Annotated in this window: 41 protein-coding genes, 1 other RNA gene and 1 pseudogene (1 of these 43 only partly in view); 26 read left to right on the top strand and 17 right to left on the bottom strand. The window is 57.6% G+C overall.

Annotated elements, in window-relative coordinates:
- A pseudogene (locus CWM53_RS07620) lies at nt 1-145 on the bottom strand (metalloprotease); the annotation flags it as partial.
- 279 nt (nt 146-424) lie between these two features.
- On the opposite strand from CWM53_RS07620, the gene tkt reads away from it, so the two are divergent.
- The 7 genes from tkt to CWM53_RS07585 all read left to right on the top strand — a co-directional run bounded on the left by tkt (nt 425) and on the right by CWM53_RS07585 (nt 8,903).
- The gene (gene tkt / locus CWM53_RS07615) at nt 425-2,416 is read left to right on the top strand and encodes a transketolase (protein WP_074387598.1); all 1,992 of its coding nucleotides are present in this window, start codon (nt 425-427) and stop codon (nt 2,414-2,416) included.
- Nucleotides 2,417-2,801: 385 nt separating this feature from the next.
- A complete protein-coding gene (gene epd, locus CWM53_RS07610; protein WP_061153339.1) occupies nt 2,802-3,830 on the top strand; it encodes an erythrose-4-phosphate dehydrogenase in 1,029 nt (342 codons plus the stop codon).
- A 39-nt stretch (nt 3,831-3,869) separates the two neighbouring features.
- Nucleotides 3,870-5,033 (top strand): phosphoglycerate kinase, encoded by a 1,164-nt coding sequence (pgk, locus tag CWM53_RS07605; RefSeq protein ID WP_039102545.1) that lies wholly within the window; start codon nt 3,870-3,872, stop codon nt 5,031-5,033.
- Between the two features lie 97 nt (nt 5,034-5,130).
- Complete coding sequence (gene fbaA / locus CWM53_RS07600; protein ID WP_008806452.1) at nt 5,131-6,210, top strand: class II fructose-bisphosphate aldolase; 1,080 nt, start codon at nt 5,131-5,133, stop codon at nt 6,208-6,210.
- A gap of 191 nt (nt 6,211-6,401) precedes the next feature.
- The gene (locus tag CWM53_RS07595; protein ID WP_061153340.1) at nt 6,402-7,259 is read left to right on the top strand and encodes a small-conductance mechanosensitive channel MscS; all 858 of its coding nucleotides are present in this window, start codon (nt 6,402-6,404) and stop codon (nt 7,257-7,259) included.
- Between the two features lie 151 nt (nt 7,260-7,410).
- On the top strand, nt 7,411-8,046 hold the full coding sequence (gene argO, locus CWM53_RS07590) for an arginine exporter ArgO (protein WP_100631270.1): 636 nt from the start codon (nt 7,411-7,413) through the stop codon (nt 8,044-8,046).
- Nucleotides 8,047-8,135: 89 nt separating this feature from the next.
- The gene (locus tag CWM53_RS07585; protein WP_074387599.1) at nt 8,136-8,903 is read left to right on the top strand and encodes an oxidative stress defense protein; all 768 of its coding nucleotides are present in this window, start codon (nt 8,136-8,138) and stop codon (nt 8,901-8,903) included.
- Between the two features lie 54 nt (nt 8,904-8,957).
- Here the strand turns inward: CWM53_RS07585 and argP are convergent, their stop codons facing one another.
- A complete protein-coding gene (gene argP / locus CWM53_RS07580) occupies nt 8,958-9,851 on the bottom strand; it encodes a DNA-binding transcriptional regulator ArgP (protein WP_008806448.1) in 894 nt (297 codons plus the stop codon).
- Nucleotides 9,852-10,018: 167 nt separating this feature from the next.
- Between argP and rpiA the strand changes: the two genes are divergently transcribed.
- Entirely contained in the window at nt 10,019-10,678 is a 660-nt protein-coding gene (rpiA, locus tag CWM53_RS07575) for a ribose-5-phosphate isomerase RpiA (RefSeq protein ID WP_074387600.1), read from the top strand.
- A gap of 269 nt (nt 10,679-10,947) precedes the next feature.
- On the top strand, nt 10,948-12,180 hold the full coding sequence (gene serA, locus CWM53_RS07570) for a phosphoglycerate dehydrogenase (RefSeq protein ID WP_074387601.1): 1,233 nt from the start codon (nt 10,948-10,950) through the stop codon (nt 12,178-12,180).
- 83 nt (nt 12,181-12,263) lie between these two features.
- Here the strand turns inward: serA and CWM53_RS07565 are convergent, their stop codons facing one another.
- The 3 genes from CWM53_RS07565 to zapA form a co-directional block, all read right to left on the bottom strand.
- A complete protein-coding gene (locus CWM53_RS07565) occupies nt 12,264-12,860 on the bottom strand; it encodes a 5-formyltetrahydrofolate cyclo-ligase (protein WP_012540577.1) in 597 nt (198 codons plus the stop codon).
- Nucleotides 12,861-12,959: 99 nt separating this feature from the next.
- A non-coding RNA gene (gene ssrS, locus CWM53_RS07560) (6S RNA) lies at nt 12,960-13,143 on the bottom strand.
- Nucleotides 13,144-13,184: 41 nt separating this feature from the next.
- A complete protein-coding gene (gene zapA / locus CWM53_RS07555; protein ID WP_004205298.1) occupies nt 13,185-13,514 on the bottom strand; it encodes a cell division protein ZapA in 330 nt (109 codons plus the stop codon).
- A gap of 166 nt (nt 13,515-13,680) precedes the next feature.
- Here zapA and CWM53_RS07550 point away from each other — a divergent pair, with 166 nt between their 5' ends.
- The 8 genes from CWM53_RS07550 to CWM53_RS07515 all read left to right on the top strand — a co-directional run bounded on the left by CWM53_RS07550 (nt 13,681) and on the right by CWM53_RS07515 (nt 23,802).
- A complete protein-coding gene (locus CWM53_RS07550; protein ID WP_008806444.1) occupies nt 13,681-14,259 on the top strand; it encodes a YecA family protein in 579 nt (192 codons plus the stop codon).
- 23 nt (nt 14,260-14,282) lie between these two features.
- Entirely contained in the window at nt 14,283-15,599 is a 1,317-nt protein-coding gene (gene pepP / locus CWM53_RS07545) for a Xaa-Pro aminopeptidase (protein ID WP_074387603.1), read from the top strand.
- Nucleotides 15,596-16,774, top strand: a complete 1,179-nt coding sequence (gene ubiH, locus CWM53_RS07540; protein WP_100631271.1) for a 2-octaprenyl-6-methoxyphenyl hydroxylase — start codon at nt 15,596-15,598, stop codon at nt 16,772-16,774. The genes pepP and ubiH overlap by 4 nt, the downstream gene beginning before the upstream one ends.
- Nucleotides 16,775-16,784: 10 nt before the next feature.
- Nucleotides 16,785-17,987 (top strand): FAD-dependent 2-octaprenylphenol hydroxylase, encoded by a 1,203-nt coding sequence (gene ubiI / locus CWM53_RS07535; RefSeq protein WP_100675790.1) that lies wholly within the window; start codon nt 16,785-16,787, stop codon nt 17,985-17,987.
- Nucleotides 17,988-18,409: 422 nt separating this feature from the next.
- On the top strand, nt 18,410-19,504 hold the full coding sequence (gcvT, locus tag CWM53_RS07530) for a glycine cleavage system aminomethyltransferase GcvT (protein ID WP_008806440.1): 1,095 nt from the start codon (nt 18,410-18,412) through the stop codon (nt 19,502-19,504).
- Nucleotides 19,505-19,528: 24 nt separating this feature from the next.
- The gene (gcvH, locus tag CWM53_RS07525) at nt 19,529-19,918 is read left to right on the top strand and encodes a glycine cleavage system protein GcvH (protein ID WP_023290979.1); all 390 of its coding nucleotides are present in this window, start codon (nt 19,529-19,531) and stop codon (nt 19,916-19,918) included.
- A 206-nt stretch (nt 19,919-20,124) separates the two neighbouring features.
- Nucleotides 20,125-22,998, top strand: coding sequence for an aminomethyl-transferring glycine dehydrogenase (gcvP, locus tag CWM53_RS07520; protein WP_074387606.1), 2,874 nt, complete (start codon nt 20,125-20,127; stop codon nt 22,996-22,998).
- 60 nt (nt 22,999-23,058) lie between these two features.
- Nucleotides 23,059-23,802: an SDR family oxidoreductase gene (locus tag CWM53_RS07515; RefSeq protein WP_074387607.1), complete on the top strand. Its 744-nt coding sequence runs from the start codon at nt 23,059-23,061 to the stop codon at nt 23,800-23,802.
- A gap of 197 nt (nt 23,803-23,999) precedes the next feature.
- Here CWM53_RS07515 and CWM53_RS07510 read toward each other — a convergent pair whose 3' ends face one another.
- The 6 genes from CWM53_RS07510 to CWM53_RS07485 all read right to left on the bottom strand — a co-directional run bounded on the left by CWM53_RS07510 (nt 24,000) and on the right by CWM53_RS07485 (nt 29,930).
- On the bottom strand, nt 24,000-24,503 hold the full coding sequence (locus CWM53_RS07510; RefSeq protein ID WP_100631275.1) for a protein disulfide oxidoreductase: 504 nt from the start codon (nt 24,501-24,503) through the stop codon (nt 24,000-24,002).
- Complete coding sequence (locus tag CWM53_RS07505) at nt 24,493-25,104, bottom strand: DsbA family protein (protein WP_100730032.1); 612 nt, start codon at nt 25,102-25,104, stop codon at nt 24,493-24,495. The genes CWM53_RS07510 and CWM53_RS07505 overlap by 11 nt, the downstream gene beginning before the upstream one ends.
- Before the next feature lies 1 nt (nt 25,105).
- Nucleotides 25,106-27,115, bottom strand: a complete 2,010-nt coding sequence (locus CWM53_RS07500) for a protein-disulfide reductase DsbD family protein (protein WP_100730033.1) — start codon at nt 27,113-27,115, stop codon at nt 25,106-25,108.
- Nucleotides 27,116-27,164: 49 nt separating this feature from the next.
- Nucleotides 27,165-27,524, bottom strand: coding sequence for a copper resistance protein (locus CWM53_RS07495; RefSeq protein ID WP_100675795.1), 360 nt, complete (start codon nt 27,522-27,524; stop codon nt 27,165-27,167).
- Between the two features lie 124 nt (nt 27,525-27,648).
- Nucleotides 27,649-29,082, bottom strand: a complete 1,434-nt coding sequence (gene bglA / locus CWM53_RS07490) for a 6-phospho-beta-glucosidase BglA (RefSeq protein WP_074387612.1) — start codon at nt 29,080-29,082, stop codon at nt 27,649-27,651.
- 119 nt (nt 29,083-29,201) lie between these two features.
- A complete protein-coding gene (locus tag CWM53_RS07485) occupies nt 29,202-29,930 on the bottom strand; it encodes a MurR/RpiR family transcriptional regulator (protein WP_061156320.1) in 729 nt (242 codons plus the stop codon).
- Nucleotides 29,931-29,980: 50 nt separating this feature from the next.
- On the opposite strand from CWM53_RS07485, the gene yqfB reads away from it, so the two are divergent.
- Entirely contained in the window at nt 29,981-30,292 is a 312-nt protein-coding gene (gene yqfB, locus CWM53_RS07480) for a N(4)-acetylcytidine aminohydrolase (protein ID WP_100730034.1), read from the top strand.
- Between the two features lie 163 nt (nt 30,293-30,455).
- Complete coding sequence (trhA, locus tag CWM53_RS07475) at nt 30,456-31,115, top strand: PAQR family membrane homeostasis protein TrhA (protein ID WP_061153356.1); 660 nt, start codon at nt 30,456-30,458, stop codon at nt 31,113-31,115.
- A gap of 177 nt (nt 31,116-31,292) precedes the next feature.
- On the opposite strand, the gene ygfZ is transcribed toward trhA, so the two are convergent.
- Nucleotides 31,293-32,276, bottom strand: a complete 984-nt coding sequence (gene ygfZ, locus CWM53_RS07470) for a tRNA-modifying protein YgfZ (RefSeq protein WP_100631278.1) — start codon at nt 32,274-32,276, stop codon at nt 31,293-31,295.
- 245 nt (nt 32,277-32,521) lie between these two features.
- Here ygfZ and sdhE point away from each other — a divergent pair, with 245 nt between their 5' ends.
- Together sdhE and CWM53_RS07460 are read left to right on the top strand one after the other, a co-directional pair.
- Nucleotides 32,522-32,788: an FAD assembly factor SdhE gene (gene sdhE / locus CWM53_RS07465; protein WP_043520925.1), complete on the top strand. Its 267-nt coding sequence runs from the start codon at nt 32,522-32,524 to the stop codon at nt 32,786-32,788.
- On the top strand, nt 32,769-33,179 hold the full coding sequence (locus CWM53_RS07460; protein WP_002916310.1) for a protein YgfX: 411 nt from the start codon (nt 32,769-32,771) through the stop codon (nt 33,177-33,179). Before sdhE ends, CWM53_RS07460 begins: the two co-directional genes overlap by 20 nt.
- 6 nt (nt 33,180-33,185) lie before the next feature.
- Here CWM53_RS07460 and fldB read toward each other — a convergent pair whose 3' ends face one another.
- A complete protein-coding gene (gene fldB, locus CWM53_RS07455; protein ID WP_008806427.1) occupies nt 33,186-33,707 on the bottom strand; it encodes a flavodoxin FldB in 522 nt (173 codons plus the stop codon).
- 100 nt (nt 33,708-33,807) lie between these two features.
- On the opposite strand from fldB, the gene xerD reads away from it, so the two are divergent.
- The 5 genes from xerD (at nt 33,808) to lysS (ending at nt 39,890) form a co-directional block, all read left to right on the top strand.
- On the top strand, nt 33,808-34,704 hold the full coding sequence (gene xerD / locus CWM53_RS07450; RefSeq protein ID WP_043876074.1) for a site-specific tyrosine recombinase XerD: 897 nt from the start codon (nt 33,808-33,810) through the stop codon (nt 34,702-34,704).
- A gap of 22 nt (nt 34,705-34,726) precedes the next feature.
- Nucleotides 34,727-35,440: a bifunctional protein-disulfide isomerase/oxidoreductase DsbC gene (dsbC, locus tag CWM53_RS07445; protein WP_061153358.1), complete on the top strand. Its 714-nt coding sequence runs from the start codon at nt 34,727-34,729 to the stop codon at nt 35,438-35,440.
- Between the two features lie 5 nt (nt 35,441-35,445).
- A complete protein-coding gene (gene recJ / locus CWM53_RS07440) occupies nt 35,446-37,179 on the top strand; it encodes a single-stranded-DNA-specific exonuclease RecJ (RefSeq protein ID WP_074387616.1) in 1,734 nt (577 codons plus the stop codon).
- Between the two features lie 85 nt (nt 37,180-37,264).
- Nucleotides 37,265-38,363 (top strand): peptide chain release factor 2 gene (gene prfB / locus CWM53_RS07435; protein ID WP_100631279.1). Its coding sequence is split into 2 segments (ribosomal slippage): nt 37,265-37,339 and nt 37,341-38,363, totalling 1,098 coding nucleotides; the frame shifts between segments, so codons are not numbered across the junction.
- 9 nt (nt 38,364-38,372) lie between these two features.
- On the top strand, nt 38,373-39,890 hold the full coding sequence (gene lysS / locus CWM53_RS07430; RefSeq protein WP_061153360.1) for a lysine--tRNA ligase: 1,518 nt from the start codon (nt 38,373-38,375) through the stop codon (nt 39,888-39,890).
- 229 nt (nt 39,891-40,119) lie between these two features.
- Here the strand turns inward: lysS and idi are convergent, their stop codons facing one another.
- The 4 genes in view from idi to CWM53_RS07410 are tightly spaced (at most 53 nt apart) and all read right to left on the bottom strand, a layout consistent with a single transcriptional unit that may run on beyond the window.
- Nucleotides 40,120-40,674, bottom strand: a complete 555-nt coding sequence (idi, locus tag CWM53_RS07425; protein WP_061153361.1) for an isopentenyl-diphosphate Delta-isomerase — start codon at nt 40,672-40,674, stop codon at nt 40,120-40,122.
- A 53-nt stretch (nt 40,675-40,727) separates the two neighbouring features.
- On the bottom strand, nt 40,728-41,444 hold the full coding sequence (locus CWM53_RS07420; protein WP_025712484.1) for a DUF554 domain-containing protein: 717 nt from the start codon (nt 41,442-41,444) through the stop codon (nt 40,728-40,730).
- A gap of 12 nt (nt 41,445-41,456) precedes the next feature.
- Nucleotides 41,457-42,035 (bottom strand): UbiX family flavin prenyltransferase, encoded by a 579-nt coding sequence (locus CWM53_RS07415; RefSeq protein WP_100730035.1) that lies wholly within the window; start codon nt 42,033-42,035, stop codon nt 41,457-41,459.
- Between the two features lie 11 nt (nt 42,036-42,046).
- Nucleotides 42,047-42,917, bottom strand: the 3' portion of a protein-coding gene (locus tag CWM53_RS07410) for a UbiD family decarboxylase (RefSeq protein ID WP_100730036.1). It continues 623 nt past the right edge of the window; the window shows 871 of its 1,494 coding nt (coding positions 624-1,494); its start codon lies beyond the right edge, outside the window; its stop codon occupies nt 42,047-42,049.

Here is a 42,917-nt window from a genome sequence, read left to right as displayed (position 1 = left end):
TTAAGGTTTTCACCTGCGCATCGCTGAGGGAGTACGCCTGGAAGGCTTCGGCGCCTGAGCTGAGCAGACCATTGGAGTCCATGTTCTGACATCCGGTGAGGGTTGCTGCGATCCCAAGAGCAAGTACGGTTGAGCGAATTTTCATTTTTTATCTTCCACAATCTTATGGTTGTTTATCCGAAAATACGGCGACGGCAGGGAACCGTATTCTGCGTAAATTATAAAGAGTATCGCAGGATGCGGGCGAGCGGATTCCGGGGTAGCACAACCTGTTCCAGAGATTTCTTAAAGGGCAAAAGGATGCTCCATGTACATGACTTGTCGCTTGGGTTACATTGTTCACACTTTTTTCCGGCGTAGCCCAAAACGCGCTCTCGTCAAGTCGTTAAGGGCATGGCCTTCAACAGTCCGAACTGGAGTCAAAATGTCCTCACGTAAAGAGCTTGCTAACGCTATTCGTGCGCTGAGCATGGACGCTGTACAGAAAGCCAAATCCGGCCACCCGGGNGCCCCGATGGGTATGGCTGACATTGCCGAAGTGCTGTGGCGTGATTTCCTGAACCATAACCCGAACAATCCGGCCTGGGCTGACCGTGACCGTTTTGTGTTGTCAAATGGCCATGGTTCGATGCTGATTTACAGCCTGCTGCACCTCACTGGCTACGATCTGCCGATTGAAGAGCTGAAAAACTTCCGCCAGCTGCACTCCAAAACCCCGGGTCACCCGGAAGTCGGCTACACCGCGGGCGTGGAAACCACCACCGGTCCGCTGGGCCAGGGTATCGCTAACGCGGTCGGGATGGCTATCGCCGAGAAAACTCTGGCGGCGCAGTTCAACCGTCCGGGACACGACATCGTCGACCACTACACCTACGCCTTCATGGGCGACGGCTGCATGATGGAAGGCATTTCTCATGAAGTGTGCTCCCTGGCCGGTACCCTGAAACTGGGCAAACTGGTGGCCTTCTATGATGACAACGGCATCTCCATCGACGGCCACGTTGAAGGCTGGTTCACCGACGATACCGCGAAACGCTTTGAAGCCTACGGCTGGCACGTGGTGCGCGGCGTTGACGGTCACGACGCTGACGCCATCAAACGCGCGGTTGAAGAAGCGCGTGCGGTCACCGACAAACCGTCCCTGCTGATGTGCAAAACCATCATTGGTTTTGGTTCGCCGAACAAAGCCGGTACCCATGACTCCCACGGCGCACCGCTGGGCGACGCAGAAATCGCGCTGACCCGCGAAGCGCTGGGCTGGAAACACGCGCCGTTTGACATCCCGTCTGACATCTATGCGCAGTGGGATGCAAAAGAAGCTGGCCAGGCAAAAGAAGCCGCATGGAATGAGAAGTTTGCTGCCTACGCGAAAGCCTTCCCGCAGGAAGCGGCCGAATTCACCCGTCGTATGAAAGGTGAGATGCCGTCTGACTTCGACGCCAAAGCCAACGAATTCATCGCGAAGCTGCAGGCGAACCCGGCGAAAATCGCGAGCCGTAAAGCATCGCAGAACGCCATCGAAGCGTTTGGCCCGCTGCTGCCGGAATTCCTCGGCGGCTCCGCTGACCTGGCGCCGTCCAACCTGACCCTGTGGTCTGGTTCTAAGCCGATCAACGAAGACACTGCCGGTAACTACATTCACTACGGCGTGCGTGAATTCGGTATGACCGCTATCGCCAACGGTATCGCGCTGCACGGCGGTTTCCTGCCGTACACCTCCACCTTCCTGATGTTCGTGGAATACGCGCGTAATGCGGTACGTATGGCCGCGCTGATGAAACAGCGTCAGGTGATGGTCTACACCCACGACTCCATCGGTCTGGGCGAAGACGGCCCGACTCACCAGCCGGTAGAGCAGGTGGCTTCCCTGCGCGTGACCCCGAACATGTCCACCTGGCGTCCGTGTGACCAGGTTGAATCCGCGATTGCGTGGAAATATGGCGTAGAGCGTCACGACGGCCCGACCGCGCTGATTCTGTCCCGTCAGAACCTGGCGCAGCAGGAGCGTACCGCAGAGCAGCTGGCAAACGTCGCTCGCGGCGGTTACGTGCTGAAAGATTGTGCCGGCCAGCCGGAGCTGATCTTCATCGCGACCGGTTCAGAAGTAGAGCTGGCGGTTGCCGCGTGGGACAAACTGACTGCCGAAGGCGTGAAGGCGCGCGTGGTCTCCATGCCGTCCACCGACGCGTTCGACAAGCAGGATGCCGCTTATCGCGAATCCGTACTGCCGAAAGCCGTTTCTGCCCGCGTTGCGGTAGAAGCCGGTATCGCTGACTACTGGTTCAAATACGTTGGCCTGAACGGCGCGATCGTTGGCATGACCACCTTCGGTGAGTCTGCGCCGGCTGAGCAGCTGTTCGAAGAGTTCGGCTTCACCGTCGACAACGTGGTTGCTAAAGCCAAAGCACTGCTGTAATGGCTGGTACGGTGCGGGCTGATGCCCTCACCCCAACCCTCTCCCACAGGAGGGGGTGCAAAAACCAAAAACGGTAACCCCTGGGTTACCGTTTTGCTTTTACCTCGCCACCCGGCTTTTTTGTATGCACTATTCTTCGAACATGTAACCGCACTGTGAATTATTCCAAAGAAAATGTGACATAAGTCATATAGCTGGTTTATTGCTCTGGACAAACATTCCTTTTATTCCTTGTTTCGCTTATTCTAGCTGAAGCGTTTCAGTCGTTTAAATGTTCGACAATTAATCAATCAGTCGCAGTTTGCAGCTGGTAAGGTTCCCCTCAGAGCGTTGCTGGATTACTCTGTCAGCCACCTCAAAACAGGGTTAGCCTTGCAGGAGATCTATGACCATTCGCATCGCGATTAATGGCTTCGGTCGCATAGGACGCAACGTGGTTCGCGCTTTGTATGAATCCGGGCGTCGTGCGGAAATCACCGTGGTGGCAATCAATGAGCTGGCTGATGCGGCGGGTATCGCGCATTTGTTGAAATATGATACCAGCCATGGCCGCTTCGCCTGGGATGTCCGCCAGGAGCGCGAGCAGCTGTTTGTTGGCGATGATGCCATCCGCCTGTTACACGAGCCGACCATTGCGGCGTTGCCCTGGCGCGAGCTGGCGGTTGACGTGGTGCTCGACTGCACCGGCGTATACGGTAGTCGTGAACACGGCGAAGCCCATCTGCAGGCTGGCGCGAAGAAAGTGCTCTTCTCCCATCCTGGCGGCAACGATCTCGACGCGACGGTGGTATACGGCGTTAATCAGGACGAGCTCCGCGCCGAGCACCGCATTGTCTCCAACGCCTCCTGTACTACCAACTGCATTATTCCGGTCATTAAATTGTTAGATGATGCCTATGGCATTGAGTCCGGCACCGTCACCACTATCCACTCGGCGATGCATGACCAGCAGGTGATTGACGCCTACCATCCGGATCTACGGCGTACCCGCGCGGCCAGCCAGTCGATCATTCCGGTGGATACCAAACTGGCGGCAGGGATCACCCGTATTTTCCCGCAGTTTAACGACCGTTTTGAAGCGATTGCCGTGCGAGTACCGACGATAAACGTGACGGCAATTGACCTGAGCGTGACGGTGAAAAAACCGGTAAAAGCATGTGAAGTCAACCAGTTGCTGCAAAAAGCAGCACAAGGTGCATTTCATGGTATAGTTGACTATACGGAATTACCGTTGGTCTCGACAGATTTTAACCACGATCCGCACAGTGCTATTGTTGATGGCACGCAAACCCGGGTCAGTGGCGCGCATCTGATCAAAACGCTGGTCTGGTGCGATAACGAATGGGGCTTTGCTAACCGAATGCTCGACACGACGTTAGCGATGGCGGCTATTGGTTTCAGGTTCGACGCGTAAACGTCGACAAAACTTTATGAATCAACGAGAGGATTCACCATGTCTGTAATTAAGATGACCGATCTGGATCTGGCTGGTAAACGCGTTTTTATCCGTGCGGATCTGAACGTACCAGTTAAAGACGGGAAAGTAACCAGCGACGCACGTATCCGTGCATCTCTGCCGACCATTGAACTGGCGCTGAAGCAGGGCGCGAAAGTCATGGTTACTTCTCACCTGGGTCGTCCGACCGAAGGCGAGTACAACGAAGAATTCTCTCTGCTGCCGGTTGTTAATTACCTGAAAGACAAACTGTCCAACCCGGTACGTCTGGTTAAAGACTACCTGGACGGCGTGGAAGTGGCTGCCGGTGAGCTGGTGGTTCTGGAAAACGTTCGCTTCAACAAAGGCGAGAAAAAAGACGACGAAGCGCTGTCCAAAAAATACGCCGCGCTGTGCGACGTGTTCGTCATGGACGCTTTCGGTACTGCGCACCGTGCGCAGGCTTCCACCCACGGCATCGGCAAATTTGCTGACGTGGCGTGCGCAGGCCCGCTGCTGGCTGCTGAACTGGACGCGCTGGGTAAAGCGCTGAAAGAGCCGGCTCGTCCGATGGTCGCTATCGTGGGTGGTTCTAAAGTGTCCACCAAACTGACCGTGCTGGATTCCCTGTCTAAAATCGCTGACCAGCTGATCGTTGGCGGCGGTATTGCTAACACCTTCGTTGCCGCGCAAGGCCATAACGTCGGTAAATCCCTGTACGAAGCAGACCTGGTTGATGAAGCTAAGCGCCTGCTGAGCACCTGTGATATCCCGGTTCCGACGGACGTTCGCGTGGCGACTGAGTTCTCCGAAACCGCGACTGCAACCCTGAAGTCTGTTAACGACATTAAAGATGAAGAGCAGATCCTCGACCTTGGCGACGTTTCCGCACAGAAACTGGCTGATATCCTGAAAAATGCCAAAACCATCCTGTGGAATGGCCCGGTCGGTGTATTCGAATTCCCGAACTTCCGTAAAGGGACTGAGATCGTGGCTAACGCTATCGCGGACAGCGAAGGTTTCTCCATCGCCGGCGGCGGTGACACCCTGGCAGCGATCGACCTGTTCGGCATCGCTGACAAAATCTCCTACATCTCCACTGGCGGCGGCGCGTTCCTTGAATTCGTCGAAGGCAAAGTCCTGCCGGCAGTAGCGATGCTCGAAGAGCGCGCTAAGCAGTAATTCAGTTCAGGCGGGGAAACCCGCCTGTTTTTCAGCGCGCTTAAGGGCTCGCGAACCTTCTTCAACGGTCGAAGATACAGATACAGGACTAAGTAACATGTCTAAAATTTTTGATTTCGTAAAACCGGGCGTCATCACTGGCGACGACGTTCAGAAAGTGTTCCAGGTAGCTAAAGAAAACAACTTCGCTCTGCCGGCGGTAAACTGCGTGGGTACTGACTCCATCAACGCCGTTCTGGAAGCTGCTGCGAAAGTTCGTTCTCCAGTTATCGTTCAGTTCTCTAACGGCGGCGCAGCGTTCATCGCGGGCAAAGGCGTGAAAACTGACGTTCCTCAGGGTGCTGCTATCCTCGGCGCTATCTCTGGCGCGCACCACGTGCACCAGATGGCTGAGCACTACGGCGTGCCGGTTATCCTGCACACTGACCACTGCGCGAAGAAACTGCTGCCGTGGATCGACGGTCTGCTGGACGCGGGTGAAAAACACTTCGCCGCTACCGGTAAACCGCTGTTCTCTTCTCACATGATCGACCTGTCTGAAGAGTCCCTGCACGAAAATATCGAAATCTGCTCTAAGTACCTGGCGCGCATGGCCAAAATGGACATGACCCTGGAAATCGAACTGGGTTGCACCGGTGGCGAAGAAGACGGCGTGGACAACAGCCACATGGACGCTTCTGCCCTGTACACCCAGCCGGAAGACGTGGATTACGCGTACACCGAGCTGAGCAAAATCAGCCCGCGCTTCACCATCGCCGCTTCCTTCGGTAACGTACACGGCGTGTACAAACCGGGTAACGTGGTTCTGACCCCGACCATCCTGCGCGACTCTCAGGAATATGTTTCCAAGAAACACAACCTGCCGCACAACAGCCTGAACTTCGTCTTCCACGGCGGTTCCGGTTCTTCCGCTCAGGAAATCAAAGACTCCGTCAGCTACGGCGTAGTGAAAATGAACATCGATACCGACACCCAATGGGCGACCTGGGACGGTATCCTGCAGTACTACAAAACGAACGAAGCTTACCTGCAGGGCCAGCTGGGCAACCCGAAAGGCGAAGACCAGCCGAACAAGAAATACTACGATCCGCGCGTATGGCTGCGTGCTGCACAGACTTCCATGGTGACCCGTCTGGAGCAGGCATTTAAAGAGCTGAACGCGATCGACGTTCTGTAAGAAAAATCTGTTTCTTACCCTGAAGCCCGCAGCAATGCGGGCTTTTTTATTACTTTAACAACAGGATAGCGAGCAGGAAAACTGTGATCCATTTGGCAAAACGTGCACTTATTGTTTACCCTATAACCTGACTGCCCTGTTGCAGGCTGAGTTATTTACTTCCCCGTTCGGGGATTCATAAGGAATGTTAAATGGAAGATTTGAACGTTGTCGATAGCATCAACAACGCCGGGACGTGGCTGGCACGCAACCAGGAGCTGCTGCTGAGCTATGCCGTCAACATCGTTGCCGCTATCGTTATCCTGATTATCGGGATGATCGTGGCGCGCATCGTCTCTAACACCGTCAACCGCCTGATGCTGGCGCGTAAGATTGATGCCACCGTTGCTGATTTTCTCTCGGCGCTGGTGCGTTACGCGGTTATCGCCTTCACCCTGATTGCCGCCCTGGGCCGGGTCGGTGTGCAGACCGCCTCGGTCATTGCTGTGCTGGGTGCCGCCGGTTTGGCGGTGGGTTTAGCGCTACAGGGATCGCTGTCGAACCTTGCCGCAGGCGTACTGCTGGTGATGTTCCGCCCGTTCCGTGCGGGTGAATATGTCGATCTCGGCGGCATCGCCGGCACCGTGCAGAACGTGCAGATTTTCTCCACCACCCTGCGTACCGCAGACGGCAAAATCGTGGTGGTGCCGAATGGCAAAATCATCGCCGGCAACATCATTAACTTCTCCCGCGAACCGGCGCGCCGCAATGAGTTTATCATTGGCGTATCCTACGATGCCGATATCGACAAGGTGAAGCAGCTGCTGACCTCGATTATCGAATCTGACGATCGTATTCTGCGCGATCGCGAAATGACTGTACGCCTGAACGAACTTGGCGCCTCATCGGTGAACTTCGTGGTTCGCGTGTGGAGCAAAAGCAGCGATCTGCAAAACGTCTATTGGGACGTGCTGGAGCGTATTAAGCGTGATTTCGATGCCAACGGCATCAGTTTCCCGTATCCGCAGATGGATGTGCATGTGGTCCGCCTGCCGGAAAAGGCAGAGTAAATCGCCACTGACAGAGTCAGGCCGGCCATGCCGGCCTTTTTTAATGGCGTGTTATTAGCTTATCTAATTAATGATTAATACTTTCAATTTCCGCTAATAATCCATTCGCGTTATAGTCAGCGCCACTCTCGAACACAGCGGAAAAATCCTTATGTTTACCTATTACTTTCAGGGCCTTGCCCTGGGAGCGGCAATGATTTTGCCGCTTGGCCCGCAAAATGCTTTTGTGATGAATCAGGGGATCCGTCGTCAGTATCACCTGATGATTGCCCTGCTGTGCGCGGTCAGCGACTTGCTGTTGATCTGCGCCGGTATTTTTGGCGGTAGCGCGCTGCTGATGCAATCCCCGTGGCTGCTGGCGATAGTGACCTGGGGCGGCGTGGCCTTTTTGCTGTGGTATGGCTTCGGCGCACTGAAAACGGCGTTCAGTCAGAATCTTGAACTCGCCAGCGCCGAGGTGATGCAGCAGGGGCGCTGGAAAATCATTATCACCATGCTGGCGGTCACCTGGCTAAACCCGCACGTTTACCTGGATACCTTTGTGGTGCTGGGCAGCCTGGGAGGTCAACTGGCGGTGGAGCCGAAGCGCTGGTTTGCGCTGGGGACCATTAGCGCCTCTTTCCTGTGGTTTTTTGGCCTGGCGCTGTTAGCCGCCTGGCTGGCGCCTCGGCTGCGTACCGCCAAAGCCCAGCGGATCATCAATATTGTGGTCGGTGCCGTCATGTGGTTTATTGCGTTTCAGCTGGCAAAAGAGGGCGTCGACCATATCCTGGCGTTGCTCAACTAAGCGTTGTCCGATGGACTTTCCTGCTGTACGCGCTAAGCTTGCTGGCATGCGTCCCGTAAGGGCGATTTAAGTAACATGGAGAAACGACAGTGAAGTTAAAAATCTTGGCCCTGGCGGCAGCACTCGGATTTAGCACAATGGCGGCACAGGCAAACGAATTGCCAGACGGTCCGCACATTGTGACTTCAGGCACAGCAAGCGTTGCCGCGGTTCCGGATATTGCTACCCTGGCGATCGAAGTGAATGTCGCGGCGAAAGATGCCGCATCGGCGAAAAAACAGGCAGACGACCGCGTCGCGCAGTATCTCTCTTTCCTTGAAAAGAGCGGTATCGCGAAAAAAGACATCAGCTCGGCGAATTTGCGTACCCAGCCTGATTATGACTATCAGAACGGGAAAAGCATTCTCAAAGGCTATCGCGCGGTGCGCACCGTGGAAGTGACGTTGCGCCAGCTGGATAAACTTAACGGCCTGCTGGACGGCGCGCTGAAGGCGGGGCTGAATGAAATTCGCTCCGTTTCGCTGGGTGTTGCGCAACCGGATGCCTACAAAGATAAGGCGCGTAAAGCGGCCATTGATGACGCGGTGCATCAGGCGCAGGAGCTGGCGGCTGGTTTCCACAGCAAGCTGGGGCCGGTCTACAGCGTGCGTTACCACGTCTCCAACTATCAGCCGAGCCCGATGGTTCGTATGATGAAGGCCGCTGACGCAGCGCCAGTCTCTGCCCAGGAAACCTACGAGCAGGCGACTATCCAGTTTGACGACCAGGTTGACGTGGTCTTTGAGCTGCAGCCAGCTCAGGCCGCCGCGCCAGCCGCGCCGGCGAAACCGGCGGAAGAGCCGAAACCAGCGCAGTAAGCGATAGAAACAAAAAAGCCACTTCCGGGAAGTGGCTTTTTTTATGCCGGCGATTTAATCCTGACGCAGCACTTTGTGGCCGTAATCAATAAGCGCATCGGTCACCCGGCGCATCATGCGGCTTTCCGGTGCAAAGCGGTGCCAGTACAGCATACGACGCTGGAACAGACCGGGCGTGAGGTCGATAAGCTCGCCGCTTTTCAGCTCTTTTTCGATTTGCAGATGCGGGATCATACAGCAGGTAGTGCCCTGGCGCGCCAGTTGTACGAAGGCTTCCGACGAGTTGACGATGTGGCAGGGAACGCTACCCGGCGGCAGGTCGAAGTTTTGCTGCAGGAACGCCTGATGCATATCGTCCAGATGATCAAAGGCGACGACCGGCGCTTTCAGCAGCGCAGAACGCGTCACGCCATTCGGGAAATAGCGTTGCGCAAACTCTTTTGAGGCGACAAACAGGTAATCGAGCGCGCCGAGCTGATCCACCAGGCAGCTTGGCAGCGCCTGCGGCTGGATACTCACTGCGCCTACCACTTCCCCACGGCGCAGGCGCTCCTGGGTGCGGGTTTCATCTTCCACCTGCAGGTTGAGACGAATAGGGGAGTCTGACAGAACATTGGCCAGCGCCGGCAGCAGCCAGGTTGCCAGACTGTCGGCGTTCACCGCCAGCGACAGCAGCAGCGGCGTGGAGCCAGTCTGCTCGTCGCCCAGCCACTCTTCTTCCAATAGTTCAACCTGGCGCAACAGAGCCAGCAGCTTTTGCCCCTGCTCGGTAGGGCGTGGCGGCACGGTGCGCACCAGCAGCGGCTGACCGAACATATTTTCCAGCTGCTTAATACGCTGTGAGACGGCGGACTGGGTAATACATAGCTTCTGCGCGGCGCGCTCAAATCCTCGTTCCCTAATCACCGCATCCAGCGCTTGTAGTGTTCTGTAGTCCGGTCGTTTCATTATTCTGGCGTGCCCCCATAACTAATCGTTATCTCGCACTATGACATAAATTTTTATTTGATACAGACGAAATTGGTCTGCTCAGTTGTGTGATCTGCATCGCAGGGACATTTCCACTGTCGATGTTCTATAATGCGCCACAGGCATTCACATCTCGGACCATAATTATGACGCAGGATGAACTGAAAAAAGCAGTAGGTTGGGCGGCGCTGCAATACGTACAGCCAGGGACCATTGTCGGCGTGGGTACCGGCTCGACGGCGGCCCATTTTATTGACGCGCTGGGCACGATGAAGGGGCAGATTGAAGGTGCGGTCTCCAGCTCCGATGCCTCTACCGAAAAGCTCAAAAGCCTCGGGATCACCGTCTTCGATCTCAACAGCGTCGATCGCCTGGGGATCTATGTTGATGGCGCAGATGAGATCAACGGCCATATGCAAATGATCAAAGGCGGTGGCGCGGCGCTGACCCGTGAGAAGATCATTGCCTCGGTCGCCGATAAATTTATCTGCATCGCCGATGCCTCCAAGCAGGTTGATATTCTCGGCGCATTTCCGCTGCCGGTTGAAGTCATTCCGATGGCGCGCAGCGCCGTCGCGCGTCAACTGGTCAAGCTGGGCGGTCGTCCGGAGTACCGTCAGGGCGTGGTTACCGATAACGGCAACGTGATCCTGGACGTGCATGGCCTGGAAATTCTTGATGCCGTCGCGCTGGAGAATGCCATCAACGGCATTCCTGGCGTCGTGACCGTGGGGCTGTTCGCCAACCGCGGGGCCGACGTGGCGCTGATCGGAACTGCCGATGGCGTGAAAACCATCGTAAAATAGTCTGTCCGCAGGGAGCCAACCGGCTCCCTCGCAAATATTTTTTCACCTGGTGCAATTTGGTGACTTCTGTCACATTTATGCAACCATCCTGATTAACAAACTACCATTAATCTTCTTTCTGGTGTTTTGTCCTGCCATTTGCTTCTGGATGACATTTCTTCAGGACGGCGACGCAAACGTTCATATTGCCGCGATAGTTTTTTTTGATATGTTGCTGAGACGAACTTTCGTTCAGCACGACATTAGTTAAGACAAAACAGGACGGGGAAATGGCTAAGGTATCACTGGAAAAAGACAAGATTAAATTTCTGCTGGTTGAAGGTGTGCATCAAAAGGCAATCGATAACCTTCGTGCAGCAGGTTACACCAACATCGAATTTCACAAAGGCGCGCTGGACTCCGAAGAGCTGAAAGCGTCGATCCGTGATGCCCATTTCATCGGCCTGCGTTCCCGTACTCATCTGACTGAAGAGATTTTCGCCGCGGCAGAAAAACTGGTAGCAGTTGGCTGCTTCTGTATCGGTACCAACCAGGTGGATCTGGACGCGGCAGCGAAGCGGGGTATCCCGGTATTTAACGCCCCGTTCTCCAACACCCGCTCGGTGGCGGAGCTGGTCATCGGCGAACTGCTGCTGATGCTGCGCGGTGTGCCGGAAGCCAACGCCAAAGCGCATCGTGGGGTATGGAATAAGCTGGCGGTGGGCAGCTTTGAAGCGCGCGGCAAGAAACTGGGGATTATCGGTTACGGCCATATCGGTACCCAGCTCGGCATTCTGGCGGAATCGCTGGGGATGCATGTCTTCTTCTATGATATTGAAAACAAACTGCCGCTCGGCAACGCCACCCAGGTTCAGCATCTCTCCGACCTGCTGAACATGAGCGATGTGGTCAGCCTGCACGTGCCGGAAAACGCCTCCACCAAAAACATGATGGGCGCGGAAGAGCTGGCGCTGATGAAGCCGGGCGCGCTGCTGATCAACGCCTCCCGCGGTACCGTGGTGGATATTCCGGCGCTGTGCGATGCGCTGGCGAGTAAGCATCTGGCCGGGGCGGCTATCGACGTCTTCCCGACCGAACCCGCGACCAACAGTGATCCCTTTACTTCACCGCTGTGCGAGTTTGATAACGTGATCCTGACCCCGCATATCGGCGGTTCAACCCAGGAAGCGCAGGAGAACATCGGTCTGGAAGTGGCCGGCAAGCTGGCGAAGTACTCTGACAACGGGTCAACCCTGTCAGCGGTCAACTTCCCGGAAGTTTCTCTGCCGCTGCACGGCGGTCGCCGTCTGCTGCATATCCATGAGAACCGGCCGGGCGTCCTGACCGCTATCAACCAGATCTTCGCCGCGCAGAGCATCAACATTGCCGCGCAGTATCTGCAAACGTCGCCGCAGATGGGTTACGTGGTTATTGATATTGAAGCGGAAGAAGATGTTGCCCAGCAGGCGCTGCAGGCAATGAAAGCGATCCCGGGGACTATCCGCGCCCGTCTGTTGTTCTAATCATTTTTGCCTCTCGGGCAGGTCGAGTACCTGCCCGTTTTTTTGTTCATACTTTCCAGGCTGAAATTCTCGTCCCCGCGTACCTACCAACTCCAGGTTTTTCCCGGGGTGATCACCGCGGGTAGCGGGATATCCCACTGTTCGCTCGGCAGGCTATCCACCTGCTGGCAGTCATGCGCGTAGCCTACAGGCTGCAGGCGATACTGCTGCCAGTTTTGCAGCGTACGGTCGTAAAAACCGCCACCCATTCCCAGTCGCTGACCACTGACATCGAAGGCTACCAGCGGGGTCACCAGCACATCGAGTTCAGCGAGCGGCAGCACGTCCCGCACATCGAGCTTCGGTTCGCGGATTTTCAGGCGATTCACTATCAGTTGGCTCTGCGGATGGTAGTGTAAAAACAACAGGTTTCCGGGGCTAAACGGATGCAGCACCGGCAGATACACCCGTTTGCCGGCGCGCCATAGCTGGTCAATTAGCGGCTGGGTGTCCAGCTCGCCATCAAAGGAGAGGAACAGCGCCACGGTATGAGCGAGTACGACCGGCGGCCAGGCCATCATCCGCTCCGCGGCCTGTTGGGCAAACAGGCGCTGTTGCTCCGGGCTGAGCGCGCGGCGACGCTCGCGGATCTGCTGGCGAATATGCTGTCTGGAGAGCGGGATATCGGGCTGTAGGGTCATGCAGGTCTCATTACGAGCAAGCGAAACAATACGAGGAAGTGTAATACAGAGCGGCAGTAGCCGAAAACTAGAGCGTTGGGATAATGCGAACTAAAGAAGGGAATCTCCGAGATGCCGCCGCAGGCTGTAACCCTTGAACCCTTGGTTCAAGGTGAATGTGTCGTCACAGTTTTAAGGCTTCTCGGACGAACCGAGCATGCTCACCAACCGTGGAGCGCCACATTCTTGTGGTATGAAATATCGGCTCAGGGGACTGGCCCGCTTGCAAACATCTCAGAGAAATTTTGTTCCTGGAATTACTCTAACACAGTTAACTGCAAAGTGTTATTCAAACTTTGACCCTGGTCTTTCGCTTATGCGACCTTGCTCAAGCAATGCTTGTTCGATGGTCTGCTGAAGCATCCGAATGCGCTGCTCCATGCTCGAAGCGTAGTCGCGGGTCTTCGCTTTTTCCTGAGTCAACTCATAGCTGATGTTCAACGCGGCGATGAAGACCAGCTGCTCAGTATTTGTGACTCTAGTGCGTTCTTTTAAATCTTGCAACCGCTGATTAAGGTCTTCAGCTGCCTGATTCAGGGCATCCCTTTGTTCAGGCGGGCAATTCACTCGCAGTGAACGGCCGAAAATTTGGAGATCTACGGGTTGTGCAGACATGCCACCTTCCTGCTGATTGACTGCGCTGCCTTCACATCCGAGCCCGGGTCTGCGAAGGGGCGACACTATAGCTACCCTGGTGCGGGGATACAAGCCCTTTTCTGGTTCACCAGGGTCCAAAGTGGTAGCATATCATGAATATTCCTCCCAACGATGACGAATGCGCATGTCTATACAGAACGAAATGCCTGGTTACAACGATGTAGACCAGTTACTGAACCAACAAGGGGTAGGCCTCACCCCGGCCGAAATGCACGGTTTAATCAGCGGATTGCTGTGCGGCGGCAATACTGACAGCAGCTGGCTGCCGCTGGTGCACGACCTGACCAACGAAGGTCTCGCCTTTGGTCATGAACTGGCCCAGGCGCTGCGTAACATGCATTCCGCCATCAGCGATTCACTGGATGACGACGGTTTCCTCTTTCAACTGTATCTGCCGGAAGGCGATGCGGTAAGCGTCTTCGACCGCGCCGACGCTCTCGCCGGTTGGGTTAACCACTTCCTGCTCGGCCTTGGCGTCAGCCAGCCGAAGCTGGATAAAGTGAAAGACGAGACCGGGGAAGCGATTGACGATCTGCGTAATATCGCCCAGCTGGGCTACGATGAAGACGAAGATCAGGAAGAGCTGGAGATGTCTCTGGAGGAGATTATCGAGTATGTCCGCGTTGCCGCACTGCTGTGCCACGACACTTTTTCTCGTCAGCAGCCAACCGCACCGGAAGTCCGCAAACCGACATTACACTAACTAAAATTCGTTCAGGGGGCGTCATGACTCAGCAGGAATTTCTCTCGCGTCGCCAGGCGCTGCTGGCGCAGATGCAGCCAGGCAGCGCGGCGCTGATTTTCGCCGCACCGGAAGCGGTGCGTAGCGCAGATTCAGAGTATCCCTACCGGCAGAACAGCGATTTCTGGTACTTCACCGGCTTTAACGAACCGGAAGCGCTGCTGGTGTTGATTAAAAGCGATGAAACGCACAATCATAGCGTGCTGTTTAACCGGGTTCGCGATCTGACCGCTGAGATCTGGTTCGGTCGCCGTCTGGGCCAGGATGCCGCGCCGGCGAAGCTCGGTGTCGATCGCGCGCTGGCATTTAGTGAAATCAACCAGCAGTTGTATCAGCTGCTCAATGGTCTGGACGCTATCTATTTCGCCCAGGGCGAATATGCCTATGCCGATGAGATTGTGTTTAACGCCCTCGAAAAACTGCGCAAAGGCTCGCGCCAGAATCTGCAGGCGCCGAACTCCGTCATCGACTGGCGGCCTGCGGTTCATGAAATGCGTCTGTTTAAATCTGCCGAAGAGCTGGCAGTGATGCGCCGCGCCGGCGAAATTTCCGCCCTTGCCCATACCCGGGCGATGGAAAAGTGCCGCCCCGGCATGTTCGAATATCAGCTGGAAGGCGAAATTCTCCATGAATTCAACCGCCACGGCGCGCGTTTCCCGTCCTATAACACCATCGTTGGCGGCGGCGAAAACGGCTGCATTCTGCACTACACCGAAAACGAATCCGAACTGCGCGATGGCGATTTAGTGCTGATTGACGCCGGCTGCGAATATCGCGGCTACGCGGGAGACATTACCCGCACTTTCCCGGTAAACGGCAAATTCAGCAAACCGCAGCGTGAAATCTACGACATCGTGCTCGAATCGCTGGAGACCGCGCTGGAGCTCTACCGCCCGGGCACTTCGATCTATCAGGTTAATCAGGAAGTGGTGCGCATTATGATTACCGGCCTGGTGCGGCTGGGGATCCTGAAAGGCGAGATTGACGAGCTGATCGCCAATAACGCCCACCGTCCGTACTTTATGCACGGCCTGAGCCACTGGTTGGGTCTGGATGTGCACGATGTCGGTAACTACGATACCGACCGTTCGCGCATACTGGAGCCGGGGATGGTGCTGACCGTCGAGCCGGGGCTGTATATCGCCACCGATGCCGATGTCCCCGCGCAGTATCGCGGCATCGGCATTCGTATTGAAGATGACATCGTCATTACCGAAGACGGCAACGAAAATCTCACCGCCAGCGTGGTGAAGAAGGCGGATGAGATCGAGGCGCTGATGGCGGCGGCGCGCCAGTCATGAGCGTGCTGATCGTCGGTGGCGGGATGACCGGGGCGACGCTCGCGCTGGCCATCTCCCGTTTGACCGGCGGCGCTCTGCCGGTCCATCTGATTGAAGCGCAGGATCCGCATTCGTCACGCCACCCAGGCTTTGACGATCGGGCGATTGCCCTGGCTGTGGGCACCTGCCAGCAGCTGGCGCGCATCGGTATCTGGCAGAACCTTGCTAAACGAGCGACGCCTATCCAGCGGGTACACGTCAGCGACCGCGGCCATGCCGGTTTTGTAAACCTGGCGGCGGCCGATTACGGCCTGTCGGCGCTGGGGCAGGTGGTTGAACTCCACGATGTCGGCCAGCGGCTGTTTAGCCTGCTGCGCGAGGCGCCGGGCGTCACCCTGCACTGTCCGGCGAAAGTGGAAGCGGTCAACCGCAGCCAGGACAGCGTCAGCCTCACCCTCGATAGCGGCGAAACGATCAACGGTAAGCTGTTGGTGGCGGCAGATGGTTCGCGTTCGTCGCTGGGCGTCCGCTGCGGCATTAGCTGGCAGCAGCAGCCCTATGAGCAACTGGCGATTATCGCCAACGTTAGCACCGCCTTGCCGCACGAAGGCCGCGCCTTCGAGCGCTTTACCGAGCATGGTCCGCTGGCGATGCTGCCGATGTCGCAAGGGCGCTGTTCGCTGGTGTGGTGCCATCCGCAGTCGCGGCGCGACGAGGTGCTGAGCAGGTCCGACGAACGTTTTTGTCAGGCGTTACAGCAGGCATTCGGCTGGCGGCTGGGGCGTATTACCCATGCCGGTAAGCGCAGCGTCTATCCGTTAGCCTTAACGACCGCCACCCGTGCGGTGTCACACCGTCTGGCGCTGGTCGGCAACGCGGCGCAGACGCTGCATCCGATCGCCGGGCAGGGCTTTAATCTTGGCCTGCGCGATGTGATGAGCCTGGCGGAGATGCTTGCCGACGCGCACGTGGCCCGCGACGATGTGGGCGATTATTCCCTGCTGTGCCGCTACCAGGCACGGCGGGCAGGTGATAAAGCCGCCACTATCGGTGTCACCGATGGGCTGGTGCATCTGTTTGCCAACCGTTGGGCGCCGCTGGTGGCGGGGCGCAACGTCGGTCTGATGGCCATGGAATTATTTACCCCAGCGCGCGATGCGCTGGCGCAGCGTACCCTCGGTTGGGTTCCCCGTTAAGGAGTAAAACGTGCAAAGTGTTGATGTTGCCATTGTTGGCGGTGGAATGGTGGGACTGGCGGTAGCCTGCGGTTTACAGGGCAGTGGCCTGCGCGTCGCGGTGCTGGAGAAAGCAGCGCCGCAGCCTCTGGCCGCCGATGCGCCGCCGGCGCTGCGCGTTTCGGCGATCAATGCTGCCAGCGAAAAGCTACTGACTAAGCTGGATGTCTGGCATGAGATCGTCGCCCAGCGCGCCAGCTGCTATCACGGTATGGAAGTGTGGGACAAAGACAGCTTCGGCCGCATTAGCTTCGATGACCAGAGCATGGGCTTCAGCCATCTGGGCCATATTATTGAAAATGCCGTGGTGCATCACGCATTGTGGCAGAGAGCGCAGCGCTGCGCTGACGTCACCCTGCTGGCGCCTGCGGAGCTGCAGCAGGTAGCGTGGGGTGAAAACGAAGCCTTTCTCAGCCTGCAGGACGGCAGCATGTTGACCGCGAGGCTGGTGGTTGGCGCTGATGGCGCGAATTCATGGCTGCGTAATAAGGCCGATATTCCGCTGACCTTCTGGGATTACCACCATCATGCGCTGGTGGCGACGATACGCACCACTGAGCCGCATCAGGCGGTGGCACGCCAGGCGTTCCATGGCGAGGGTATTCTGGCCTTCCTGCCGCTGAGCGATCCGCACCTGTGCTCGATCGTTTGGTCGCTGTCGCCAGCGGAAGCGAAGCGGATGCAGGAGGCTGATGAAGCCACCTTCAACCAGGCGCTGAATATCGCCTTCGATAATTGCCTCGGCCTCTGCCAGCTGGCAAGCGAACGTGAAGTCTTCCCGCTGACCGGCCGCTATGCCCGTCAGTTTGCCGCCCACCGCCTGGCGCTGGTCGGCGATGCCGCGCATACCATCCACCCGCTGGCCGGGCAGGGGGTGAACCTTGGCTTTATGGATGCCGCCGAGCTTATCGACGAGCTGAAGCGCCTGCACGCGCAGGGGAAAGATATCGGCCAGCATTTATATCTGCGCCGCTACGAGCGCAGCCGCAAGCACAGCGCCGCGCTGATGCTGGCGGGTATGCAGGGCTTCCGCGAAATGTTCTCCGGTAGCCATCCGGCGAAGAAATTCCTCCGCGATATGGGACTCAAACTGGCCGATACGTTGCCAGGCGTGAAACCGCAGCTGATTCGCCAGGCGATGGGTCTCAACGATCTCCCCGCCTGGTTACGTTAACCGCGTCACACTTCTTTTACCCGGCCTGCGCGCCGGGTTTTCTCCCTCATTTGAAATATTCTAATTTCACCTCTTTTTTCGCATTAGTTTTATTAATGCTCTCTTTTTTTTGTTAAAGAAATTAGGGCCGTAAAATCGCATAAAACACCATCATTGCCTTATCGATGAAAGCTTGATGTTAATTTTATGCGGCATAAATCGCTTTTTTCCAGTCAATAACTCTGTAGGCTTTTCGGCGGATTTTAGTCATAAGCTAATGTGATGCCCTGAATGAGCTTATGGTTTAGCGCCGGGTTCGGTGGTAAGTTCAGGCAAAAGAGAACGTTTGCGTCGGCGTCCGTCAGCGGTGCCGTCGCCGAATTTCGTGGCGCAAAATCGCCGACAATCTCGTGGCTGGTTCCGTTTTATTCGATGAGGAAAAGATGGCTCAACAGACTCCGTTGTATGAACAACACACGCTGTGCGGCGCTCGCATGGTGGATTTCCATGGCTGGATGATGCCGCTGCATTACGGATCCCAGATTGATGAGCACCACGCGGTGCGCGGCGATGCAGGGATGTTCGATGTGTCGCATATGACCATCGTCGATTTCCACGGCAGCCGGATCCGCGAGTTCTTGCGCTATTTGCTGGCCAACGATGTGGCGAAGCTGACCACCCCAGGCAAAGCGCTCTACACCGGCATGCTGACCGCCTCCGCCGGCGTCATCGATGACCTGATTGTTTATTTCCTTTCTGAAGATTATTTCCGCCTCGTTGTTAACTCCGCCACCCGCGAAAAAGACCTCGCCTGGATCTCCGAACAAGCTGAACCCTACGGCCTTGAAATTACCGTTCGCGACGATCTGTCGCTGATCGCGGTCCAGGGTCCGCAGGCGAAAGCGAAGGCGGCGACGCTGTTCACCGACGCTCAGCGTCAGGCTGTGGAAGGCATGAAGCCGTTCTTTGGCGTGCAGTCCGGCGACTTGTTTATCGCCACCACCGGTTATACCGGCGAAGCGGGTTATGAAATTGCGATGCCGAACGAGCAGGCGGCTGATTTCTGGCGCGGTCTGCTGGACGCCGGCGTTAAGCCGTGTGGTCTTGGCGCGCGCGACACCCTGCGCCTGGAAGCCGGGATGAACCTGTACGGCCAGGAGATGGACGAAGGCGTCTCGCCGCTGGCGGCGAACATGGGCTGGACTATCGCCTGGGAGCCCGCCGATCGTAACTTCATCGGCCGCGAAGCGCTGGAAATGCAGCGCGAAAAAGGCACCGAGCAGCTGGTGGGCCTGGTGATGACCGAGAAAGGCGTCCTGCGCGGTGGCCTGCCGGTACGTTTTACCGATAGCGACGGTAATCAAAAAGAAGGCATTATCACCAGCGGCACCTTCTCGCCGACGCTGGGCTACAGCATCGCGCTGGCTCGCGTGCCGGCCGGGATTGGCGACACCGCGGTGGTGCAAATTCGTAACCGTGAAATGCCGGTAAAAGTGACTAAACCTGGTTTTGTACGCAATGGCAAAGCCATTGTGTGATTTCCCTTTTTTGGAGATGAATTGATGAGCAACGTACCAGCAGAACTGAAATACAGCAAAGAACACGAATGGCTGCGTAAAGAAGCGGACGGCACCTATACCGTCGGGATCACCGAGCACGCGCAGGAGCTGCTTGGCGATATGGTTTTCGTTGACCTGCCGGAAGTGGGCGCCACCGTTGAAGCGGGCGCCGATTGCGCCGTTGCTGAATCCGTGAAAGCGGCTTCTGATATCTACGCGCCGATTAGCGGTGAAATCGTTGCCGTCAACGAAGAGCTGAACGACTCTCCGGAACTGGTCAACAGCGACCCGTATACCGACGGCTGGATCTTCAAAATTAAAGCCAGCGACGAAGCGCAAGTTGCCGCGCTGCTGGATGCGACCGCTTATGAAGCTTTATTAGAAGACGAATAAATACGCTTCATCCTTCACGCTGCAGAGGCGTTGGCTTCCTGGCTCCCCCCGGTCACTTACTGTTGTAAGCCCCCGGGGAGTCGCTGTGTCGCCGCCTTCCTGCAACGCGAATGATTTTGCGTATTCTGGCCCGGTAAGCATCAGCGCTTGCCGGGCAAACCAGTCAGACAATCACGATTCACCGCACGTTTCAGGAACCATCGCTCATGACTCAGACTTTAAGTCAGCTTGAAAACCGCGACGCCTTTATTGAACGTCACATTGGCCCGGACGCTCAGCAGCAGCAAGAGATGCTGAAGACCGTCGGCGCGGATTCGCTTAACGCCCTGATTGGCCAGATTGTGCCGCAGGATATCCAGCTGGCGACCCCACCGCAGGTGGGCGACGCGACTACCGAATTCGCCGCGCTGGCGGAGCTGAAGGCGATTGCCGGTCGCAACAAGCGCTTCAAGTCTTACATCGGCATGGGCTATACCGCCGTGCAGCTGCCGCCGGTCATTCAGCGTAACATGCTGGAAAACCCGGGCTGGTACACCGCCTATACCCCTTACCAGCCGGAAGTCTCCCAGGGCCGTCTGGAATCGCTGCTCAACTTCCAGCAGGTCACGCTGGATCTGACCGGGCTGGATATCGCTTCCGCTTCGCTGCTCGATGAAGCCACCGCCGCCGCCGAAGCGATGGCGATGGCCAAACGCGTCAGTAAACTGAAGAACGCCAACCGTTTCTTCGTTGCCGCCGATGTCCATCCGCAAACCCTGGACGTGGTGCGCACCCGCGCGGAAACTTTCGGCTTCGACGTGATTGTCGATGACGCCGACAAAGTGCTCGATCACCAGGATGTCTTCGGCGTGCTGCTGCAGCAGGTGGGCACCACCGGTGAAATCCACGATTACAGCAAACTGATCGCCGAGCTGAAAGCGCGCAAAGTGATTGTCAGCGTCGCCGCTGACTTTATGGCGCTGGTGCTGCTGACGGCGCCGGGCAAGCAGGGCGCGGATATCGTCTTCGGTTCCGCCCAACGCTTCGGCGTGCCGATGGGCTACGGCGGCCCGCACGCGGCCTTCTTCGCGGCGAAAGATGAATTCAAACGCTCCATGCCGGGCCGGATTATCGGCGTATCGAAAGATGCGGCGGGGAATACCGCGCTGCGCATGGCGATGCAGACTCGCGAGCAGCATATCCGCCGCGAGAAAGCGAACTCCAACATTTGTACCTCGCAGGTTCTGCTGGCCAACATCGCCAGCCTGTACGCGGTATTCCACGGCCCGGCGGGCCTGAAACGTATCGCTGGCCGCATTCATCGCCTGACCGACATTCTGGCCGACGGCCTGCAGAAGAAAGGGCTGAAGCTGCGCCATGCGCACTACTTCGACACCCTTTGCGTCGAAGTGGCGGATAAAGCCGCGGTGCTGGCGCGTGCCGAAGCGCTGCAGATTAACCTGCGTAGCGATATTCACGGCGCGGTGGGCATTACGCTCGATGAAGCGACCACCCGCGAAGATGTGCTGAACCTGTTCCGCGCCATCGTCGGCGACGATCACGGTCTGGATATCGATACTCTGGATAAAGACGTGGCGCTGGATAGCCGTTCGATCCCGGCGGCGATGCTGCGCGACGATGCGATCCTCACCCATCCGGTGTTTAACCGCTACCATAGCGAAACCGAGATGATGCGCTACATGCACGCCCTGGAGCGTAAAGATCTGGCGCTGAACCAGGCGATGATCCCGTTGGGCTCCTGCACCATGAAACTGAACGCCGCGGCGGAGATGATCCCGATCACCTGGCCGGAATTTGCCGAGCTGCACCCGTTCTGCCCGGTCGAGCAGGCGGAAGGTTATCATCAGATGATCGCCCAGCTTTCTGACTGGCTGGTTAAACTGACCGGCTATGACGCCGTCTGTATGCAGCCGAACTCCGGCGCGCAGGGCGAGTATGCTGGCCTGCTGGCGATTCGCCACTATCACGAGAGCCGCAACGAAGGCCATCGCGATATCTGCCTGATCCCAAGCTCCGCGCACGGCACCAACCCGGCTTCCGCGCAGATGGCGGGTATGCAGGTAGTGGTGGTTGCCTGCGACAAAAACGGCAACATCGATCTTGCCGATCTGCGTGAAAAAGCAGAGCAGGCAGGGACGAATCTCTCCTGCATCATGGTCACCTATCCGTCGACCCACGGCGTGTATGAAGAGACCATCCGTGAAGTGTGCGAGATAGTGCATCAGTTCGGCGGCCAGGTTTACCTCGACGGCGCCAACATGAACGCCCAGGTCGGGATCACTTCTCCGGGCTTTATCGGCGCTGACGTTTCGCACCTCAACCTGCATAAAACCTTCTGCATTCCGCACGGCGGCGGCGGCCCGGGTATGGGCCCAATCGGTGTGAAAGCGCACCTGGCGCCGTTTGTACCGGGCCACAGCGTGGTACAGATTGAAGGCATGCTGACTCGTCAGGGGGCGGTCTCCGCCGCGCCGTTCGGCAGCGCTTCCATCCTGCCGATCAGCTGGATGTATATCCGCATGATGGGCGCGGAAGGACTGAAACAGGCGAGCCAGAACGCGATCCTTAACGCCAACTATATCGCTACCCGTCTGAAAGATGCCTACCCAGTGCTCTATACCGGTCGCGATGGTCGCGTGGCGCACGAATGTATTCTCGATATTCGCCCGCTGAAAGAAGAGACCGGCATCAGTGAACTGGATATCGCCAAGCGTCTGATCGACTTTGGTTTCCATGCGCCGACCATGTCCTTCCCGGTTGCCGGGACGCTGATGGTTGAGCCTACGGAATCGGAAAGCAAGGTCGAGCTGGACCGCTTTATTGACGCGATGCTGGCGATCCGCGCGGAAATCGATCGCGTTAAAGCTGGTGAATGGCCGCTGGAAGATAACCCGCTGGTGAACGCGCCGCACACCCAGGGCGAGCTGGTGAGCGAGTGGAACCATCCGTACAGCCGCGAGCTGGCGGTATTCCCGGCAGGGTTGCACAACAAGTACTGGCCGACGGTAAAACGTCTGGACGATGTCTACGGCGACCGTAACCTGTTCTGCTCCTGCGTCCCGATGAGCGAATACCAGTAAGTGGTGAATTAGCTAAACTTTTAAAGGCGCTGCGGCGCCTTTATTTTTTGGAGGGAAGGTATGGCGATAGCTCTGATTAGCGGCGCGAGCCGCGGAATAGGCCGGGCGACGGCGCTGCTGCTGGCGCAGGAAGGGTATACCGTCGCGGTCAATTACCATCACAACATTAAAGCCGCCACCGAAGTGGTCAATACCATTGTTGAATCTGGCGGCAAAGCCACGGCGCTGCGGGCGGATATCAGCGATGAAGCGCAGGTGATGGCGATGTTTGAGGCGATTGACCGTATGGGCGAACCGCTGACGGCGTTGGTCAACAATGCCGGGATCCTGTTTACCCAATGTACGGTGGAGAGCCTGAGCGCCGAGCGTATTAACCGCGTGCTGGCCACCAACGTCACCGGCTACTTCCTCTGCTGCCGTGAGGCGGTCAAGCGTATGTCGCATCGGCATGGCGGCAAGGGTGGGGCGATAGTTAACGTGTCGTCGGCGGCGTCGCGCCTTGGCGCGCCGGGGGAGTACGTTGACTATGCCGCTTCAAAGGGAGCGGTAGATACCCTGACCACCGGGCTGGCGCTGGAGGTGGCGGCGCAGGGGATCCGGGTGAACGGCGTGCGTCCGGGGCTGATTTATACCGAAATGCACGCCTCCGGCGGCGAACCAGGACGCGTGGATCGAGTGAAGCATTCGCTGCCGATGCAGCGCGGCGGCCAGCCGGAAGAGGTCGCTCAGGCCATTGCCTGGCTGCTGAGCGACAAAGCGTCGTATGTGACGGGCAGTTTTCTTGAACTGGCGGGGGGGAAATAACCCGCTGATGTCAATTGCCCGGCGGCGCTGCGCTTGCCGGGGAAACCTTTCCGGATAGCGGCTACGCCTTATCCGGGCTACCCAACGATGCGTACCCGTAGCCCGGCTGAGCGCAGCGCGAGCCGGGGAAACCTTCCCGGATGGCGGCTACGCCTTATCCGGGCTACCCAACAACGCAAGCCGGGGAAACCGACGATCTACCAGGAGGCCAGCCACAGTCTCAGACGCATTCCCCAACTGCTGGTCCAGCCGGTGGTAACCGACTTCACCTCGCCTTGAGAAATGAACACCAGCGTTGGCGTCACCTGCACGTCCCACTGCCGCGCCAGCTGGCCGCTTGGATCATTCACCGTCGGCAGCGCCATTTTCTTCCTTGTCAGCCACTTCTCCAGCGCGGCGTTATCGCCGGAACGCAGGGCTACCGTTAGCACATTGCCGCCGTCGGCGGCGAGCGATGCCACCGACGGCGTGGTATAGCGACAAACCCCGCACCAGGTCGCCCAGACGTACAGCAGTAGCGGCTTTTGCTGGCTCATGGCGTTCAGATCCAGCGTCCTGCCGTCGAGGGTTTGTAGCGGCGTGGCGCTGACGTTTTGCGGCAACGCGGGCTGGCGGAAATAATCTACCGCCAGGCTCACCGCCGCGCCAATCAGCAGCCACACCGCCAGCTCGCGCAGCCAGCGCCTGATTTTACTGGCCACGGGCTTTCGCCAGATGTTCTTTCACCAGCCCGTCCAGCTCATCAGCAGGGATCGCGCCGGCCACCATCTGATCGCCGATGATGGTTGCCGGGGTGCCCTGAATATTCAGCACCTGCGACAAAATTAGGTTCATCTTCAGCGAGTCCATGGTCTTGTCATCGACACTGACGCTATCGGTGGCGGTTTTCTTCTGCGCCGCGGCGATACTGGCGTCATCGTGATAGCCCTTTTTCGCCATCAGCCGCTGATGCAGCGCCCAGAACTTATCGGGCTGTTGACGCCAGGTGGAGAGCGCGGCTTTAGCGGCATTCACCGAACTCTGCCCTTTAAACGGCAGCAGCTTAATGATGAGCTGAATGTCCGGATTATCGTGGACGATTTTTTCCAGCATCGGATCAAACTGTTTGCAGTAAGGGCAGTTGTAATCGGTAAATGAGACGATCGTGAGCTTTGGTTCTTTCGCGCCGGTGCGCGGGCTGTTCGGATCGTTAAACAGCAATTGGGCTAACTGGTCATTACCGTTTGCTTGCGGTTCTTCCGCCGGGGCGGCGAAGCTGAAGGCCGATACGCACAGCAGCAATAAGGCGGTGATAGCTCTCATGTTATTTTCCTTTAGCGGCGGACAGGGTGGCGAGAAGGTGTTCGCGGTCTAACAGCGCAGGCAGGATCTGTCCCTGCGGCAATCCCGGTCCGTAAATCTGGTTAAACGGCACCGCGGCGCTGCCGCGAGCGGTTAAAAACTGACTAATCGTGGCGGAGGGGCGGCTCCAGTCGCCGCGTAAGGCGACCACGTTTGGCGCTAACAGCGCCCGCTGGACGTCATCGCGCAGCAGCACGTTGTATTTATTGGCTTTACAGGTCACGCACCAGTCGGCGGTGACATCAATAAATACCCGTTTATGCTCCGCAAGGGCGTTAGCGATAGCCTGCTCGCTGAGCGGCTGCCAGTTAACCCGGTCGCGGCGCGGGCCCTGGCCGTCCTGTTGGGCGACAAAGGCGACGGCGCCCGCCACCACGATGGCCAGGGCGCTCGCGCGCAGCGCCGTACGCCAGCGGTAGCGCCAGGCGGTGGCCAATAGCAGGCCGATGGCCAGAATCACCAGCAGGGTAAGCACCGGCGTGCGGCCGATGTGGATCGTCAGCAGGCTGACCAGCCATAGTGCTGAACCAAGCATCATTAGCCCCAACACCACGCGCAGATGATTCATCCAGCGGCCTGGACGTGGAAGTCGTTGCGCCAGCCCCGGCCAGGCGACAATAAGCAGCCACGGCAGGCTCATGCCGATCCCCATGGCGAAGAAAATCCCCCACAGCAGCGGCAGCGGCGCCACCAGCGCCACCGACACGGCGGTACCGAGGAACGGCGCGGTACAGGGCGTCGCCAGCAGGGTGGCGAAGGCGCCCTGCCAAAAATGGCCCATCAAGCCGTTGCCGCCGCGGGTGGCGAGGAAGGTACTGGCGCTGGAGGAGAGACGGATTTCGAACAGCCCCAACAAACTGGCACTGAACAGCACCATCACCAGCGCCATCGCGCCGATAAACCACGGGTTCTGGAACTGGATCCCCCAGCCGAGCGCCTGATTACCTAAACGCAATAGCGTCATCATCAAAGCCAGCGCCAGGAAGGAGACGACGATCCCGCACACCGAGGCAAGGAACTGTCGCCGCACCGCGCCGCGTTCGCGACGTTCGGTTTGCACCAGCGAGCCGAGCTTCATCGCCAGCACCGGCAGCACGCAGGGCATGACGTTGAGAATGAGCCCGCCGGTCAGCGCCATCAGCAGCACCCAGCCTAAGGCCAGCCCCGGCGCCGCACTGCCGGCGGCAATGGCAATATGGCTTTCCTGCGCCTGGCCGCTATCGGCCAGCACCAGCGACAGCGTTTCACCGCTCAGGTCCGGCGCCGCCTCGCCCCAGCTGTCGGTGACCGGTAAGGTGGCGGTCAACGTATCGCCGCGGCTGGTAAAGCTCGGCTTGCCGAAATCGACATCCTCCATGCTGTCGATAAACAGCGCTGGCTGCTGCCAGCCGGCATCTCGGCGGGCGGTCACCGTCAGTTTGCCGCTGACGTAGCTGGCGCTAAGCGCCGAGGTGAGACCGTCGCGCAGCGGCAGCGTGCCCATCGCGCGGGTGAAATCGTAATTAAATTGCTCTCCCGCCGGAGCCGTCATATCCAGCGAAAAGGGGTAGTCAGTGAGAATGCAGACATTGCTGCAGGTAGAGAGCGTCAGGACGCCGCTAAGCGTCGGCGGTATTTTCCCGCGCAGGGTTATCGGGAAGCTGACGTCGCCGTGATACCCCTGAGTGGAAATACCCGCGACGTCGAAGCGTTGCGGCGTCGGCCAGCGCCAGTTCACCTCCAGCGGCGTGCGCCAGGCGATAGCCGGCGCGATGCCGCCTTCGCCCGGCGAACGCCAGTAGGTTTTCCAGCCTTTTTCCAGCGCCACGTCTAAAAGCAGGCGGGTGTCGCCATTGCTCTCGGTTTGCGCCCGCAGGCGCACGCTGGCGTGTTGATTGTCGGCGACGCGCAGCCAGCCGCTATCGGCGGCCTGGCTGACGGGCAGCCATAGCCAAAGCAGGCAGACCAGCAGTCGCCTGAATACCATAAACATAAATTTTCTCCGTAAGTAATAAATTAACCTGAGCTGTCAGGAGAATTAATCACTCACGGAAGACGCATAATCGCAGATGCACCCGCAATCGGGGTGAGGAGATAACGCGGGGAGGCCACTGGCGTTCGATACGCGGCGGGATCGCCGCCAGCACCGCCAGCAGCAGAGTGATAGCCAACAGCGCCCCTTCAAACAGCATCGGCGGAACGGCCATCAGCGACTTGGCGCTGAGCTCGCACGGCGTGACCGGCGCCTCGGCCTTATCCTGGTTTTGCTGTAGCGACGGGCTGTCGGCGGTGAGGTTCATGACCAGCGCGTGCATCCCGGCCATCCGCTGGGCGGTGCAGGTCAGCACCACCAGACAGGCCAGGAGGACAAAAAGAATGGCTTTGCGTTGTCGCTTAATCATGATCGCCTCAAATATTCACGCGGCCTATCTTATCGGGCGAACGCGTTTTGGCAATGGTAAAGCTGTAAAGAAGTGTCTGGCGGATAAGTGATTTGCCCCCTCCCGGCCGGGAGAGGGCGGTCAGTTACAGATTCTCGCCGTTGCTGGCGATGACTTCTTTGTACCAGTTAAAGCTCTTCTTGCGCGAGCGGGACATATCGCCGGTGCCGTCGTCGTGTTTATTGACGTAGATGAAGCCGTAGCGTTTGCTGTACTGTCCGGTGGTGAAGGAGACGCAGTCGATGCAGCCCCATGGGGTATAGCCCATCAGATCGACGCCGTCATAAGTCACCGCTTTAATCATCTCTTCGACGTGAGCGCGCAGATAATCGATGCGGTAGTCATCGTTGATGCTGCCGTCGGCTTCGACTTTGTCGTAGGCGCCAAAGCCGTTTTCCACGATAAACAGCGGCTTCTGGTAGCGCTCATACAGTTCGCACAGGGCGTAGCGCAGGCCAACCGGGTCAATCTGCCAGCCCCAGTCGGAGGCTTTCACGTGCGGGTTCGGCACGCTGCCTTCGAAGCCGGAAATGGCGTCGCCGGTACCGCCTTCGGCTTTCACCGCGTTGGTCATGTAGTAGCTGAAGCCGAGATAGGCGCAGGTGCCTTCGCGCAGGATCTGCGCATCGCCGTCTTCCATTTTGATGTTGAAGCCACGGCGTTCCCATTCATTCAACACATAGCTCGGGTAGTAACCGCGCAACTGGACATCGGTAAAGACGTAGCGTTCGCGCATCGACTCCTGGGCGAACATGACATCTTCCGGTTTGCAGGAATAAGGGTAGAGGGCGACCATCGCCAGCATGCAGCCGACCTGCATATCCGGGTTGATACGACGGGCCGCTTTCACCGCCAGCGCGCTGGCGACAAACTGGTGATGCAGCACCTGGTACATGGTCTCTTCCGGATTTTCATGCTCGGTATAGACCACGCCGGAACAGCAGTAGCCGAACAGCGGCGCGCGCCAGTTGCGCTGGTTATTGATCTCGTTAAAGGTCATCCAGTATTTCACTTTGTGCTTATAGCGCTCGAAGACCACTTCGGCGAAGCGCACAAAGAAATTGACCACTTTGCGGTTGGTCCAGCCGCCGTACTGCTGTACCAGATGCAGCGGCATTTCAAAGTGGGAAAGGGTGATCACCGGTTCGATGTTGTACTTCAGCAGTTCATCGAACATGTCATCGTAGAATTGCAGCCCTTCTTCATTCGGCTGAGTTTCGTCGCCCTGCGGGAAGATGCGGGTCCAGGCAATAGAGGTGCGGAAGCACTTGAAGCCCATCTCGGCGAACAGCTTGATGTCTTCTTTGTAGTGGCCGTAGAAATCGACCGCTTCATGATTAGGGTAATATTTACCCGCTTCGACCTGGTGGGTGATTTCGCGCGGTACGCCGTGCGCCCCGCCGGTTAAAACGTCGCAGATGCTCGGGCCTTTGCCGCCTTTATTCCAGCCGCCTTCAACCTGATGCGCGGCGACCGCGCCGCCCCATAAAAAGTCTTTTGGAAGAGTCAATTTTTTCATCTTTGCTAATCTCTCTGAATCACTATTGCGATTGAGTCTAGCAAAGCGAAATTGAATGTCACGATATAACAAATCCCGCCAAACGTAATATGTTACATCGAAAAAACAGGCTGTTATTTTTAGCTGATTTTGCGCGCTAATTTACGTCCCAGCGATTCAAGGATATAGATCACCGGAATTTGCGTCGTAATATCGTAGACGCCGCCAATACGCGTCTGCGGCACGTGCCACGAGAGATTGAAATCAGCCAGTTTCGCCAGCCGCGAATGCTCGTGGCTGGTAATCGACATCACCTTGCAGCGGTGCAGGCTGAACTGGCTGGCGAAGCGCAGGATCTCTTCGGTTTCGCCGGAGACGGAAAGCACGATCGCCAGCGCGTTACGGGCCATATCATTGGTTACCGGGAAATAGGGGTCGTCAATATGGTTGCTGAATTTACCGACGTTGGAAAAGAAGCGTGCGCCATATTTCGCCAGCGCGCCGGAGGTGCCGGCACCGACGAAAATAATACGTTCGGAGGCGAGAATAATATCGACCGCCTGTTCGAGTAACGCATCGAACTCGTCATTATTGACGCTTTTAAAAAAGCTCATTATTTCGCTGGCGCCGATATTTGCCTGTTGAGGCTCATTCTGCTCAAGATATAATTTAAAGCGTACGCGAAATTCAGAGTAGCCCTCGCACTGCAGTTTGCGGCAGAAGCGCAACACGGTGGTGGTGGAGACCCCGGCGGCTTCGGCCAGTTCGCGGATGGTCATGTACATCACTTTGTCACGATTCTTAATGACGTAGTGGTAGACCATCATCTCAAGATTATTGAGACTGGCGACAGCGGCGTGGGAGAACATACTCACAGTGGCGAACTCACAATTCATAATGACCAGGACGGAATTATATCATGCAGGCCAATGACATTACCTTTTTTCAGCGCTTTCAGGACGACATCCTCGCCGGGCGCAAAACGATTACCATCCGCGATGCGGCGGAATCGCATTTTAAACCGGGTGACGTCCTGCGCGTTGGGCGCTATGAAGATGAAGGCTATTTTTGCACCATCGCCGTGACCGCCACCTCGACGGTGACGCTCGATACGCTAACTGAACAGCATGCCCGGCAGGAGAATATGACCCTCGAACAACTGCGGCAGGTGATTAGGGAAATCTATCCTACGGAAGAACGGTTTTATGTTATTGAATTCAAACGCCTTTAAATAAAAGCAGCACAGCTGTTAGTTGAAATAATATTGTAACATTATGATTTTAATGTATTTACAAATATACATCGTTTTATTTTAGCTAACAGGTGTTCACTGGAATCATTCTCAGTTACCCTAAGTGGGCAATGAAAGCGTTCTTGTTTTCACGGAGTCAAATATGGTGCGCAAACCATTAATCACTCAGGGATATTCTCTGGCAGAGGAAGTTGCCAACAGTATCAGTCACGGGATCGGGCTGGTGTTCGGTATTGTCGGCCTCGTGTTGCTGCTGGTGCAGGCGGTAGACACGAACGCCAGCGCAACGGCGATCACCAGCTACAGCCTGTACGGCGGCAGCATGATTATGCTGTTCCTCGCCTCCACGCTCTATCACGCTATCCCGCATCAGCGGGCGAAACAGTGGCTGAAAAAGTTCGACCACTGCGCTATCTACCTGTTGATTGCCGGGACCTACACGCCGTTCTTGCTGGTGGGGTTGAATTCACCGCTGGCGAAGGGGCTGATGATCGTCATCTGGAGCCTGGCGCTGCTGGGGATCCTGTTTAAGCTGACCATCGCGCACCGCTTTAAAATTTTGTCGCTGGTGACTTATCTGACCATGGGCTGGCTGTCGCTTATCGTGGTCTATCAGCTGGCAGTGAAGCTGGCGGTGGGCGGCGTAACGCTGCTGGCGGTTGGCGGGGTGGTGTACTCGCTGGGGGTCATCTTCTACGTCTGCAAACGCATTCCCTATAACCACGCTATCTGGCACGGCTTCGTGCTCGGCGGAAGCGTGTGTCACTTCCTGGCGATCTATCTTTACATCGGTCAACACTGACAAAAAGCCCCAACAGGGGCTTTTTGGTGACTCGTTCTGACTACTTCCACGGTGGCGCTACGCTTACCGTGGCTACGATACTCTGCGACCTGGAAATCCCACGGTGGCGCTGACATTCTGCGGCCTGGTAGCCTGGCTAAGGCGCAAGCGCCGCAAGCCGGGAATCATGACGCCTTACTACTCTTCTTCCAGCGAATAGGGCAACGGTTCGATGCGCAGGCTGCCGGCATCGTCGCGCACGCGGAACACGCTGTCCGGCTCCATATCGTTATTCATCACCACCTGCACCAGCAGACGGCCATCATCCAGCTGAACCGCCGCCAGCACCGTCCCGGTGCGGCGCCAGTTGTCGCCCATTTTCAGCTCCAGATCTTCCCCGGCTTCCGGCACCCGGCTGGCGGTCCCTGACAGCGTCCACAGCGCGCGCTTATTGGCGCCGCGGAATTTCGCCCGCGCGACCATTTCCTGGCCGGTGTAGCAGCCTTTCCTGAAGCTGATACCGCCCAGCGCCTGCAGGTTGGTCGCCTGCGGAATGAACTGCGCGCTGTTGGCGCTGTCGATAACCGGCAGACCGGCTTCAATATTCAGCGCCAGCCACTGCTGGCTGTTGTTGAGCTGTGCTTCGCCGCGCAGCGCGTCGGTAACACGGTTAGCGGTGTCGACATCAGTCACCAGCAGGAAGCGTTCGCCCGGATGGTCAAACCACAGCAGGCTGGTGGCGCCTTCGCTGACCACCGGGGTGGCCGCGTCGGGCAGGGCGGCGAACAACGGCGCCAGCGCGGCGCGCGCCTGGAAGCCGGCCACCCCCAGCAGGACCAGATCGTCGTTGGCGGCGATGGTGACTTTAGAGAAGACGGCATATTTTTTCAGTTCGGTCAGCTGCACGTCGCGCAGGCTGCGGCGCTCGATCCATGCGAAGCCGCCGTCGCGGCGGAACACGCGCAGGTTGCTCCACATCTTGCCTTTGGCGTCACAGTGGGCGGCAAGCAGATGCTGAGCATCGGTGAGACTGCTCACATCGGCGGTAATCTGGCCCTGCAGATATTTTTCGCTATCCGGCCCGCTAATCGTCGCCAGCGCCCAGTCATCCAGGGTCATCAGCGTTAACGGCAGACGAGCGGAAGAGGAAGGCTGACGCGGAGGAAAAGGTGTAAAAGCCATAGTCATATCCTGAATCGCTTAACGCAGTGTGTGTGACCAATGGTAAAAGAGCTATAGTGCATTGCAAGTGCTTTCAACAGGCCATTTGTGCGCTGGCGTGAGACAGCCGCCTGACGCAGGGAATCAATAAGCCCATCATTATTTTATGGTTTTTATGGAATGATGCTCGCATTCAGCGATATTCCTGTAAAGTTACGGCATAAAACGGGTTAAACTAACCTATATTTTGCTGCTGGAAGGTCAACATGGACATTAACAATAAAGCACGTATCCACTGGGCATGCCGCCGCGGGATGCGCGAACTCGACATCTCCATCATGCCGTTCTTTGAGTATGAGTACGATACGCTCAGCGATACTGACAAACAGCTGTTCATTCGCCTGCTGGAAAATGACGATCCGGATCTGTTCAACTGGCTGATGAACCACGGCAAACCGGCCGATGCGGAGCTGCAGCGGATGGTAACCTTAATTCAGACACGGAATCGGGAACGTGGTCCTGTGGCAATCTGATCTCCGTATCTCCTGGCGCGCGCAGTGGTTTTCCCTGCTGCTCCACGGCGTTGTGGCGGCGCTGGTGCTGCTGGTCCCCTGGCCGCTGAGCTACACCCCGATCTGGCTGCTGCTGTTGTCGCTGGTGGTGTTTGACTGCGTGCGCAGCCAGCGGCGGATCCATGCCCGTCGCGGAGAGATAAAACTGCTCACCGATTCCCGTCTTCGCTGGCAAAACGCCGAATGGGAGATCCTCGGGACCCCGTGGGTCATCAATAGCGGTATGCTGCTGCGGTTACGCCATGTCGATACCCGGCGCGGGCAGCATTTGTGGCTGGCGGCGGATAGCATGGATGCCGGAGAATGGCGAGATTTGCGCCGGCTGGTGCTGCAAAAACCGGCGCAGGAGTAAGCGGCGTCAGGAGAAGTGTTCGGCCATTTCGCCGAGGATCTGCTCGCACCAGCTCTGGATGCGCTCGTCGCTCAGGTCGTACTGATTGGTTTCATCCAGCGCCAGGCCAACGAACAGTTGGCCATCGGCGATAACCGGTTTTGGACTGGTGAACTCATAGCCTTCGGTTGGCCAGTAGCCGACAAATTTCACGCCTTTGGTCGCCAGCTTGTCGTGCAGCATGCCCAGTGCGTCAAGGAACCATTCACCATAGCCCAGCTGATCGCCCATGCCGTACAGCGCGACGATTTTGCCTTCCAGGTCCAGGGTATCCAGTTGCTCCCAGACCGCCTCCCAGTCTTCCTGAATTTCGCCGAAATCCCAGGTCGGGATGCCGAGGATCAGTACGTCGTACTGGCTCATCAGCGCGGGGGAATCGTCTTTCAGATTGTGCAGCGTCACCAGCTCGGGGCCGATGATATCGCGGATTTTCTCCGCAGCCATTTCGGTGTAGCAGGTACTGGAGCCGTAAAAAAGACCTATATTCATCGCGTAAACGTCTCAATTCTTGCCGTGAATTGCGCCCAGTGTACCAGAAAGGCGGCCTCTTAAGGCATAATGAGACCGTATAACGAACAAAGAGGCCGATGTGAAACAGGATCTGGCACAAATCGAACAGTTTCTCGATGCCCTTTGGCTGGAGCGGAATCTGGCGGAGAATACGCTCAGCGCCTACCGTCGCGATCTGACGATGTTAGTCGAGTGGCTGCACCATCGCGGCCTGTCGCTGGTAAGCGTCGGCAGCGACGATCTGCAGGCGCTGCTGGCCGAGCGGCAGTCCGGCGGCTACAAAGCCACCAGCACCGCGCGGTTGCTCAGCGCCGTGCGCCGGTTCTTCCAGCATCTGTATCGGGAGAAAATTCGCCCGGACGATCCCAGCGCGCTGCTGGCTTCGCCGAAGCTGCCGCAGCGGTTGCCGAAAGATCTCAGCGAGGCGCAGGTTGAACGCTTGCTGCAGGCGCCGCTGGTGGAGCAACCGCTGGAATTACGCGATAAGGCGATGCTGGAGGTACTGTATGCCACCGGCCTGCGCGTCTCGGAGCTGGTTGGCCTGACGATGAGCGATATCAGCCTGCGTCAGGGCGTGTTGCGGGTCATTGGTAAAGGCAACAAAGAACGGCTGGTGCCGCTGGGCGAAGAGGCGGTAATGTGGGTGGAAAATTACCTCGAATACGGTCGCCCGTGGCTGCTGAACGGCGTGGCGTCGGATGTATTATTTCCCAGCCAGCGCGCGCAGCAGATGACGCGCCAGACCTTTTGGCACCGCATTAAACACTATGCCGTCCTGGCGGGGATCGACAGCGCGAAGCTCTCCCCGCACGTATTACGCCATGCCTTCGCCACGCATTTGCTCAATCACGGCGCCGACCTGCGCGTGGTGCAGATGCTGTTAGGACACAGCGATCTCTCCACCACGCAGATCTACACCCACGTGGCGACCGAGCGTCTGCGACAACTTCATCAACAGCACCACCCGCGGGCGTGAGTGCTGAACAAAAGGACTGAGTATGAAAAAAGGTTTATTGATGTTCACTCTGCTGGCGGCCTCGCTTTCCGGCGCGGCGCATGCCGATAGCGCGGCGATCAAACAGTCGCTGGCGAAGCTGGGTGTGCAGAGTACCGATATCCAACCGTCGCCGGTTTCCGGGATGAGCACGGTGTTGACCGACAGCGGCGTCCTGTACGTCACTGACGATGGCAAACACATCATCCAGGGGCCGATGTACGATGTGAGCGGCGCGCAGCCGGTCAACGTCACCAACCAGTTGCTGGTCGGTAAGCTGAACGCGCTGAGCAACGAGATGATTGTCTATAAAGCGCCGAAGGAGCAGCACGTCATTACCGTCTTTACCGATATCACCTGCGGCTACTGCCATAAACTGCACGAGCAGATGAGCGACTACAACGCGCTGGGCATTACCGTGCGCTATCTGGCCTTCCCGCGCCAGGGGCTGCAAAGCCAGGCCGAGCAGGACATGAAAGCCATCTGGTGCGCGAAAGATCGCAACAAAGCGCTGGATGACGCTATGAACGGCAAAGGCGTACAGCCGGCAAGCTGCAGCGTGGATATCGCCAAACATTACACACTCGGCGTGCAGATGGGCGTCAACGGTACCCCGGCGATGGTCCTCAGCAACGGTATGGTGTTGCCGGGCTATCAGGGGCCGAAAGAGCTGAAAGCGTTCCTCGACGAGCATAAAAAACAGACAAGCGGTAACTGATTCGCGTGAAACAACAGATACAACTACGCCGCCGTGAGGCGGTTGACGGCGTCGATCTCCCCGCCGACCTGCCGCCGCTGCTGCAGCGGCTGTACGCCAGCCGCGGGGTGCGCAGTGCGCAGGAGCTGGAGCGCAGCGTCAAAGGCATGCTGCCGTGGACGCAGCTCACCGGTGTTGAAAAAGCGGTTGAGATGCTGCACGACGCTTTCGAGAATGGGTTGCACATTGTCGTGGTCGGCGATTTTGACGCCGACGGCGCCACCAGCACCGCGCTCAGCGTGCTCGCCTTACGTGCGCTGGGCTACGGCAACGTCTCCTATCTGGTGCCGAACCGTTTTGAAGACGGCTACGGCTTAAGCCCGGAAGTGGTCGATCAGGCGCACGCCCGTGGCGCGCAGATGATCATGACCGTCGACAACGGCATTTCGTCACATGCCGGCGTCGACCATGCCCATGCGCTGGGCATTCCGGTGCTGGTGACCGATCACCATCTTCCGGGCGAGACGCTACCGGCGGCCGAGGCCATCGTTAACCCTAACCTGCGCGAGTGTGATTTCCCCTCGAAATCACTGGCCGGGGTCGGGGTGGCGTTCTATCTGATGCTGGCGCTGCGTACCTTCCTGCGCGATAAAGGCTGGTTCGACGCCCGCGGTATCGCCGCGCCAAACCTGGCTGAGCTACTGGATCTGGTGGCGCTTGGCACCGTCGCGGACGTCGTGCCGCTGGATGCCAATAACCGCATTCTGACCTGGCAGGGATTAAGCCGTATTCGCGCCGGTAAATGTCGCCCAGGCATTAAAGCGCTGCTGGAAATTTCCAACCGCGATCCGCAAAAACTGGCCGCCAGCGACCTCGGTTTCGCCCTCGGGCCGCGCCTGAACGCGGCGGGGCGGCTGGACGATATGTCCGTCGGCGTGGCGCTGCTGCTGTGCGATAACATCGGCGAAGCGCGCGTGTTAGCCAATGAGCTCGATGCGCTTAATCAGACGCGCAAAGAGATTGAGCAGGGAATGCAGGCCGAGGCGTTGACCTTGTGTCAGCAACTGGAGCGCAGCAGCGACACCCTGCCCGGCGGGCTGGCGATGTATCATCCGCAGTGGCATCAGGGGGTAGTCGGCATTCTCGCCTCGCGGATTAAGGAGCGCTTCCATCGCCCGGTTATCGCTTTTGCGCCTACCGGCGACGGCACGCTCAAAGGCTCCGGACGCTCCATTCAGGGGCTGCACATGCGCGATGCGCTGGAGCGCCTGGATACGCTCTATCCGGGGCTGATCCTGAAGTTCGGCGGCCACGCGATGGCGGCGGGCTTATCGCTGGAAGAGGCGCGCTTTGAGGAGTTTCAGCAGCGCTTCGGCGAGCTGGTGACCGAATGGCTGGATCCGGCATTATTGCAGGGCGAGGTGGTCTCCGACGGCCCGCTGGCAGCGGCGGAGATGAGCATGGAAGTGGCGCAGATGCTGCGCGATGCCGGACCATGGGGGCAGATGTTCCCGGAACCGCTGTTTGATGGCCGTTTTCGCCTGCTGCAGCAGCGGCTGGTAGGCGAGCGTCACCTGAAAGTGATGGTCGAACCGGTTGGCGGCGGCCCGCTGCTGGACGGTATTGCTTTCAACGTTGATACTTCCATTTGGCCGGACAACGGCGTGCGCGAAGTGCAGTTAGCCTACAAGCTCGACATCAACGAGTTCCGCGGCAACCGCAGCCTGCAGCTGATCATCGATCACCTCTGGCCAAATTGACAACAGTGTATGAATAAGGGCGCGAATCCGGTAGAATTCCGCTCTTATCACCGCATTTTGACAAATCCATTAAAAGAAACCGACCATGTTTGAAATAAATCCGGTAAAAAACCGCATTCAGGACCTCACGGAGCGCTCCGACGTTCTTAGGGGGTATCTTTGACTACGATGCCAAGAAAGAGCGTCTCGAAGAAGTAAACGCCGAGCTGGAACAGCCGGACGTCTGGAACGAACCTGAACGCGCCCAGGCGCTGGGTAAAGAGCGTTCTTCCCTGGAAGCCATCGTGGATACCCTGGATCAGATGTCCCAGGGGCTGGAAGACGTGGCTGGTCTGCTGGAGCTGGCGGTTGAAGCCGAAGACGAAGAGACCTTCAACGAAGCGGTTGCTGAGCTGGACGGGCTGGAAGAGAAGCTGGCGCAGCTTGAGTTCCGCCGCATGTTCTCCGGCGAATACGACAGCGCCGATTGCTACCTCGACATTCAGGCCGGTTCTGGCGGCACCGAAGCCCAGGACTGGGCCAGCATGCTGACGCGCATGTACCTGCGCTGGGCGGAAGCGCGCGGCTTTAAGACCGAAATCATCGAAGAATCCGAAGGTGAAGTCGCGGGCATTAAATCCGTGACCATCAAAATCATTGGCGATTACGCCTATGGCTGGCTGCGTACGGAAACCGGTGTTCACCGCCTGGTGCGTAAGAGCCCGTTCGATTCCGGCGGCCGTCGCCATACCTCCTTTAGCTCGGCGTTCGTTTATCCGGAAGTGGATGACGATATTGATATCGAAATTAACCCGGCCGATCTGCGTATCGACGTTTATCGCGCGTCCGGCGCCGGTGGACAGCACGTTAACCGTACGGAATCCGCGGTGCGTATCACCCACATTCCGACCGGCTTAGTGACGCAGTGCCAGAACGACCGTTCGCAGCACAAGAACAAAGACCAGGCCATGAAGCAGATGAAAGCGAAGCTTTATGAGCTGGAAATGCAGAAGAAAAATGCCGAGAAGCAGGCGATGGAAGACAACAAGTCCGACATCGGCTGGGGCAGCCAGATCCGCTCTTACGTGCTGGACGACTCGCGTATTAAAGATCTGCGTACCGGGGTGGAAACCCGCAACACTCAGGCGGTGCTCGACGGCAGCCTGGACCAATTTATCGAAGCAAGTTTGAAAGCAGGGTTATGAGGAACCAACATGTCTGAACAACAAGCACAGGGCGCTGACGCGGCAATTGACCTTAATAATGAACTGAAAACCCGCCGTGAGAAGCTGGCTGCGCTGCGTGAGCAGGGCGTCGCTTTCCCGAACGATTTCCGTCGTGACCATACCTCTGACCAACTGCACGCTGACTTCGATGCGAAAGAAAACGAAGAGCTGGAAGCGCTGAACGTTGAAGTGGCCGTTGCTGGCCGCATGATGACCCGTCGTATTATGGGTAAAGCGTCTTTCGTTACCCTGCAGGACGTTGGCGGCCGTATTCAGCTGTACGTCGCGCGTGATGACCTGGCGGAAGGCGTTTATAACGACCAGTTCAAAAAATGGGATCTCGGCGACATCATCGCCGCCCGCGGTAAGCTGTTCAAGACTAAAACCGGCGAGCTGTCTATTCACTGTACCGAGCTGCGTCTGCTGACCAAAGCCCTGCGCCCGCTGCCGGACAAATTCCACGGCCTGCAGGATCAGGAAGCGCGCTATCGTCAGCGTTACCTCGATCTGATCTCCAACGATGAATCCCGCAATACTTTCAAAGTGCGTTCGCAGATCCTGGCGGGTATCCGTCAGTTCATGGTTGGCCGCGGCTTTATGGAAGTGGAAACCCCGATGATGCAGGTGATCCCGGGCGGCGCTTCCGCGCGTCCGTTCATCACCCATCACAATGCGCTGGATCTGGACATGTATCTGCGTATCGCGCCGGAACTGTACCTCAAGCGTCTGGTGGTTGGCGGCTTCGAACGCGTCTTCGAGATCAACCGTAACTTCCGTAACGAAGGGATTTCCGTTCGTCATAACCCAGAGTTCACCATGATGGAACTCTATATGGCGTACGCGGATTACAAAGATCTGATCGAGCTGACCGAATCCCTGTTCCGCACCCTGGCGCAGGATATCCTCGGTAACACCGCCGTGCCTTACGGTGACCAGGTGTTCGACTTCGGCAAGCCGTTCGAAAAACTGACCATGCGTGAAGCGATCAAGAAATACCGTCCGGAAACCGAGATGGCGGATCTGGATAACTTCGATTCCGCGAAAGCGATCGCTGAGTCCATCGGCATTAAAGTTGAGAAGAGCTGGGGTCTGGGCCGTATCGTGACCGAGATCTTCGAAGAAGTGGCGGAAGCGCATCTGATTCAGCCGACCTTCATCACCGAATATCCGGCAGAAGTTTCTCCGCTGGCGCGCCGTAACGATGAGAACCCGGAAATCACCGACCGCTTTGAATTCTTCATCGGCGGTCGTGAGATCGGTAACGGCTTTAGCGAGCTGAACGACGCCGAAGACCAGGCGCAGCGCTTCCAGGATCAGGTTGATGCGAAAGCTGCTGGCGACGACGAAGCGATGTTCTACGACGAAGACTACGTCACCGCGCTGGAACACGGCCTGCCGCCGACCGCTGGTCTGGGTATCGGTATCGACCGTATGGTCATGCTGTTCACCAACAGCCACACCATCCGCGACGTGATCCTGTTCCCGGCGATGCGTCCGCAGAAATAATCGCGTCTCGCGAAAGACAAAAAACCCGGCTTGCCGGGTTTTTTTATGTCTGATGTGAGGTCCGAAGCCTGGCGTAGCCCGGCTCAGCGCAGCGCAAGCCGGGGGATCCCGGATAGCGGCGTAAACGCCTTATCCGGGCTACGTAACGGCGCAGAACCGTAGGCCTGTGCATGCGTAGCGCCGCCAGGCAATGATGACAGGTAGGGGGGCAGCTGCGAGAATAGTCAGCTTACGCGCGCAGATGCGCAACGAAATCGATCAGCGCCTGGCGGGCGTCCTGGTTTTCGGCTTCCAGCACCATCCACGGGCTAAACGCCCACGGCGTAGCGGCCAGCGCGCTTAACATGGTTGGCAGGTCAACCCACTGATAGTCCATGACTTCATCATCGTTAGGCTGCACTTCGCTCACTACGCGCGCGGCATACACCGGGCATACTTCGTTCTCAACGATACCGTTCGGGGCGACCGCCCGGTAGCGGAAGGCCGGGTGAATCGGCGCGATATCGGCGATCTCCACGCCGAGCTCGAAACGACAGCGGCGTGTGACGGCCTGCTCGAAGGTCTCGCCCTGCTGGGGGTGTCCGCAGACTGAGTTGGTCCACACACCGGGCCAGGCTTTTTTGCCCAGCGAACGACGGGTGACCAGAAACTGACCCTGCTGATTAAACAACCAGCAGGAAAACGCGAGATGCAAAGGGGTATCAAGCGTGTGGGCGGCATACTTCTCCAGCATACCGGCAGGTTGATCCTGCTCATCCAGTAAAATGACGTGTTCCCCGGCCATGACGACTCCTGAAAATAAAAAATGACCCGGCACAAACCCGCCGGGTCATGTACTCAGGCCACTAGGGTAGCCCATAAATGGGAGAAAGGCATTACCAAAACAAGCCCTGGCAGCATGTTGGCGACCGGGAAAAGCTTAATGTTGCAGATGCGTAATCCCGTGGCCACCATCAGCAATCCACCGGCGCAGGAGAAATCCGCCATCATTGACGGGGTGATCATCGGCAGAATAAACACTGCCAGCATCGCCAGCGCCACCTGAATCACAATCTGCGGGATAGCGATGGTCATCACCGCGTAGCCCAGCAGCGTCGCGAAGATCCCGGCGGTAAACAGATCGAGGATCGTTTTAATGTACAGGATCGATGGATCGCCGCTCATACCTTCGGTCATGGCACCAAAAATACCGGTACCGCTGGCGCAAAACAGGACCAAAATAGCCACGAATTTTTCGGTGAACTCTTCGTGACCTAATCCCTGAACGGGGGGCAGGACTTTATTAATCAACCCACGCGTTGATCCCGCCGCGCGACCGATACGTTTTTCCAGGTGCAACAGTTCGCCAAGGAAAGCGCCGAGTACCATCGCCAGCACTACCGCCGGCATATATTTCACCTTCAGCACCAGGGTGATCCCCAGGCCGACGGAGCAGAGACCAAAGGTCATCGGCAGAGCTGTTTTGACGCGTTCCGGAAGTTTGCCTCCGGCCATTGCGCCAATTAATCCGCCGATAATCACGGCGGAACCATTTACATACGGACCAATTAACATTGCGAGTTCCTGTTACGCGTAATGCAGCTCGCCCTCACCCCAGCGTGGGATGTTATTGACCTCCAGGCCAAACAGGTCAAGCGCGCGGTTTACGCTATGGGTAATAATGTCATCTGCGCTTTGCGGACGCTGATAGAGCGCGGGCACCGGCGGAAAGATGATGCCGCCCATCTCGGTAACCGCCGCCATATTGCGTATATGGCCGAGATTAAGCGGCGTCTCGCGCGCCAGCAGCACCAGCCGTCGGCGTTCCTTGAGCACTACGTCCGCCGCGCGGGTAAGCAGATTATCGGTGAGACAATGGGCGATAGCGCCCAATGACCGCATCGAGCAGGGGGCGACCAACATCCCCAGCGTTTTAAACGAACCGCTGGAGATCGACGCGCCCAGATGGTTGATGGGATGTACCACGTCAGCCAGCGCCATCACGTCGTCTAAGCGGTAATCCGTTTCCAGCTCGCAGGTTTTTTCCGCGCCTTTGGAGACCACCAGATGAACCTCTATCGCCAGTGGCCGCAAAAGTTCCAGCGCTTTCACGCCGTACTGGAACCCGGAAGCGCCGCTAATCCCAATGATGATGCGTGGTGTCATGGTTATCGCCCTTATTCGAAGTCCGGCAGGAAACGTTTTACATCAACCGCTTTGAACTTAGAGCGCTCAAAGTTGTGTTTCAGATGGAACGGTACGGTGCAGTCGAAAATGGTTTTGCACGACATTCCCTGCTGCAGCACGCTCGGGCTGTATTCTGGCACCTGCGACGGGTCGAGCGGATGGCAGCGCACGCCCGGGATCATTACGGTATCGACATCACCCTGGTAGCGGGTTTGCATCGCCCACAGCACGTCGTCGCTATCGAAAATATCAACGTCTTCATCCACCAGAATGACATGCTTCAGCTCCGGGAAAGCGGAGAACGCCAGGAGCGCCGCCTGGCGCTGGCGGCCTTCATCGGCAGGGGAAGATTTCTTAAATTGCAGTACCGCCAGCAGCTTGCCGCCGCCTGCCGAGTGGGCGAAGACGTTGAGTAATTTGCCCGGCATGGCGCGTTCCACCATATCGAGAATACTGGCTTCGGTCGGGATCCCGGCCATGTTGACATGTTCTTCGCCTGGCCCGACGGTGGTGCGCCAGATGGGGTTGATACGATGGGTAACCGCTTTAACTTTAATGACCGGAATCGCCTCTTTCGCTTCGCCGGTATAGCCCGGGAACTCCGGCATCGCGCGGCCGGTATGGGTGTTTTGATCTTCACGCACGCGCACGTTCGGCAGCAGCTCGCCTTCAATAACGATTTCGGCGTGAGCGATGGCTTTTTCATTAATGGTTTTACACTGCACCATCTCCACCGCGCGGCCACGCAGCGCGCCGGCGATGCTTAGCTCGTTGAAACCCAGCGGGGTGGTCGGCGGCTCAAAGCAGGCGGCGATTTCGATAGCCGGATCCACGCCGATGCTGATCGAAATAGGCAGCGGC

Origin of the sequence: Klebsiella sp. A-Nf5 (genome assembly GCF_002810545.1) — a bacterium.
Taxonomy (GTDB): domain Bacteria; phylum Pseudomonadota; class Gammaproteobacteria; order Enterobacterales; family Enterobacteriaceae; genus Klebsiella; species Klebsiella variicola.
This window is presented reverse-complemented; position numbering and strand designations above follow the sequence as displayed.

What these genes read in the sequence shown, in the direction of transcription:
- epd (WP_061153339.1), top strand. Translation starts at nt 2,802, where the DNA reads ATGACCATTCGCATCGCGATTAATGGCTTCGGTCGCATAGGACGCAAC.
- pgk (WP_039102545.1), top strand. Translation starts at nt 3,870, where the DNA reads ATGTCTGTAATTAAGATGACCGATCTGGATCTGGCTGGTAAACGCGTT.
- fbaA (WP_008806452.1), top strand. Translation starts at nt 5,131, where the DNA reads ATGTCTAAAATTTTTGATTTCGTAAAACCGGGCGTCATCACTGGCGAC.
- CWM53_RS07595 (WP_061153340.1), top strand. Translation starts at nt 6,402, where the DNA reads ATGGAAGATTTGAACGTTGTCGATAGCATCAACAACGCCGGGACGTGG.
- argO (WP_100631270.1), top strand. Translation starts at nt 7,411, where the DNA reads ATGTTTACCTATTACTTTCAGGGCCTTGCCCTGGGAGCGGCAATGATT.
- argP (WP_008806448.1), bottom strand. Translation starts at nt 9,851, where the DNA reads ATGAAACGACCGGACTACAGAACACTACAAGCGCTGGATGCGGTGATT.
- rpiA (WP_074387600.1), top strand. Translation starts at nt 10,019, where the DNA reads ATGACGCAGGATGAACTGAAAAAAGCAGTAGGTTGGGCGGCGCTGCAA.
- serA (WP_074387601.1), top strand. Translation starts at nt 10,948, where the DNA reads ATGGCTAAGGTATCACTGGAAAAAGACAAGATTAAATTTCTGCTGGTT.
- CWM53_RS07565 (WP_012540577.1), bottom strand. Translation starts at nt 12,860, where the DNA reads ATGACCCTACAGCCCGATATCCCGCTCTCCAGACAGCATATTCGCCAG.
- zapA (WP_004205298.1), bottom strand. Translation starts at nt 13,514, where the DNA reads ATGTCTGCACAACCCGTAGATCTCCAAATTTTCGGCCGTTCACTGCGA.
- CWM53_RS07550 (WP_008806444.1), top strand. Translation starts at nt 13,681, where the DNA reads ATGTCTATACAGAACGAAATGCCTGGTTACAACGATGTAGACCAGTTA.
- pepP (WP_074387603.1), top strand. Translation starts at nt 14,283, where the DNA reads ATGACTCAGCAGGAATTTCTCTCGCGTCGCCAGGCGCTGCTGGCGCAG.
- ubiH (WP_100631271.1), top strand. Translation starts at nt 15,596, where the DNA reads ATGAGCGTGCTGATCGTCGGTGGCGGGATGACCGGGGCGACGCTCGCG.
- gcvT (WP_008806440.1), top strand. Translation starts at nt 18,410, where the DNA reads ATGGCTCAACAGACTCCGTTGTATGAACAACACACGCTGTGCGGCGCT.
- gcvH (WP_023290979.1), top strand. Translation starts at nt 19,529, where the DNA reads ATGAGCAACGTACCAGCAGAACTGAAATACAGCAAAGAACACGAATGG.
- gcvP (WP_074387606.1), top strand. Translation starts at nt 20,125, where the DNA reads ATGACTCAGACTTTAAGTCAGCTTGAAAACCGCGACGCCTTTATTGAA.
- CWM53_RS07515 (WP_074387607.1), top strand. Translation starts at nt 23,059, where the DNA reads ATGGCGATAGCTCTGATTAGCGGCGCGAGCCGCGGAATAGGCCGGGCG.
- CWM53_RS07505 (WP_100730032.1), bottom strand. Translation starts at nt 25,104, where the DNA reads ATGAGAGCTATCACCGCCTTATTGCTGCTGTGCGTATCGGCCTTCAGC.
- CWM53_RS07500 (WP_100730033.1), bottom strand. Translation starts at nt 27,115, where the DNA reads ATGTTTATGGTATTCAGGCGACTGCTGGTCTGCCTGCTTTGGCTATGG.
- CWM53_RS07495 (WP_100675795.1), bottom strand. Translation starts at nt 27,524, where the DNA reads ATGATTAAGCGACAACGCAAAGCCATTCTTTTTGTCCTCCTGGCCTGT.
- bglA (WP_074387612.1), bottom strand. Translation starts at nt 29,082, where the DNA reads ATGAAAAAATTGACTCTTCCAAAAGACTTTTTATGGGGCGGCGCGGTC.
- CWM53_RS07485 (WP_061156320.1), bottom strand. Translation starts at nt 29,930, where the DNA reads ATGTTCTCCCACGCCGCTGTCGCCAGTCTCAATAATCTTGAGATGATG.
- yqfB (WP_100730034.1), top strand. Translation starts at nt 29,981, where the DNA reads ATGCAGGCCAATGACATTACCTTTTTTCAGCGCTTTCAGGACGACATC.
- trhA (WP_061153356.1), top strand. Translation starts at nt 30,456, where the DNA reads ATGGTGCGCAAACCATTAATCACTCAGGGATATTCTCTGGCAGAGGAA.
- ygfZ (WP_100631278.1), bottom strand. Translation starts at nt 32,276, where the DNA reads ATGGCTTTTACACCTTTTCCTCCGCGTCAGCCTTCCTCTTCCGCTCGT.
- sdhE (WP_043520925.1), top strand. Translation starts at nt 32,522, where the DNA reads ATGGACATTAACAATAAAGCACGTATCCACTGGGCATGCCGCCGCGGG.
- fldB (WP_008806427.1), bottom strand. Translation starts at nt 33,707, where the DNA reads ATGAATATAGGTCTTTTTTACGGCTCCAGTACCTGCTACACCGAAATG.
- dsbC (WP_061153358.1), top strand. Translation starts at nt 34,727, where the DNA reads ATGAAAAAAGGTTTATTGATGTTCACTCTGCTGGCGGCCTCGCTTTCC.
- lysS (WP_061153360.1), top strand. Translation starts at nt 38,373, where the DNA reads ATGTCTGAACAACAAGCACAGGGCGCTGACGCGGCAATTGACCTTAAT.
- idi (WP_061153361.1), bottom strand. Translation starts at nt 40,674, where the DNA reads ATGGCCGGGGAACACGTCATTTTACTGGATGAGCAGGATCAACCTGCC.
- CWM53_RS07420 (WP_025712484.1), bottom strand. Translation starts at nt 41,444, where the DNA reads ATGTTAATTGGTCCGTATGTAAATGGTTCCGCCGTGATTATCGGCGGA.
- CWM53_RS07415 (WP_100730035.1), bottom strand. Translation starts at nt 42,035, where the DNA reads ATGACACCACGCATCATCATTGGGATTAGCGGCGCTTCCGGGTTCCAG.